Below are 56,778 nucleotides of genomic sequence, written 5' to 3'. Positions count from 1 at the left end.
ACTGACGCTGGTGTGCGGACAGTGCGGGAACCCCGCCGCACACACGCTCAGGAAGCGGGTCACGAAGTTCACGCTGTTCTTCGTGCCGCTCATCCCGCTCTCGACGAAGTACCAGACGCAGTGCACCTTCTGCGGAGCCGAGCAGAAGGTCAGCGCCGAGCAGGCCGAGCGGCTCCAGGAGCAGAGCGCGGGCGCGCACGGCGGCCAGTCGCACGGCCAGCCGCAGCAGCAGCCGTACCAGTCGTGAGAACGGCCCCGGGTGCGACAACGGGCCGGGGGTGAGAACGGCCCCGGCCGGGAGAGCGGGCTGAGCAAGTCAGCTGTGGGAAAGCTGTGAGTTCTCTGATTCTCACTCTTCCCTCAGTACTCGCTCAGCGTCGCCCCAGAAGCGGCCTCGACAGTCGCTGCCATGAACGAAATGAACGCGGGAGGCGTCCGGCAGCGCTCGGTAGGGCATGCAGCGCGCGTCATGACGACCCACGCCCCGCCGCCCGCCACTCCTCCTTCCGCCGGAGCCGACGCGGTCGGCGCGGTCGGCGCGGTCGGCGCGGTCGGCGCGGTCGGCGCGGTCGGCGCGGTCGGCGCGGTCGGCGGCGGGCTCGCCGTCCGGGCCCGTCGGCTGTTCACCGGAGCGCCGGAGGACCCGCGCTGGGCGCGCCCGGCCCTGTGGGCGGTCCTCGTCCTGGCCACGGCGCTGTACGCCTGGAACCTGTCCTCCGTCACCGGCAACACCTTCTACAACGCGGCCGTCCTCAGCGGCACGCAGAGCTGGAAGGCGTTCTTCTTCGGCGCGTTGGACGCCGGCAGCTTCATCACCGTCGACAAGCCGCCGTTCGCGCTGTGGGTGATGGGCCTGTCGGCCCGGGTCCTCGGCTACGGCACCTGGCAGATGCTGCTGCCGATGGTCGCGGCCGGCGTCGGCTCGGTGGCGCTGCTGTACCGGATGGTCAAGCGGGACTTCGGGGCCGTCGCGGGCACCATCGCCGCGCTCGCGCTCGCCCTCACGCCGATCACGGTCGCCATCACCCGGGACACCAACCCCGACCCGGTCCTCGTCTTCCTGATGCTGCTGGGCGCGGCCGCGCTGATGAAGTCCGTGCGCACGGGCGCGCTCATGCCGCTGGTGTGGTCGGGCGTCGCGATCGGCTTCGCCTTCAACACGAAGATGATGCAGGCGTACGTCGTCCTGCCGGCCTTCTTCCTGGTCCACCTGTGGGCGGCGAACGCCTCGCTGGGCCGCCGTATCCGCAATCTCGCCGTCGGCACGGTCGCACTGGTCGTGTCGAGCGCCTGGTGGATGGTGGTCGTGGATCTGATCCCCGCCTCCTCCCGGCCGTACATCGGCGGCTCGACCGACAACACCGTCTGGGACCTGGTCATCGGCTACAACGGCTTCGGCCGGATCTTCGGCGCCAGTTCGTCGGCGGGCTCGCAGGGCAACGGGGCGAGCTTCGGCGGCGAGGCGAGCGTCTACCGGATGTTCAACGAGATCATGGGCGGCCAGATCTCCTGGCTGATCCCGTTCGCGGTGGTCGCGCTGGTGGGCGGTCTGGTGCTACGGGGCCGCGCCCCTCGTACGGACGCCAAGCGCGCGGCCCTGCTCCTGTGGGGCGGCTGGTTCGTCCTGCACTACCTGACCTTCGCGCTCGCCGAGGGCACGTTCCACCCGTACTACGTCACCGCCCTGGCGCCCGGCATCGCGGCGCTGGCCGGTGCGGGCGGGGTGATGCTGTACGGCGCCTTCAAGGAGGGGTCGGTCGCGATGGGGGTCCCCCCGCTCGAGCGAAGCCGAGAGTGCGGGAGGAGGTGGGTGCTGCCGTCGGCGGTCGCGGCGAGCGCGGTCTGGGCGGTCGTGCTGCTGCAGCGGGTCTCCGGTTCCGGGACGCTCTACACGGTCGCCGAGGTGGTGGCCGGGGTCGCCGGCGCGGTCGCGGTGATCGGGCTCCTCGTCGGACGGTTCACGCGCCGCCGCAGGCTGATCGGGCTGGCGTCGATCGCGGCGGTCGTCGCCCTGCTGGCCGGGCCCACCGCGTACTCGCTGTCGGCGGCCACCACGGCCTCCGGCAACGGCACCAATCCGACCGCCGGGCCCGACACCGGGGGCGGCATGGGCGGGGGCGGCGGCATGGGCGGCGGCCAGCGGCCGAGCGGGAACGCGCCGAGCGGCAGCACGTCGAGCGGGACCGGCTCCGGCTCCGGCTCCGGCTCCGGCAGCTCCGCCACCTCCGGCCGAGGCGGCATGGGCGGGGGCTCTCAGGTCTCGTCCGAGATGATCACGTACCTGAAGAAGAACCAGGACGGCGCGACCTGGCTGGTGGCGGTGGCCACCGACCAGACGGCCTCCTCGATCATCCTGGAGTCGGGCGAGCCGGTGATCTCCATGGGCGGCTGGTCCGGCAGCGACGAGGCGATGACCCTCGCCAAGCTCAAGGAACTGGTGAAGGCCGGCAAGCTCCACTACATCGTCGTCGGCGACAACGGCCGGGGCGGCGGCAGCGGCGCCGCCACCGAGATCGCCGAGTGGGTCGAGGAGAACGGCAGTGCCGTGAGCGACTACAGCGGGCTGTACCGCCTGGACGCGTCGGACTCGAGCTGATCACCGGCCTCTCCCTCACCTCCCCCCTCCCCCAGGGCGGGCCCCGGATGCCTTCCGGTGGCCCGCCCCCGCCGTCCCCGGCGCGGGATACTGGCCCCATGCGGTGGCGAGGCCGGGGCGGTGTCTCCGCCGGGCTGATGTCGGTTCCGGCGTCGGTCGTGGCGTCAGTGCCGGTGTTCGTGCCGGTGTTCGTGCTGGTGTTCGTGCTGGTGGCTCTGGCCGGCTGTGCTGCAGGGGAGCGCGAGGGTGCCGCCCCCACGGCGCCGCCGACCACGGGCCGGTCCTCGGCGACGAGCCACGATCCCCCTCGTACGGAGGCGTCCCCCACCCCGACGCCCGTGGACCCGGTCTCGATCCCGGCCCTGATCGCCCGCCCCCACACCGGCTCCGACCTGCGCCTGGGCGCCGTATTGGCCCGTACCGCCGCGTACACCAGCCACGCCGTCACGTACGAGTCCGACGGTCTGACCATCTCGGGGATCATGAACATCCCCGAGGGTGAGGGCCCCTTCCCGGCGCTGGTGCTGGCGCACGGGTACATCGACCCCGCCGTGTACACCACGGGGCGCGGGCTGGCCCGGGAGCAGGATCTGCTGGCCCGCGAGGGTTATGTCGTCCTGCACACCGACTACCGCAACCACGCCGGCTCCGACGACGACCCCGACAACGACGTGAACCTCCGCCTCGGCTACACGGAGGACGTCATCGGCGCGGCCCTGGCGCTGCGCGACTCCGGGCGCCCGGAGATCGACGGTGACCGGATCGGTCTGCTGGGGCGCTCGATGGGCGGAGGCGTCGTCTACAACACGCTGGTGGTGGCGCCGGGGCTGTTCGACGCGGCCGTGGTCTTCGCCCCGGTCAGCTCCCGCCCCGCCGAGAACATCGACCACTTCCAGCGCCCCGACGGCGACCCGGTCGTCGCGGAGATCGAGGCCGCGCACGGCACCCCCGCGTCCAACCCCGCCTTCTGGCGCGAGGTCTCGCCCCTCACCTACGTCGACCGCGTCACCGAGCCGCTCCTCATCCACCACGGCACGGCCGACACCACCTGCCCCCTCGCCTGGTCGGAGCGGACCGCGGCCGACTTCGAGGCGGCCGGCAAGGACGTACGCCTGATCAAGTACTCCGGCGAGGGCCACACCTTCGGCCCCCAGTGGCCCACGTCCATGCGCCGCACCCTGGCGTTCTTCGACGAACACCTCCGCTGACCACGGCGATGCCACGCATTCCGGGCTCGACGCGCTTATCCCGTAGCTGCGGCGCACAAGTGCGCAGGGATGCGACGTGGGTGTACGTGGATGACCGGCAGGAGACGTACGTGACAGTCGCCCCACCACCTCCGCCGGACGGGGACTTCTCCGCGTACGACACACGGCACATGGCGATCCTGATCATGCGGAACTGCGACGGCTGCGACCGGGGGTCCCGCTCCGCGGGACACAGCCGCTGCCGGGACTGCCGGTCCAGGGACCAACTCCCCGTGACCGGCTGAGCCGGTGGCCGGGTCTGCGGTCCACCCGCAGGTGGGAGGCTCGATGTGGCACGAGGCGAAAGCCGACGCCAGGAGCAGGTGGGGCATGGTCGACAGGTTCACGGGCGGGCTTCTGACACCTACGGAAACGACCTCCTGCCTTGAGATTCCGCAGTCGACTCTCGTGCGGAGTGAGCCGACCGCTCGTTTCGGGCTGTCGTCCACAGTCCCAGCGTCACCGTCGCCGAGGCGGCCGCCAGCAGGGTCATCGCCGTTGCCGGGGACGTCAGTTGAGCCAGCGTGCCTGCCAGGGTCGCGCTCAGGCCCTGCCAGGTGAGCATGCCTGCTGAGTGCAACCCCAGGGCGTGGCCCGTGAGTTCGGGTGGGGTCAGGGTGAGGAGGTGGCGCTGCTGGACCAGGCTCGCGCCGAAGCCGACCGAGGCGAGGGTGGCGCAGGACGCCGCTGCGGGGGTCGGCGGGTGGAGGGCGAACAGCAGGTACGGGGTCGCCAGGAGCAGGAGGAGCGGGGTGGCCAGGCGGTCGCGTACCCGGGGCGGGAGGAGGCGGCCGACCGTCACGTCACCGACCAGCATGCCGAGGGCCGCGCAGGCGAAGAGGAGGCCCGCGCGGTCGGGGGCGTACGCGACGAACAGCGACTCGCAGCCGACGACGAGGCCGTTGGGGATCCACAGGCCCAGGAAGAGGCGGCGGCGCGGGGCGGACGACCACAGGAAGGCGTTCGTGCGCCAGGTCTCGGCGACGGACGGGCGTCCGGTGGCTCGTGGGGCGCGGCGGCTCAGGCCGAGGGCGGTGCACAGGGCCGCCGCCGCGTACAGGGCCGCCGACACCAACAGGGTGACCGCCGGGGAGAGGAGGGCCACCAGGGCGCCGCCGGTCGCGTATCCGGCGATCTGCGTCAGGCCGTGCAGCATGTTGAACAGCGAGCGGCCGAGCGGATAGCCGTCGCCGGGGAGGATCTCGTTCAGCAGACCCCAGCGGACTCCCCCGCCGAGGGAGGCGGCCAGGCCCTGGGCCGCGATCACCGCGAAGACCGTCCACAGGGGCAGGGCGGGGAGGGACAGCACCGCCGTGCTCACCGCGAAGAGTACGGCCAGGCCCGTCAGCGTCGCCCGCGGTGGCAGGCGGTCCGCCGCCGAGAGCAGGGTCGTCGCGCCGATCACCTGGGCGAGGGACGGGCCGAACATGCTGAGGGCGGACAGGAGGGGCGAGCCGGTCGCCGCGTAGACGGAGGTGCCGAGGGCCAGGCCGCCGATCGTGGAGGCCGCGACCTGGAGGGCGGAGGAGACGAAGAGAGGGGTGAACTCCCTTGTGCGGAAGAGGGATCGATAGCCGCGCATGGAGAACGAGCCTGGGGTGCGGCGCCCCTCCCCCGTAATGTTTCGCCCACACGCGAAAGCTCGGCCGGAGTCGAGGGCGGGGGTCGGACACGGGCTCGCGCCGCATTCACGGAGGCGTTCCCATGGGGTGGTGGCAGGTCAACGCGGACACCCTCGCCGGCAGCCGGTTCGTCGTCTCGCCGCTCGCGGAGACGTTCGCGAGCCTGAAGATGCTGCACGCCGGGACGGGCACGCATCCCGGGGAGCAGGCTTGGCTGCGGGCCCATCTCCCGTCCTACCGGGCCGCGTTGGCCGAGGACCCGCTCACCGCCCTGCTGATCCGCGCCGGGCTCGGCCAGGAGTGGATCGCCGACTTCCTCACGCCCGCGCCGCGCGAGGGCGAGACGTTCGCCACCGAGATCGCCCGGGTCCGGGCCACCGACCCGGTCGCCGCCCGCGCCCACCTCACCCTCTCCCTGCGCGGCCCCCTGCCCGCCGCCCTGCACCGGGACGACCTGCCCGCCCGCGCGGCCGACCTCCTCACCCGCGTGTGGGAGGAGACCGTACGGCCGTACTGGGAGCGGCGGCGGCGCGTGCTGGAGGCCGATGTGCTCGCCAGGACCGCGCGGTTGGGGCAGGGCGGCTGGGCGGCCGTGCTGGACGCGATGCGACCGGGGATGCGGTGGCTCGGCGAGAACCGGCTCCAGGTCAATCTGCACGAGTACCCGCCGCGGGAGATCTCCGGGGCGCGGCTGGTCTTCGTGCCGGTCACGCCCCAGCGCACGGGGTGGGTGGCGTGGGAGGAGCGCGAGCGGTACGCGGTCGTGTACCCCTGCTCGGGCGTCCTCGCCGACCCCGGCGCCATCCCCGCCGATCCCGCCCTGCCCGCGGCCCCCTCCGTCGCGCCCGTCCCCGCCGTCCTCGGTCCTCTCCTCGGCGAGACCCGCGCCCGGGTCCTCGTCCTCCTCGACTCCCCCAAGAGCACCACTCAGCTCTGCGCCCTCACCGGTCAGGGCCTCGGCTCCGTCGGCCGCCATCTGAGGGTGCTGCTGGACGCCGGTCTCGTACGCCGCGGGCGGGCCGGCCGCTCGGTGCTGTACGCGCGGACGGCGGCGGGAGAGGTGCTGCTGCGGGCGGGCCGGGGGCGTGAACCCGACCGGAGGGGGCGTGCGCCAGCGGAGATAGCATCCGCTCATGACTACTGACAGCGCCACCCCCTCCGTCCTGGACGTGCAGATCGACGCCCTCAAGGGCGGCCCCGCGGACCTCGCCCAGTACGCCGGCCAGGCCGTCCTTGTCGTGAACGTGGCCTCCAAGTGCGGCCTCACCCCCCAGTACACGGGCCTCGAAGCGCTCCAGGCCCGCTACGCGGCGCGGGGCTTCACCGTGCTCGGTGTGCCGTGCAACCAGTTCCTCGGCCAGGAGCCCGGTTCGGCCGAGGAGATCGCGGAGTTCTGCTCGGCGACGTACGGCGTCACCTTCCCGATGACCGAGAAGGTCGAGGTCAACGGAGAGGGCAGGCACGCCCTGTACGAGCGGCTCGTGGACCACGCGGACGCCGAGGGCCACACCGGCGACATCCGCTGGAACTTCGAGAAGTTCCTGATCGGCCGCGACGGCTCGGTCGTCGGGCGCTTCTCGCCGCAGACCGAGCCCGAGTCGGCGGAGCTGGTCGCCGCCGTGGAGAAGGCCATCGGCTGACGCCCGCGAGGCCGCCGTTGACCTTGCCCCTGGGGCAAGGGGCACCGTCCCTCTCGCCGGGCGGAGGGCGCCCGGTGACGGAGGATGCCCCAGTGACCCCCACGGACATGGACGACCTGCTCACCATCGGTGCCTTCGCCTCCCGCGCACGGCTGTCGGCGAAGGCGCTGCGGCTGTACGACCGGCTGGGGCTGCTCCCTCCGGCGTACGTCGACGAGGTGAACGGCTACCGGTACTACCGGGCCGACCAGGTCGAGCGTGCCCGGCTGGTGGCCCTGCTGCGGCAGCTCGACATGCCGCTCGCGCGGATCGCCGAGGTCGTGGGCCTCGTCGAGCGGGACGGCACACGGGCCGCCGAGCGGCTGGCCGCGTACTGGGCCGGGGCCGAGGAGCGGTTCGCGTCCCAGCGGACCCTGGTCGCCTACCTCCGTGGACGGTTGTCGGGAACGGAGTCAGGCATGGAACAGACGTACGGGACTTTTACGGTCGAGACGGTCGACATCGCCCCTCAGGTGCTGCTGACCCAGTCACGGCACACCCTCGCGGACGAGCTGCCCGCGTGGATCGGGGCGTCGCTCGGGCGGCTGGAGGAGGGCGCCGCGGCCTGCGGAGGGGCCACCGGGGCGCCGTTCGTCGTGTACCACTCCGAGGTGTCGATGGAGAGCGACGGGCCCGCGGAGTCGTGTGTGCCGGTGGCCGACGAGGGTGCCGCGCGGGCCTGGGCCGCCGAACACGGGCGGGCCTGGGAGACCACGGTGCGCGTGGAGCCGGCGGCACGGCTCGCGTACACCCGGATCAGCAAGGCCCAGGTGGCCCATCCGCAGATCCTCGCGGCGTTCGAGGCGGTCGAGCGGTGGATCGCCGCGCGGGGACTGCGGGTCACCGGCCCGTGCCGCGAGATCTACTTCGCGGACTGGGACGCGGCGGGCCCCGAGGACCCGGTGTGCGACGTGGCGTTCCCGGTCGCATCCTGAGCCGTGTAGTACCCAAGCCGTGCAGTAGCCGAGCCGAGTAGTACCCAAGCCGAGTAGTAAGCCGAGCCCAGTAAAGCCGAGTAGTGCCCGAGCCGTGTGGTGCCGGTACGGCCTAGGGGTTTCCCTACGGCCGTACCGGATCGAGCAGGTCCTGTCGGCCAACTGTCAGCGGGTGATTAGCGTCTACACCAACAAACGGACGACACCCGCCCGCACGAGTCGAACGGAACGGAAGAGCCGCAGTGGCCTTTGCCGAGCTGACCCCACGACGACCCGTCTCGCGTGCCGACGGGCCGTCGCCGTCGCGCGAGCCGTGGCGGGAACGCCACCGGGTGCCCCTCACGGCCGCTCTGTGCGCCCTGCCGCTGTACTTCGTGTGGTGGGCGGTCTTCGCGACCGGCGGCGGCGATCTGGCGGCCCAGGTGGCGTGGGCGGAGTTCGCGAAGACGTACCCGGACTCCGCGGTCAACCTGTTCTGGTACGGGGGGCTGCACGCGGCGAACTACAGCGTGCTCTCGCCGTATCTGATGGCGGCGCTCGGCGTCGTCCTGGTCACGCTGCTCTCGGGGCTCTCCGCGTCCTGGCTGGTCGGCGAGGTCGTCACCCGAACAGGCGTACGCGCACCGGTTCCTGTCGCGCTGGCGGCGACGTTCTCGCTGTGGTGCCAGGTGGTGTCGGGCCGCTCCACGTTCGTGCTGGGCACGGCCTTCGCGATGGGCGCCCTGCTGGCGGTGGTGAGCGGGCGTACCGGGCGGCACATCGCGGTGGCGGCGGTGTGCGCGACGCTGTCCACGTTGGGGAGCCCCGTCTCCGGGCTCTTCCTCCTCGTGGTCGGCGCCGCGTATCTGCTGTGCCGTGAGTGGGGCCGGGCGGCGGCGCTGCTCGTGCCGCCGGTGACCGTCGTCGCCGTGACCACGCTGCTGTTCCCCTTCGAGGGCGAGCAGCCCATGGCCTTCAGCCGGATATGGCCGCCGGTCGTGCTGTGCGCGGCGGTGGTGCTGGTCGCGCCGAGCGCCTGGCGGGTGCTCCGCCTGAGCGCCGCGATCTACGCGCTCGGCGTGGTCCTCTGCTACCTGATTCCCACCCCCATCGGCACCAACGTCGAACGCCTCCTGGAACTGGCGGGCCCGGCGACAGCCCTGGCGATCTGTCTGTACCGGGGCGAGTCGCGCACGGCCGACGCCCGCCTCCCCCTGTCCTGGTTCACGCCCCGGCGGCGGACGGTGGCCGGCGCGGTGGCCCTGGTGCTCTCCGTGACCTGGCTGACCGGCAAGACGACCGCCGACATCGTCACCAACACCAAGGTGCCCGAGTGGGCCGTGAAGACCGACGGTGTGGTGAAGGAGCTGAAGCGGCTGGGCGCCTGGAAGACCCGCGTCGAGGTGGTGCCGGCCCGCGACCACCGTGAGGCCGCCATCCTCGCGCCGTACATCAACATGGCGCGCGGCTGGAACCGGCAGGCCGACGTCGAGCGCGGCCGCCTCTTCTACGAGGGTCACGGCGGGACCGAGGTGCCCGAGGGGGCGTTCACGCCGGCCGCGTACAAGGCGTGGCTGTCGCAGTGGGCCGTCGGCTTCGTCGTCCTCGTCAACGGCGAGCCGGACGGGCCCGCCGAGCTCGAACACGCGCTGGTGAGCAGCGGGCCGGACTATCTGGAGCCGGTCTGGCAGGACGCCAACTGGAAGATCTACCGGGTGAAGAACGCGACACCGCTGGTCGACAGGCCGGCCACCGTCGTCAGCGCCGACGGGGCCAACCTCGTGGTCCACATGCCGCGGGCGGGCGAGGTCACCGTCCGCGTCGCCTACTCCCCCTGGCTCTGGGCCGACAACGGCTGCCTCACCGCGGACCGCGAGTCCAACGGCGACCTCACCGAGTTCACCCGCCTCACGGTCCACCAGCCGGGCGACGTACGCATCAGCTCCCAGTACGGCGGGCCGTCGCGGACCACCGCCCTGGAGTGCGAGGAGGAAGAGGACGAGAAGGCGGTACCGGGGGACGGCGAGGAGTAGGGCGGAAGAAGGCGCGGAGGAAGGCTCGGAGCAAGGCGCAGGCAAGGCGCGGAAGAAGGCTCGGAGCAAGGCGCGGAAGAAGGCTCGGAGCAAGGCGCGGAAGAAGGCTCGGAAGAAGGTCCCACGCGCACGAAAGCGCCCCTTCCGTCGGCATGCGCCGTATGACGGAAGGGGCGCCCCGGGTTCGGCCGGTCAGCTCACGCGGGTCAGCTTCGTGAGGAAGCCGGGCTCGGTGAGGGGCTTCTGGAGGGCGACGGGGACCTCGACGCCCTCACCGGCGCCGTCGCCGACGATCAGTGTGCCGACCTCGGTGCCCGACTCCGCCTCGTGCGGGATGGCCGCGCTCGCGTCGAGTTCGAGCTTGACGGTCTTGCCCGCCCAGCCGACCGCCGAGACGTTCTTCGTGGCCACGACCGGGGTCTGGCCGCCGAGCCCGTCGTCGACGTACCCGACGACGTCGCCCTTCTTCAGGATCGTGTCGGAGGTCACCGCGTCCTGGGCGGCCAGCATGGCCGTCTTGCTGACCGCGTTGACGGTGTCGATGATCGGCGGGGTGTGCTGGCCGAGGATCGCGCCGACGACGATCGCCGTCTCACCGCCGACGTCCTTCGTGGCCGCGAAGAGCAGGTTGCCGCCGGCGGCCGTGGTGGAGCCGGTCTTGATGCCGATGGCGTTGTCGTAGGGGACGAGGCGGTTGTAGTTGCTCCAGGGCTGGCCCGAGGGGTCCTTCCAGGAGGGCAGCCTGGTGATGTCGGTGAGGGCCTTCATCTTCACCAGCTCGTTGCCGAGCTTGACCTGGTCCTCGGCGGTGGAGACGGTCGTCTCCTTCAGCCCGGACGGGTCGGTGTACGTCGTGTTCTTCATGCCGAGGTCCTTGGCGGCGGCGTTCATCTTCTTGACGAACTCCTCCTCGGAACCCTTGCTGTCCCAGCGGGCGAGCAGCCGGGCGATGTTGTTCGCGGACGGAATCATGATGGCCGCGATCGCGTCGTACTGGGAGAGCTCGTCGCCCTCCTTGACGGTGTTGAGCGTGGACTCGCCGTCCTTGTCGTAACCGCCCTCGGTCTCCGCCTTCGCGTCGACGGGGATCGTCGCCCCCTTCGAACCGGCCTTCATCGGGTGTTCCTTGAGGATGACGTACGCGGTCATCGCCTTGGCGACGGAGCCGATGGCCACAGGCTTCTGCTCACCGAAGCTGTCCATCGTGCCGATGCCGTTGACGTCCATCCAGCCCTGGCCCTCGTCGGGCCACGGCAGGGTGACCTTGTCGCCCTCGAAGGCGTACGACGCGTCGGCGGTGAGGGTCAGCGTGGGGGTGGGGAGCGGACGTACAGCCTGTGCGACCGCAAACACGATCACCAGCAGGATCACCAGCGGGGTCCAGATCTTGACCTTGCGGATGATCGTCCGCACCGGCGTCTGGCGCGGCGGGGGCGTGTTCGTCAGCTCCGCCAGCAGGTCCAGCGGCGGCTTCGGAGGCAACGGCTGCTGCGTCGTCCGCTCCGGGCCCACCTGCGGGATGGTCCGCGTGGCCTCCGCCGGGGCCGGGGGCGCCCCCGCGGGGGGCCTGGGCGTCGTGGACTCGTCCAGCGACTTCAGGGCGACGAACTTGCTGGTGCGCTCGGCGGGGGTGGGGGGCGCGGGCTCGTCCACGCCTACGCCGGCCTGGGCACCCTTGTCACCGTGGGCACCCTTGCCGTCGTCTGCGCCCTTGTCGCCGTCAGCGCCGGTGGAGACGTCGGAGCGGTCGGGGCGGGCGTCGGTCCTGGCGGGCTCGGCGTCCCGGGGGGCGGCGTCGGTCCTGGCGGGCTCGGCGTCCTTGGGGGCGGCGTCGCCCAGCTTGAGCATGGTGGTGGGCTGGTCCACCGCCGGCACCCTGGGGGCCCGGAAGATCGCGGTCGGCTGGTCCACAGCCCGCCGCGCCTCGGCTCCGCCATCGCCCACCGCGCCCCCACCCGCACCACCCGTGCGACTTTCGTCGTCACCCGCGGGTGGCCCTTGCGGGGCTTCCCCACCGTCGGCGGCCACCGGTTCGTCGTCGGCGGATTCACGTGCGCCATGGCGGGCTTCGGGTGCGTCGTCGACAGCCACCGGTTCGTCGTCGGCGGGATCCGGTTCGCCGTCGGCGAGTTCGGGTGCGTCATCGGGGGCGCCGGGTACGTCGTCGGCCGCTTCCGGTTCGCCATCGGCTACCGGTTCGTCGTCGGCGAGCTCGCGCGCGTCGTCAGCGGCCTCCCCCGCGCCGTCACCGGGCACGCGTGCGTCTCCGGCACCGTGGGCACCGTCGCCAGCGGCCCCTCCCGCCCCGTCAACGGCCTCCCGTCCATCGGGGGCGGCACCGGCCTCCGGGCCTGCCTCCTCCCCCGCAGCGGCCGCCCGAGCGGCATCGGCGGCCTTCGCGCCGTCCTCGGCCTCGGCCTCGTCTCCGTCGGCGGTGGCCGCGGCGTCGGGATCGGACGCGGGCGCGGCGGCACCCCGCTCGCGCGGGTGAGCGTCACCGTCCTCGACCTCGTCGTCCTCGGCCTCGGCCTCAACCCGGCCCTCGTCCCCGGCCGCCGGTTCCGTGTCGGTGTCCTCGGAGGCGGCCGTGGTCGGTTCCGGCCCGTCGGCTTCCGTCCGCGTGGTGCCGGCGTCCGACTGAGCCCCGTTCGAGTCCTCGGCACCCGCCCCCTCGGCACCCGCCTGAGCCGCGTCCGATCCGGCCTCGTCCCGGTCCTCGGCATCCCTCGCGTCGGACCGGTCGGACTCCGGCTCGTCCCGCCGCGTCCCGGCGGTCCTGGATCCGGCGGTCTTCGCCGCCCCTGACCCCGTCGCGGGCGCATCCGTGACCGCGTCCGCGTCCGCGTCCGCGTCCGGTGTCGCGTCGTCCAGCTTCAGGCCCTCCGCCTCCGCCGCCTCAAGGAGCGCTCGGCGGGAGAAGACCGCTGTCGCCTGGTCGGTCCTCGGCGTGGAGGGCCGGGACATCGCGAGGCGTGGGTCCGGGGCGGGGGTGGGGGAGCCGGAGGACTGGCCCGGGACCGAGCCTCCGGGGTCCGGAACCGCTGGCTCGTTCCCCGGCGTCGACTCCGTCGACGACTCGTACCGCTTCGACCTGTCGGGGGACGTGCCCGCCACCGATGCCTCCTCCCGCGCGCCGCCCGTCCTAGGAGCGCGCGCCCAACCGAACCGTGAACCGTGAACCCGTAGATCCGCGAATCCGTGAAAACCCGCCGCCCGGACACTAGTCACCGGCGCACCACCGCGCCGCGCCGCTGTCCGAACCATGTACCAGTGTCCTGTGTGCGGGCTTAACCCCTCCGGTAGACGAGAACGACATACCTACCGGTTCCACAACATTCCGGTCACGCACCCTCGACAGACCAATGTGAGAGGGGTCACCCTGTCATTCATCCACGCGGGGAGGCATGGATGGGCATGAGCCGCAGAACACTTCCGGAGGAGCTTCTGCTACTGGCGCTGGACCCGGCCACGGGTACCACCGCACAGCCGCAGTCGCTCGACCTTGGTCTGGCTGGAGCGCAGCTAGTGGAGCTGGCGCTGGCCGGACGGATAGCCCCAGACGGGGATCGTATCGCCGTGGTGTCCCCACGGCCGACTGGAGATCCGACTTTGGACTGCGCGTTGGAGTTGCTGCGAAGGCGTGGCGCTCCGGTACGTGCGATCCACTGGATCGGCGGGCCGCGTCTCGGGCTCCGCCAGACCTACCTCTCACATCTGGAGCGGTGCGGCATGGTGCATGCCGTGGCGGGCCAGATGTGCGGAGTGCTGCCGACGACTCGCTACCAGGCGAGTCAGACCGAGATCAGCCGGGAGATACGTGCCCGACTGGACTCCGCGATCCGCACCGGCGTCCCGCCGGACCCGCGGACCGCGGCGCTCGCCGCCCTGGCGCACGCGGTCGGCCTCGGCAAGCACCTGTATCCGGGGAACGAGGGACGCTCGTCCCGCTCCCGGCTGCGGGACCTGATCCGGCACGACCCCATGGGTGGCCTGGTGGCCCATGCCGTCATGGACGTGCAGAACGGCGTGGCCGCACAGCCGCGTCGCAGCCCGGCACCGACCGGCCGTCAGGCCGCCCCCGGCGCCAGGCCGCCCGCACCGGAGCCCGCGCGCGGCGTTCCGATGCAGCCACGCCGTGGCTCGATGGCCCGTGTGGTGGCGCACTGAGGACCACCCGAACCACCGGCACGACCCGAACCACCTGCACCACATGAACTACCTGCACCACCTGAGCTACTTGAAGCACCTGAAGCACGCGCTGAGGCACCGAGGTGCGTGTGGGAGTCGGACCCCAGAGCCGCGGGTCCCGGTCCCACCGCACCACGTGCTCCGCGCAGCACGCACCGCTTCGCAACGCACCACCCGCACATCGCACAGCCCGCACCACTTGCACAGCCCGCACCACTTGCATGGCAGGCACCGGACCGCTCGTAGGGACCCCAGAACCCGTCCGGGAGCCGCCGGTTCGCGCCCTGCTCGCGCCCTTCTTGCTCCGGTCTCGCTCCGGTCTCGCTCCCGTCTCGCGCCCCGCTCGCGGGTGTCGCGCGAACATCCGGTGGAGATCCCTCCCCGTCGGAAAAACACCGGCGCAAACGGCGCGTGCGCAGCGCATATCCGCTGTTTTCCAGCGGTACTCAGCACCTTGGTGGCAATCTGCTCAGCAACAGATACACAAAGTAGAGGCCCGCAGCCGGAGGTGCACGTCCCGTGGCGTCCAATGTCAATCCCACCGTCAGGCGACGCCGGTTGGGCCAGGAGCTGCGTCGGCTCCGCGAGCTCAAGGGCATGACCGCCGAAGAGGTCGCCGAGCGACTGCTGGTCTCCCAGTCGAAGATCAGCCGCCTGGAGAACGGCCGCCGCTCCATCAGCCAGCGCGACGTCCGCGACCTCTGCGGCGTCTACGAGGTCGAGGACCAGAGAGTCGTCGACTCCCTGATGCAGATGGCCAAGGACTCCCGTCAGCAGGGCTGGTGGCACGCGTTCGGGGACGTACCGTACAGCGTCTACATCGGTCTGGAGACCGACGCGGAGTCGCTGCGGGTCTACGATCCCCAGGTCGTCCCGGGGCTGCTGCAGAGCCGCCCGTACGCCGAGGCCATCATCAGAGGCGCGCTGCCCGAGACGTCGACGACCGAGATCGACAAGCGCGTGGAAGTGCGCATACGGCGCCAGGACCGTGTCACCACCGACACCAACCCGCTGCGGCTGTGGACGGTGCTGGACGAGGCGGCCCTGCGCCGTGTGGTGGGGTCCCGGTCGGTGATGCGCGAACAGCTGGAGCACCTCATCGAGTTGTCCCAGGTCCCCCATGTGACGGTCCAGGTGCTGCCGTTCGAGGTCGGAGCCCATCCGGGCATCAACGGCCAGTACGCCATCCTGGAGTTCGTCGACGCGGCCGATTCGAGCGTGGTGTACATCGAAGGGGTGACCAGCGACCTCTACCTGGAGAAGCCGCACGACGTGCAGAAGTACACCGTCATGTACGAGCATCTCCGGGCCCAGGCGCTGAACGTGGAGCAGTCACGGCAGTTCATCGAGAACGTCGCGAAGGAATACGCGCGCTGACCTCCCGGCCGGCGCCTCGCTTCTCGACCCTCAGAGCGATTCCAGACGCCCTGGAAAACTCCTGAACGAGGAAGCGCCGGAAGATACACCCTCCACATGGCCCAATGGAAGACCATATTGGAATATGCCACCCGCACGAGTGAATAGTCGCTTCGTCTGCCGATGCTGACGAGTAGCGTCGATCACGCCAGGAGGTCACCAGTCTTGGCGCAAACCGAACCGCGGGCTCCGGAGGGATCCCGCGGCGCGGCGACAGCAACTCAGCGACGAACCAGCACCGGAGCAGAAATGGCAATTCAGCAAGGCGCCACGGACAGGTGGGTCAAGTCCTCCTACTCCCAGGGGAACGGCGCGTGCGTCGAGATCAAGTCCCCCGTCCTGTCCACCATGGCGGTCCGGGACTCCAAGGTCACCGACGGCCCCACCCTGGCGTTCCCCGCCGACGCGTGGAACACCTTCGTCTCCTCGGTCAAGGCCTGAGACACGGTTCCGGCCCTCGATCGAGCGCCTGAACGACAACTCCACAAGCACCACCGACAGAGCCCTCTCGACCGGCCCGCCGTCCTGGCCGAGGGGGCTCGGCCTTGCCCGGACGCCCCTGGGCCCGGCCAGAGGGTCTAGCGCAGCCGGTCCACGTACCTGTCCGTCCCCGGCACCGTGGGGACGAACGGTGCCAGCAACTCCAGCCTTCCCAGCCCGCCTTCGGCGACCGCCTCCCCCAGTCCGCCGAAGGACGCCTCCCAGCAGTCGCGTGGGTCGGCCTCCAGGAACCAGAGGAGGGTGAGGCGGGTGTCGACGCCCTCGACCTGCTTGACGTACGACATCCGGTCGAGGGGCAGCGGAGTGGGCCGGAAGACCGTGACCATCGCGGCCGGTGAACCGGCGAGCCGCTTCGGGAGATGGCGGGACCGCAGCCACTCCAGCAACTCCGCCCGCTGCTCGGGCCCCTCGGCGTCGACGACCTGGAGCACGAGGCCCGCGTACGGGTGGTCGAGGGCGTGGACGTCGCGCGGCCCGGCGGCGCCGTCGCGGTAGACGGTCACCTCGTGGTCCTGGAACGCGGTGAAGACGTGCGTACGGTCCTGGTAGACGCGCGCGTCGCGATTCAGCCGTTTGTTGATGGCGACGGTCCAGCGCATGTGGTCGTCGTAGCGGCCGTCGGTGATCCAGTACGTGGAGAGGTAGCAGCCGGCGGTGACCGGCTGGGCGATCGCCGACTTCTCGGGGGAGCGGAGGAGTTGGAGGTCGCGGGTGGCGACCCAGCGGCGTCCGGCGAACATCCAGGGCATGGCCATCGCGCCCGCGTAGTAGTGGTCGTCCTCGTACCAGCGGTTGTACGCGTACTCGTGGCCCGGGTGCGGCTCGACCATCGTGATCAGGGCGTGGCCGGGGCGGACGCCGTAGGGGCCGACGGCGGCCAGTTCGGCGTACGTGGCGCTGCGGGTGTCCTCGCCCCCGCGCTCGCGCCCGCTCAGCTGCTTCCCCTCGCCCATGCGCTTCCCCTCGCTCATGTGCTTTCCCTTCCGTCCACCTGCGGTCGCCCATACTCTGACGCTCCGTCAGATAATGCGCCAGAGCCGGGAGGTCTGCGATGTCACTGCTCGCGGGAAGGACCGTTGTCGTCTCGGGAGTCGGGCCCGGCCTCGGCCAGCGGGTCGCGGCGGCGGTCGTACGGGACGGCGGGAACGCCGTCCTGGGGGCGCGCACGGAGGCGAATCTCGCCAAGGCCGCGGCGGACGTGGATCCGGACGGCGCGCACACGGCGTACCGGGCCACCGACATCACCGACGAGGCGCAGTGCACCGCGCTCGCGGCGCTGGCGCGGGAGCGGTTCGGCGGAGTGCACGCGGTGGTGCACGTGGCCGCCTGGGACAGCTATTTCGGGGGGCTGGAGGACGCCGACTTCGCCACCTGGCAGGCGGTCCTCGACGTGAACCTGCTGGGCACCCTGCGGATGACCCGGGCCTGCCTGCCCGGCCTGAAGGCGGCCGGCGGGGGCTCGGTCGTCATCATCGGCACGCAGTCGGCGGTGGCCGCGCCCTCGCAGGTGCGGCAGGCGGCGTACGCGGCGTCCAAGGGCGCGCTGACCAGCGCGATGTACTCGCTGGCCCGGGAGCTGGGACCGCACCGGATCCGGGTCAACACCGTGCTGCCGGGCTGGATGTGGGGGCCGCCCGTCGAGGCGTACGTACGGTTCACGGCGCACGGCGAGGGGGTGCCCGAGGCGGAGGTGCTGGGCCGGCTGACCGAGCGGATGGCGCTGCCTGAGCTGGCCACGGACGGGGACGTGGCGGACGCGGCGGTCTTCCTGGCGTCCGACCGCGCACGGGCGATCACCGGCCAGTCGCTGCTCGTCAACGCCGGGGAACTGATGCGCTGACCGCGGCGTCGGCCGAGGTGCCGGCCCGGCTTCGGCCTCCGTTCCGCCGGGCGACGGGAGTGATCCTTTTCGGCCATTCGTAGTTCATATACATAAACTCAAGTCATTGCTCGGAACTTTTTTACCCCCTCTTGACCTTCCCCTTCCTTGCCGTGGGCATGCCACCGAACCCAGAGTTCACATGCCTGACCCAAGTCTGAACCTGGCGGCGGACCCTGGAAGGGGGCCCATGAATAGTCTCGACTGGGCCGTGCTCATCGGCTACTTCGGAGTGATGGTCGCGATCGGCGTCTGGTCGCACAAGCGCGTGGACAACGTCAGCGACTTCTTCACCGCCGGCGGCAAGATGCCCTGGTGGCTCTCCGGTATCTCGCACCACATGTCGGGCTACAGCGCGGTGATGTTCACCGGCTACGCCAGCATCGCCTACACCTACGGCGTCACGTCCTTCGTGACCTGGTCGTTCCCGATCGCCCTCGGTATCGCCATCGGCTCCAAGCTGTTCGCGCCGCGTATCAACCGGCTGCGCTCACGGCTGCATGTCGCCTCCCCGCTGGAGTACCTGAAGAACCGTTACAACCTGGGCACCCAGCAGGCGTTGGCCTGGTCCGGCATGCTGCTGAAGATCGTGGACGTCGGTGCCAAGTGGGCCGCGATCGCGACCCTGCTGTCGGTCTTCACCGGCGTGTCCCTGAACCAGGGCATCCTGATCACCGGCACGATCACGGCCGTGTACTGCACGATCGGCGGTCTCTGGGCCGACGCGCTCACCGAGTTGGGCCAGTTCGTCATCCAGCTCCTGGCCGGTGTCGCGATGTTCATCGCCGTGGTCGCCAAACTCGGCGACTACGGCGGCTTCTTCGGCGTGTGGGACCACCCGAAGCTGGACGGCCACGCCGAGCCGCTGGTGGGCCCCTACGGCACGGTCTTCCTCCTCGCCTTCCTGTTCATCAAGCTCTTCGAGTACAACGGCGGCATGCTCAACCAGGCCCAGCGCTACATGGCCACGGCGACCCCGCACGAGGCCGAGCGCTCCGCCCGGCTGTCGGCCGCCCTGTGGCTGGTCTGGCCGCTGGTGCTGTTCTTCCCGATGTGGATGTCGCCGCTGCTGGTGACGTCGGAGAAGGGCGACGGCTCCGACTCGTACGCGCTGATGACCGAACAACTGCTGCCGCACGGGCTGTTGGGCCTCGTCATCGTCGGCTTCTTCTCCCACACGATGGCCATGTGCTCGTCCGACGCGAACGCCATCGCGGCCGTCTTCACCCGGGACTGCGCGCCGGTGATCTGGCGCCGGGCACGAAGCTGGAGCGAGGGGCAGGGGCTGCGGGTCGCCCGGATCACGACGGTCGTCTTCCTCGGTCTGTCCATGGCGGCGGCGACCCAGGTCAACTCACCCGCCTTCAAGGACATCATCACCGTCGTCATCAAGTGGGTGGCGGGTCTGATGGGGCCGATGGCCATCCCGATGATGCTGGGCCTGCTGCGGCCGTTCCGGCGCTCCGGTCCGACGGCGGCGCTCACCAGCTGGGCGTGCGGGCTGTTCGCCTTCTGGCTGGTGAACTACCCGATCCACTGGAGCCTCGACGGCGGCGTACCCCTGCAGTTCCAGGTGTCCATCCCGCTGGCCGTCTCGCTGGTCCTGTACATCGTCATCGGCTTCATCAAGCCCGAGGACACTCCCGAGCGGCTCGCGATCATCGAGACGATCAACTCGGACGGCGACGGGGACGGCAGGGGCGCGGCCGGGGCCGTGGCCCCGGTGCCGGCCCAGGGCAAGGACGCGTCCAGTCCCAGCGGGGTCTGAGGGCGCGGAAGCCGGCACGGAGGGTGCCGTGAGGGTCGTTCCCGGGTGACCGGGGCGGCCCTCACGTGGTTCGGCCGATGTGGGCGGCGATCGCGCGGGCACAGGTCAGGGACTCGGTGTGGGTGGTGTCGACCTCCAGGTCGTAGCGGACGCCCCGGTGGACGAGGTCCGCCTGGGCCACGGCCATGCCCCGGACCCGGTCGCCGCGGGCGATCTCGCGGGCGGCGGCCGCGGTGGGGTCGCAGCGGACGCCTACCCAGAGGACGCCCAGGGGGCCGTCGTGGTCGGATCGGCGGTCGTGGCTGCCCTGGTCGTCGTGGCTGCCCTGGTCGTCCTGGCCGTCGTGGTCGTCCTGGTCGTCGAGGAGCTTCTGCCAGCGCTGCTGGGAGGCGGCTCCGCCGAGGAAGACGTCGTCGATGATGATGCGGGCGCCCGCGCGGGCCATGGCCACGATGCCCCGGGCCCAGGCCTGTTCCAGGGCGCGGAAGTCCGCTCCGACGGCGACCGCACCGTCGGCGGAGATGTCGAGGCCGCCCTCCGTCGTCTGCATTCTCGCGGGCATGGCGTCGATGAGGGAGTCGACCCCGAACGCGAGCCACTGGTCGGGCAGTTCGGCCTGCAGACACCGGACGATGCCGGACTTGCCCGAGCTGGAGCCGCCGTTGAGGATGATCATCTGGGTGGTCATCGGGTCACGGTAGGGCGCCTCGGCCACGGCACGAAACCTATTTCGACGGCGGTGGGAGCGGGCTTGCCGGGCGGGGCGGCGTGCGGACCATGAACACGTCCACCGGGTCCTCGGTCTCCACGTGGAAGCCGTGGCGTTCGTAGAGGCTTCTGGCGGGGCTGCCCTGGAGGACGTTCAGGCGGACCGGTATGCCGTCGTGGTCGCAGCGGGCGAGGAGGGTGCGGAGGACGGCTGTGCCGATGCCGGTGCCCTGGAGGTGGGGGGCGAGGTAGAAGTGCTCCAGCCAGTGCGCGTCGGCGGCCGGGCGGAGGGCCACGCAGCCGGCGAACGTGTCGGCGACCTCGATGATCCAGGTGTGGGCCGGGTCGAACGCGTCGCGGAAGCGCCGGCGGACGCGGTCGGGGTCGTAGCGGCCGAGGCGTTCGAGGTCGGGCCGCATGACCACGGCGCGCAGCTCGGCGACGGGCTCGACGTCCGTCGCCGACGCCGGACGTATGTTCCAGTCAGCCATGATCACCACGCTACCCGGCCGTCGTGTTGCCGCTGCGCGGGTTTGCGCTGGGCGCTGCCGGGATCCGTGGGTATTCGGGTGCGCGTGCGTTGTGGCTGGGCGCGCAGTTCCCCGCGCCCCTTTGGGGGTGGGCCCGGGGTGTGAGGGGTGCAGGCACGGGGGCGCGTGCGGCGTCTGCCGGGAACCGTGGGTATTCGGGTGCGCGTGCGTCGTGGCTGGGCGCGCAGTTCCCCGCGCCCCTTTGGGGTGGGCCGGGGGGCTGGGTCAGGCTCGGGGGTAGCGGGTCAGCCAGCCTGGGACGGCTCCGGCGGGGGCGTGGAGGGCCGGGCCCTGGGTCATCTCCAGGGCGAAGTCGTCGGCTAGGACGAGGATGGTGGGGCGGCCCTCCAGTTCGGCGAGCCAGGCTGGTGGCAGGGCCGTCTCGCCGTGGAGGGCGCCGAGGAGGCCGCCCGTCAGGGCGCCGGCCGCGCCCGAAGGGCCCCCGTGGTTGACGGCGAGGCACAGACCCTGGCGTATGTCCTCGCCGACCAGGGCGCAGTACACGGCGACGGCCAGTACCCCGGCGGCCGCGCCGTCGCCGGACAGGTGCTCGACCACGGCGGGGGACGGCGCGCCCTGGCGGACGGCGGTGACGGCCTGCTGGAGGGCCTCGGCGACGGGCTGGTGGCCGGGGCGGGCGGCCAGCAGCACCAGGGTCTTCTGGACGGCGGCGTCGAGGCTCTCGCCGCGTGCGAGGGCGTGCACGAGGACGGCGTACGAGCCGGCGGACAGGTACGCGACGGGGTGGCCGTGGGTCTGGGCCGCGCACTCGACGGCCAGCTGGAAGACCAACTGGGGCTCCCAGCCCACGAGAAGGCCGAAGGGCGCGGAGCGGGCGGCGGCCTCGGCACCGGACGCGCCGGGGTTCTTGGGGGCGTCCAGGGTGCCCATGGTCCCGTCGCCCAGGCCGAGGAGGCAGATCAGGGAGGGGTCGCGGCGCGCGTAGAGCCACTCCTCGCGCGCGAGCCAGCCGTCGTCCTTGCGGCGTTCGTCGGGCCCCCAGTCCCGCTGGGTCGCCGACCAGCGCAGATACGCCCGGTGCAGATCGGTCGGCGGGTGCCAGACGCCCGTGTCCCGGCGCACCTGGGCGCGGATCAGGCCGTCGACGGTGAACAGAGTGAGCTGCGTGAGGTCGGTGATCGCGCCGCGTCTGCCGTAGGCGGAGGCCAGATCGGTCAGCCACTCCGGGCCGTACGCCTCGCCGATCTGCGCCAGGGTGAGCTGGTCGACCGGGGCGCCCAGCGCGTCGCCCATGGCCGCGCCCAGCAGCGTTCCGCGCACCCGGCTGCGGAAATCCTGCTGCTCGACACGCCCCCAGACGGCACCGGCTGTCGCACCCACCCCGGCCTCCTCACGGCCCCTGCCCGATCCGTACGTCAGTACGTCAGTACATCCGTACGCCCGTACGGCTCGACAGTCCAGCACTGTAATAGAACGGGAACGGTCCCTTCAGGGCTCCGGACGAGCCTCAAACGTCTCGTGCGCCACAGCCCTCGATCTTCTCCCGTCGTCAAACGGGCGGAAGCGCACAGCCGCCGTAACCGGGGCCAATTCCCGGAGAACCGGAGAATCCGTGCTGCTGAACAGCAGCCTTCGCGGCGGTTTCGGGGCCGCCCTCACGGCCCCGCACCTCACCGCGCCGGCCGACCCTGTGTCGTACGGGCCGCCGTCACCGCTTGCGCGGCCCGGGTGTGTACGTCCGCGATCGACGCGTCGCCCGGGCGCAGCTCCCGGGCCCTCTCCGCGTCGGCCAACGCCTTGTCCGCGTCGCCGAGTTCGAGGTGGAGGGCCGCGCGGTGGCGGAGGGCCCACGGGTAGTCGGGGAGGAGGGCCAGGGCGGTGTCGAGGTCGGTGAGGGCCGCCCCGTGGTGGCCGAGCTTGGCACGGGAGACGCCCCGGCCGGCGTACGCGGAGGCGTACAGCGGGTTGAGGGCGATGGCCCGGTCGTAGTCGGCCAGCGCCTCCTCGTCGCGGTCGGCACCGCGCAGGGCGTCCCCCCGTTCGCAGCGTGGCAGGGGGGCGTCCGGGTCGAGGGCCACGGCGTGGTGCAGATCGGCCAGCTGCCGCTCGTGCTCGCCGCGGGAGCGTCGTACGCGCGCCCGGCGCATCAGGGCCCAGACGTACGCCCCGTCCAGCTCCAGGGCGCGGTCCAGATCCGCGAGGGCCTCGTCGAGGCGGCCCTGCGCGTGCCGGGCGGCTCCCCGCGAGGCCCAGGTCGAGCGGCGTACGGGGTCCAGGGCCACCGCCCGGTCGAGGTCGGCGACCGCCGCGTCGGGGTCGCCGAGGAGGCGGTGGTAGTCGCCCCGTAGGACGAGGGTGTTCACGTCGTCGGGGGCGAGCGCGTCGGCGCGGTCGAGGTCGGCCACGGCCGCGGCGTAGTCCCCGGTGTGCGCCCGCGCGACCGCCCTGCCCTGCCACGCCGTGACGGAGGCGGGGTCGAGGGCGAGAGCCTGGTCGTACTCGGTCACCGCCCGCTCGTGCGCCCCGTCCCGGTGCAGCGCGCGCCCCCGCAGGGCGCGCGCGTAGGCCTCCCGCCGTGCGTCGAGACCGGCCCGGAGCAGCAGGACTCCCAGCGCGTCGTGGACGCCGCCGCGTTCCAGCGCGCCCTGCAGGTCGCGCCCCCAGCGCGCCGCGTCCTCCTCGGCGGCGTCCTGGCCCGCCTGCGTGAGGGCCTCGGCCCACCGCCGGGCCACCGCCTCCCCCTCCCCGCACGCGTCCACGCAGGCTCGCAGCACCTCGGCGAGCGCCCCGCGCTCCCCCGCGCACAGCCGGTGGTACGCCTCGGCGAGCCGTAGCTCCCGCCACCGCTCACCACCCCACCACTCACCGTCCCGCGACTCCCCGCCCGACCGGCCGGCCCCCGCCTCAGCCTCCGCCACCGGGGCGACCTCGGTCTCCGCCCGCCACCCGGCGAAGGCGTCCGCCAGCCGCCGGTGCCGCTCGCTCCAGCGCCGGGGGGACCGCAGCCGCTGCAACCTGACCATCGGTGCCCGTACGACGTCGTGGAACACCACCCGGTCCCCGCGATCGGTCACGAAGGGCAGGGCGCGCAGCCAGGCGAACAGCGCGTCGGAGCCGCCGTCGACGTATCCGTCCGTCCCCGTGCCGGGAGCACCACCGTCGTCCGCCCCCGCCCCCGTGTCTGGGCCACTACCGCCGTCCGAACCTGCGCCCCGGTCCGCCTCGTCGCCCGCCCCGGAGACCACGGCCCGGAAGACGTCCGCGTCCAGCCATCGGGGCAGCGCGCAGGTCAGTGCGGCGGCCCGGCGCACCGGGTCCGCCTCCCACTTCAGGAAGCGCTCCACGGCCATCGCGCTGGTGTCGCCCGTCTCGGCGAGGTCGTCGAGGTCGGCGGGCCGGGCCTCGGCGAGGGTGGAGACCAGGACGGGCAAGCCACCGGTGAGGCGCAGTACTTCGTCGACGACGGGCTCGGCGAGGACACCCTTGGCGGCGAGGAGGCCGCGTGACTCGGTCTCTGTGAAGGGCCGCAGGGGCAGGTCGAGGACGAAGTCGGTGAGGCCGCCCCAGCGTGCGGCGTCCAAGGGGCGTTGGCCCGCCGTGACGAGGACGACGTTGCCGGGGAGGGGGCCGTAGCGGTCGCCGGAGACGAGGTCGTGGAGCCACGGGTCGAGGAAGGCTCCGGTCCGTTCGTAGGTGTCGAAGAGGAGGACCAGCCAGGGCGCTTCGGCGGCGACCGCACTCAAGGCTTCCAACAGCACGGGGGTGAGGACGAGTTCGGGGCTGAGCAGCAGCTCGGCGTCCTCGTGGCCGCGCGCACGCGAACCGAGCCCCGCCCGCAACCGGGCCGCCTGACGGACGAGTTCAGCCGGGTCGACGGCGCCTGCGAAGGGGCCGACCACCGGGACGAGGCCCAGCGCGACGAGCGTCGCCCGGGCGGCGGCCAGGCTCGCGGCGGACGGCTCGGCGGTTCCGGTGCGGCCCGACGGTCCGCCCCCGGACCCGCCCTCCTCCCCCGGCTCGCTCTGCCCTCTCTGCCCGCCCGGCTCGCTCTGCCCTCTCTGCCCGCCCGGCTCGCCCTGCCCTCTCTGCCCGCCCGGCTCGCCCTCCGGCTCGGGCAGCGCCACGGCGGCGGCCAGCTCGGCCTCGTACCGCCGCTCCCGGTGCGCGGCCAGCAGCCGTTCCAGCTCCTTGAACCGGTGTCCCTGCCGGGCGAAGCGGTCCGCGATGACGGCCATGGCCTCCGGCACGCTGCCGACGCCGTCGTCGACGTACGCGGTGAGGGCACCGCGCTCCCGGGCGATCTGCTCCAACTCCCTTGCCAGGAAGGTCTTTCCGATGCCCGCGTTGCCGTGCGCGTGGAAGAGGAAGCGACGTCGCTCGTCCTCGATGGGCAGATCGAAATTGGCTCGAAACGCTGCCCGTTCGCTGACACGGCCGACGAAGCCCTGGCGGGTGCGCCGCCGGATCAGCTCCTGCATCGTGGGAATCGGCGGCTGCGCGCGCCCCATGCGAACTCCTCCGGCCATCCTCGGATCTCCACGGTTCTCCACCGTTTTTCGCCATCGGCGGCTCTCATTGTGATCCAACGCGCCGAAAAACGCCTGGGGATGATCCATGCTCACGCACATAGTTGGACCATGGCTGAATCCCAGACCCCCCGCGGCTCACTTCTCCCCCTTGCCTCCACCTTGCTCGTCGGCACGGTCGCCCTCTACATGGCGCTCGTCGCGTTCAGCAACATCACCGACTTCGGCACGAACCAGCAGTTCGTCCGCCATGTTCTCGCCATGGACACCACGTTCAAGGACGAGGACCTGATGTGGCGGGCCATCGAGTCGAAGGGCGTCCAGGACGCGGCCTACGTCCTCATCATCGTCTGGGAGACCGTCTCGGCCCTGATCCTGATCGCGGCCACCTACTTCTGGGCCCGCGCCCTCGGCCACCGCACCTTCCACACCGCCCGCCGCTACAGCACCCTCGGCCTCCTCATGGTCCTCCTCCTCTTCGGCGCCGGCTTCATGGCCATCGGCGGCGAGTGGTTCGTCATGTGGCAGTCCAGCGACTGGAACGGCCTCGACGCGGCCCTCCGCGTGTTCCTGCTGAGCGGAGTGGTCCTGCTGGTGACGTACCTGCCGACGAACGAGACCAGGGCGAGCTGAAGGCCCCCCGCCCACTGACCGGACGCTCGATCCACCCGCTGCCGGCGGTCGGTGGACCGCCGGCAGTCCGGGTGACGGCGCGCGACGGAGGCAGGGCTCGGTGCCCCGGGCCGGCCGGCCGTCGCGGATGTGTCAGTCCAACACCGGCAGCAGCTCCGGCAGATGGCCGTCCGAGGCCTGGGCCGCCTTCTGTCGTTCCTCCGGGACGGCCCCGTACAGCGTGGTGCGGGGGCGGGCGGGGCGGCCCGCCGTGTCCGCGACGGCGATCAGGTCCCTCACCGACTTGTAGGAGCCGTAGGAGGAGCCCGCCATGCGGGAGATGGTCTCCTCCATCAGGGTGCCGCCCAGGTCGTTGGCGCCCGAGCGGAGCATCTCGGCCGCGCCCTCCGTGCCGAGTTTGACCCAGCTGGTCTGGATGTTGGGGATGTGGGGGTGGAGGAGCAGGCGGGCCATGGCGGTGACGGCGCGGTTGTCGCGCATCGTCGGGCCGGGGCGGGAGATGCCCGCCAGATACACCGGCGCGTTGGTGTGGATGAAGGGCAGCGTCACGAACTCCGTGAAGCCGCCGGTGCGTTGCTGGATACCGGCCAGCGTGCGCAGGTGGCCGAGCCAGTGGCGGGGCTGGTCGACGTGGCCGTACATCATCGTCGAGGAGGAGCGGATGCCCAGCTCGTGGGCGGTCGTCACCACCTCGATCCAGGTCGCCGTCGGCAGCTTGCCCTTGGTCAGGACCCAGCGGACCTCGTCGTCCAGGATCTCCGCCGCCGTGCCGGGGATCGAGTCGAGCCCCGCCTCCTTCGCGGCCGTCAGCCACTCGCGGATCGACATCCCGGTGCGGGTCGCGCCGTTCACCACCTCCATCGGGGAGAAGGCGTGGACGTGCATGCCGGGGACGCGGGACTTCACGGCCCGCGCGATGTCGAAGTAGGCCGTGCCGGGCAGGTCGGGGTGGATGCCGCCCTGCATGCAGACCTCGACCGCGCCGAGGTCCCAGGCCTGCTGGGCGCGGTCGGCGACCTGGTCGAGGGAGAGCGTGTACGCGTCGGCGTCCGTGCGGCGCTGCGCGAAGGCGCAGAAGCGGCAGCCGGTGTAGCAGACGTTCGTGAAGTTGATGTTCCGGGTGACGATGTACGTGACGTCGTCGCCGACCGCCGACTTCCGGACGTCGTCCGCGATCCGGGTGAGCGCGTCCAGCGCCGGTCCGTCCGCGTGCAGCAGGGCGAGGGCCTCGCCGTCCGTGAGCTTCGTCGGGTCGTCGGCCGCCGTCGCCAGCGCTGCCCGCACGTCCGTGTCGATGCGCTCGGGGGCCATGCCGGGCGCCGCCGCCTCGCGCAGGGCGCCCCAGTCGCCGTAGACGGAGTCGAAGTCCTCGCGGCGGTCGCCGGTACGGCCCTCGGTGTCGATGGCGGTGTGCAGATCGGTACGGCCGGCGGCGACGAAGACCTCCTCGGGCTCCTGCCACGGGTGGCCCTCCACCACCGCGTCCGGCAGCGCGAGCCCCGTCTCGGGATCCGCGAGGGCCCGCACGTGCGGCAGGAGGCGCGGGTCCAGCCACGGCTCGCCGCGCGTCACGAACTCCGGGTAGACGCAGAGGCGTTCGCGCAGGTCGAACCCGGCGGCCCGGGACCGCTCGGTGAGTTCCTCGATCTGCGGCCAGGGGCGCTCGGGGTTCACATGGTCGATGGTGAGCGGGGACACCCCGCCCCAGTCGTCGATCCCGGCGCCGATCAGCCGCTCGTACTCGCTGTCGACCAGGTTCGGCGGGGCCTGGATGCAGCCGGACGGGCCCATGATGTGCCGGGCGACGGCCACCGTGGCGACCAGCTCGTCCAGCTCCGCGTCCGGCATGCCGCGCATCGCGGTGTCCGGCTTGGCGCGGAAGTTCTGGATGATCAGTTCCTGGATGCCGTGGTAGGCGCGGGACACCTTCCGCAGGGCGAAGAGGGACTCCGCGCGTTCCTCGTAGGTCTCGCCGATGCCGATGAGGACGCCGGAGGTGAAGGGGACGGAGGAGCGGCCCGCGTCCTCCAGCACCCGCAGCCGGACGGCCGGTTCCTTGTCCGGGGAGCCGTGGTGCGGGCCGCCCGGCTCGGACCACAGGCGGGTGGCGGTGGTCTCCAGCATCATCCCCATCGACGGGGCGACGGGCTTGAGCCGCTGGAAGTCCGTCCACGACATCACGCCGGGGTTGAGGTGGGGCAGCAGCCCGGTCTCCTCCAGGATGCGGATGGAGATGGCCCGCACGTACGCGATCGTGTCGTCGTAGCCGTGCGCGTCGAGCCACTCGCGCGCCTCCGGCCAGCGGTCCTCCGGCTTGTCGCCGAGCGTGATCAGCGCTTCCTTGCAGCCGAGCGCGGCGCCCTTGCGGGCCACGTCCAGCACCTCGTCCGGCGACATGAACATCCCGTGCCCGGCGCGGCGGAGCTTGCCCGGCACGGTGACGAACGTGCAGTAGTGGCATTTGTCCCGGCACAGCCGGGTGAGCGGGATGAAGACGCTCTTCGAGTACGTGATGACACCGGGCCGGCCGGCCTGCTCCAGCCCCACGTCCCGTACCCGCGCCGCCGAAGCGGCCAGGTCCTCCAGGTCCGCGCCGCGCGCCTGGAGCAGCACCGCCGCCTCGCTCACGTCGAGCGCCACACCGTCACGGGCGCGTTTGAGTGCGCGCCGCATCGAGTTCTCGGTGGGGCCGGTGGAGCTGTTGGGGCCGGTGGGTCCGTTTCCCGAGGTCGCGGAAGTCGTCATCCATCGAGCATACGAGCGACCGGATCGGCCCAGACAGCCACGGCGGGCCGGATGGACCGAGTTTCGTTACACGGTGTAATCGGCGGCGTCGCGGCAGGCGATCCCGCCGACGACCCGACACCGGCGATAACCGGCCATACACATCCCTCGCGATATCCGCCGAAAGACCAGCCGGCAAGTACCGGTCAGTAATTACTGCGCGGTAATTACTGAATGGTAATTACTGGGCGGTGAGGGACCGGTGAACACTCCGTGCGCAAGCCGAACCATGGCTGTTTTGCCATGCAGTTACTCGTGCCACGGACGACTGCGGACTTTTCTTTTTTCTCAACTTCCGATCGAATACGTTCACTTGAACCATCACGCGTGTCACAGGCCACGGGCGTCACGGAAGAGGACGGTCCGCCATGCCCGCACGGCCGACCGCGTCCAGGAAGGACCCCCCACAAGTGACCAGCAAGCCCTGGACGTTCAGGGCCGCGGCAACCGGTGTGGCTCTGGCCACCGCCGCGGCGACGTTCACGATGTCCACCGTCACCACCACGCAGGCCGCCGAAAACCACGGCGCACACGAGCACGGGCACGAGCACGGGCACGAGCACGGGCACGGGCACGACCTCGGCAGCCCGCTCAGCAAGACGCAGGCCGCCCAGCGCGAGGAGGCCCTGAAGCAGGTCATATCCGGCGACACCTCCGTCAAGAACCGCGACGGCTCCAAGGTGGTGCGGCTCACGAGCAAGAAGGGCGACCCCAAGTACGTCGAACTCGGCCGCGAGAAGACCGACCGGATCTTCACGGTCCTGGTCGAGTTCGGCGACCAGGCGGACACCACCTATGGCGGCACGCCCGGCCCGCTGCACAACCGGATAGCCGAGCCGGACCGCAAGAAGAACAACACGACGGCCTGGAAGGCCGACTACAACCGCGAGCACTACGAGCAGATGCTCTTCGGCACGGGCAAGAAGACCGAGTCGATGAAGAAGTACTACGAGAAGCAGTCCTCGGGCCGCTACTCGATCGAGGGCGAGGTGGCGGACTGGGTCAAGGTCCCCTACAACGCGGCCCGTTACGGCTCCAACAAGTGCGTGCCCGACACCTGTGTCTGGCAGTTCGTCGCCGACGGCGTCACCGCCTGGGCCGCGCAGCAGAAGGCCGCCGGGCGCACCGACGCCGAGATCAAGGCGGAAGCGGCGAAGTTCGACGTCTGGGACCGCGGCGACTTCGACGGCGACGGCGACTTCAACGAGCCCGACGGCTACATCGACCACTTCCAGATCGTGCACGCCGGTGAGGGCGAGGAGGCCGGCGGCGGAGCACAGGGCGAGGACGCCATCTGGTCCCACCGCTGGTACGCGTTCGGCGACGACTGGGACAAGACCGGCCCCGAGGGCAACAAGCGCGGTGGCGCCCCGATCGGCGACACCGGCATCTGGGTCGGCGACTACACGGTCATGCCGGAGAACGGCGGCCTCGGTGTCTTCGCCCACGAGTACGGCCACGACCTCGGTCTGCCGGACCACTACGACACCAGCGGCGAGGGCGGGAACTCCACCGGCGCCTGGACCCTGATGTCGGGCGGCTCCTGGCTCGGCCAGAGCAAGACCGAGATCGGTGACCTGCCCGGCGACATGACCGCCTGGGACAAGCTGCAGCTCGGTTGGCTGAACTACGCCAAGGCCACGGCCGGGAAGAAGTCCACGCACAAGCTGGGCGTCGCCGAGTACAACACCAAGGACAAGCAGGCCCTCGTGGTCGAGCTGCCCAAGAAGCGGGTGAAGGTCGAGGTCGTGCAGCCCGCGGAGGGCTCGCAGCAGTGGTGGAGCGGCAGCGCCGACAACCTGTCCTCCACGCTGACCCGTTCCGTGGACCTCACCGGCAGGACCGCCGCGGCCCTGACGTTCGACGGCTGGTGGGACATCGAGAAGGACTTCGACTACCTCTACACCGAGGTCTCGACCGACGGCGGCGCCACCTGGACCGCGATCGACGGCACCGCCGACGGCCAGCCGATCAGCCGTGACAGCGGCGGCAGGCCGGCCCTGGACGGCACGACGGACGGGTTCAGGAAGCTGTCGTACTCCCTGGACGCCTACGCGGGCGAGAAGGTCGACCTGCGCTTCCGCTACAAGACCGACGCGTACGTGGCCCAGAAGGGCTTCGTGGCCGACCGGATCACCGTCACGGCCGACGGCTCGCCCCTCTTCTCGGACAACGCCGAGACCGCGGACCCCGCCTGGACGGCAGCCGGCTTCTCCCGCTTCGGCGGCTCCTACACCACGGAGCACGAGCAGTACTACATCGCCGAGAACCGCCAGTACGTGTCGTACGACAAGACCCTCAAGCTCGCGATCAACTCCACGCGTCCGGGCTGGGTGGAGCGCTACCCGTACCAGAACGGCCTGCTGATCTGGAAGTGGGACACCTCGCAGCTGGACAACAACACCAGCCAGCACCCCGGTGTGGGCCTGCTGCTGCCGGTGGACGCCCACCCGAAGGCCCTGAAGTGGTCCGACGGCGAGCTGGCCGGGAACGACCACCAGACGCACGACTCGACGTTCACCCTGGGCCGCACGGACGCCTTCACGCTGCACTGGGGCAAGAAGGTCACGCTGAAGGTCACGTCGAAGAAGGGCGTGTCGGTCTTCAACGACCGCACCCACACCTACTACGACAAGAACAACCCCACGGGCGGCGTCAAGATCACCAACACCAACACCAGGATCCAGATCGTCAAGGAGGCCAAGGACGGCTCCACGGTCACGATCCGGGTGGGTCCCGCCGGGAAGTGACCGGCAACGCCTGACGGCACCCCGCATCGGCCGTGTCCTCCCTGGGAGGACACGGCCGATGACGTCCGGGCGCTGAGCCCGAGGAGGAAGGCGCCGCCCCCTCGCCCCGAGCCCTCAGGCGTCCTTCCCCAAGAACACCGCGTACTCGTCCAGCAGCCCCAGAACCTCGGCCTCGCCCGCCGGGGGCAGTTGCACCACGGCCTCCTCGATTCCCGACTCCGCGTAGTACGCCAGCTTCCCCGCGCTCGGCTGCACCGCGTACGGCACCACCTGCAACCCGGCGGGATCGCGCCCGGCGTCCGCCCACGCCGCCCGCAGCACCGGCAGCGCCTCGCCGAGCCCCCGCCCCCCGATCGGCAGCCATCCGTCCGCGTACTCGGCGATGTGCGCGAACAGCTTCGGCCCCGCGGCCCCGCCGATCAGCGTGCGCGGCCCCACCACCGGCCCCCGCGCCTTCTGCACCGGCTTCGGGTACGCGGAACTCGCCCGCACACTCCCGAACTCCCCCTCGTACGCCGTCGGTTCCTCCGCCCACAGCGCCCGCATCAGCGCCATGCGGTCGCGCACCAGCTCCCGCCGGGTGCGCCACTCGACCCCGTGGTCGGCGGCCTCCTCCACGTTCCAGCCGTAGCCGAGGCCGAGGGTGAGGCGGCCTCCGGAGAGGTGGTCGACGGTCGCGATCTGCTTCGCGAGGTCGATCGGGTCGTGCTGGGCGACCAGCGTGATCCCGGTGCCGAGCCCCAGCCGCTCGGTGACGGCGGCCGCCTGGCCGAGCGCGACGAAGGGGTCGAGGGTGCGGCCGTACTCGCGGGGCAGGTCGCCGCCGGCCGGGTACGGGGTCGTCCGCTCGACGGGGATGTGGGTGTGCTCGGGGAGGTAGAGCCCCGCGAAACCGCGTTGCTCCAGCTCACGGGCGAGCCGGGTCGGAGTGATCGTCTCGTCGGTGAGGAAGATCGTCACGGAGATGCGCATGTGTCATCTGTAGCCGCTCGGGAGAGGGATGTCCATACCGACCGGTCGGCACTTAGGGGAGCCGGCCGGTCGGCGGCTGCTCGGGGGCATCGGCCGGCCGGAGCACTGCGCGGGGCAGGCCGGTCGGCGTTCAGCGGAGCAGGCCGGTCGGCGGTGGCGTGGTCGCGCGAAGGGCGCGCGTGGCGAGGTCGCCCGTGCCGGCGACGTCGCCGAGGCGGTGGACGAGGACCCATCGCCCGTCGTCGTACGCGACGGCCACGACGGACGAGCCACGGGTGGCGCCGTCGTGCCACCGGAGGGAGGGGCCCCGCAGCCAGGAGGGCGCCGGGTCGCCGAACCGGCGTTCCACGAGCAGGGCGACCAGGAGGTCGGCCAGCGTCCGACAACTGGACCACAGGCCGCCGGCCGGCAGGATCGCACCGGTCAGCGTCCACAGGGGACGCGGCCGGCCGAACAGATCGCGCGGCACGAGCCGTCGCCCTTCCGGTGGAGTCGCCGTCATCGCCCCCGCGCCCAGCCCGAGCGGCAACAGGACGTGCGTGTCCAGCAGTCGCTGGTACGAGCACCCTGTCACGGTGGTGAGCGCGAGCCCGAGCACGGCGTAGCCGAGGTTGGAGTACTCCTCCCGGCCCGACCGCCCGGCCGTCAGCCGGTCCAGGTCGCGCAGCGACTCCCGCAGGGCCGTCTCCGTGAAGCCGGCGTACGGGTCGTCGGGCGGACCGGTGGGCAGGCCGGCGGGCCCGGCGGGCAACCGGGGCAGGCCCGAGGTGTGCTCGGCGAGATGCCGCAGGGTGATGCCGGTCCCCCTCGGCACCTCGTCGAGGCACTCCTCCAGCGGGGTGTCGAAGCCCAGGTCCCCCTCCGCCTCCAGCCGGGCGAGGACGGTGCCCGTGAGCACCTTGGTGAGGGAGCCGATCTCCACGAACCGGTCCGCGTCGTGGCCATGGGCGACCCGGTCGGTGATACCCGCTCCGCCCAGCAGACAGGTCGGTGTCCACACGCGCGCTCTCTCCTGCTCTCCTCGAAAACTGGCGATTCCCTTCCCTTGCCCCGCAGTTCACCACCGCATACGAAGGTGGCACGCACCACGCCACGCACCACCGGCAGCACCACCCCACGCCCCACCCCACACATCGCCACGCACCACGCACCACCGGCAGCACCACCCACGCCATGTCACTCACGACCGACCGGGGAGCAGCAGCATGTGCGACGACCACCACGGTGACGGGAACGGACTCGGAAGGCGCGCGCTGTTCGTGACGTCGGCCGCGGCCGCGCTTACGTTGGGAAGCGTGACCTTTGGGACGAGCGGCGCCGAGGCCGCGGACGGCGAGCAGGAGACAAGGACGATCAGGGGAACCCTCCCCACCGGCTCCCCCGATTTCGTGTATCTGCCGGTCGAAGTACCTTCCGGGGTCCGGGAGTTGAAGGTCTCCTACACCTACGAGAGAACGACCGTCCCGGCCGGCACCACGGGCAACGCGCTCGACATCGGTGTCTTCGACGAGCGCGGCACGGAACTCGGCGGCAAGGGCTTCCGGGGCTGGTCGGGCGGCGCGCGCACCGAGTTCTTCATCCGCTCGGACGAGGCGACCCCGGGCTACCTCCCGGGCCCCGTACGCCCCGGCACCTGGCACATCGCGCTGGGCCCGTACACGGTGGCACCGGACGGGCTGCCGTACGAGATCACGATCACCCTCACCTACGGCCGGCCTGGCGCGATGGTGAAGCCGGTGTATCCGCCGGAGCGGGCCAAGGGCCGGGGCCGGGCCTGGTACCGGGGCGACTGCCATCTGCACTCCTGGTACTCCGACGGCCGCCGTACGCCCGCCGAACTGGCGGCGCTCGCGCGCGCCGCGGGGCTGGACTTCATCAACAGCTCGGAGCACAACACGCAGTCCGCGCACGCCCATTGGGCCGAGCACGCGGGGGACGACCTCCTCATCATGCTGGGCGAGGAGGTCACGACCCGCAACGGTCACGTCGTGGCGCTCGGGGTCGATCCGGGCACGTTCGTCGACTGGCGCTACCGGGCGCGGGACAACCGGTTCGGCAAGTACGCACGGCAGATCCGCCGCGCCGGGGGTCTGGTGGTCCCGGCCCATCCGCACGCCACCTGCATCGGCTGCAACTGGAAGTTCGGCTTCGGCGAGGCCGACGCGGTGGAGGTGTGGAACGGGGCGTACTCGCCGGAGGACGAGGTGGCGCTCGCCGACTGGGACGGCATGCTCGTCGCGGCCGTGCGCGAGGGCCGTCAGGACTGGATCCCGGCGATGGGCAACAGCGACGCCCACCGCGATCCCGACCCCGTCGGCCGCCCCCAGACGGTCGTCCTGGCGGACGAGTTGAACCGGGAGGCGATCCAGGAGGGGCTGCGGGCGGGCCGCTCGTACGTCGCCGAGTCCAAGGAGGTGTCCGTGTCGTTCACGGCGTCCGGGGCGCGGGGCGAGCACGCGGGCATCGGTGAGCGGTTGAAGGTGGACGCCGACACCCCGGTCACCGTCCGCCTGGAGGCGACGGGCTCCGCCGGCTGCACCATCCGCTTCGTCACCGACCAGGGCGTCCTTTTCACCTCGGCCGAGATCCCGGCGTCGGGCACCGGCTCGGCGCAGTGGCGTACGACGGCCTCGTACGCGGCGTACGTACGCGCCGAGGTCCGTCGGCCGCCGATCGTCCCGGGTTTCCCCGGCCCGCTGGCGGCCTTCACCAACCCGATCTTCCTCGGGCGGCGATAGGAGCCGGGGCTAGGTAGGGGGAACCCTCGTACGAAATACTCGTGTTGGGCTTTAGGTTTGGCTCGACACACTACGTGCGTCTGTCTCTGTGACGACGCACCCGCACGGCGGAGGAGACGGCGCCCATGACCGATCACGCGACGACGCCCGACCCGGCGGTGGCTCCGGCGGCGAAGGAGAAGGTCGACACCTCGGTGCCCGCCTCCGCCCGCATCTGGAACTACTGGCTGGGCGGCAAGGACAACTACCCGGTGGACGAGGCGGCCGGCGACGCGTACGCCGGCGCCTTCCCCGGCATCGTGACCATCGCCCGCAGCAGCCGCGCGTACCTGCGGCGCAGCATCCGGCACCTGGTGGAGGTGGAGGGCGTCCGGCAGTTCCTGGACGTCGGCACCGGGCTGCCCACGGCCGACAACACCCACCAGGTCGCCCAGCGCAGCGCGCCGGAGGCGCGGATCGTCTACGTCGACAATGACCCGATGGTCCTCGCGCACGCCCGCGCACTGCTCTACTCCTCCCCCGAGGGCGCCACCGCGTACGTCGACGCCAGCCTCTACGAACCGGAGCGCATCCTGGAGGCCGCGTCCAGGACGCTGGACCTGTCCCGGCCGACGGCGCTGATCCTCAGCGGCATCCTGGGTCACGTCTCCGAGTACGAGGAGGCCCGTGACATCGTGCGCCGTCTGCTCGCCGGCCTCCCCTCGGGCAGCTACCTCAACATCAACGAGGGTTCCCGGGGCACCGATCCCGACTACGAGCGCGCCCAGGACGCCTACAACGAGACGGGCGCCGTCCCGTACTTCCTCCGCCCGATCGACCAGATCACCGGCTACTTCGACGGCCTCGACCTGCTTCCCCCGGGCGTCGTCTCCGTACCGCTGTGGCACCCGGACGACACGACGACGGGCGAGCCGAAGCCGATCGGGCAGCACGGCGGGGTGGGTCGGAAGCCGTAGGGCACGTCGGGCGGCGGGGTCGGGGCCAGGGCCAGGGCCCGAGGTTCCAGTGCGCCCCGGTCCCACCGCCGGCCCCGACTCCGACTCAGACTCCGACTCCGGCCCCGGCCCCGGACGGGTCCCTTGCCGCGCCGTCGTCCGCCAGGTCGGCCACGACGGCCGCGTGGTCGGAGGGCCAGACGCCGTCGACGGGGCCGTCACCCGCCCTCCGCACGGCGCGTACGTGGCCGAGTCCACCGGGCCCCGGCGGTCCGACGTGGATGTAGTCGACCCGTACGCTCGGCCCGTACGACCCGGCGACGTACGGGTTGGCGAGGTCCCAGGTGGCCGACGGGGCGCCCGGCTCGGCGTACTCCCAGACGTCGAAGAAGCACTGTCCGGGCACGGCGGGCGCGGTCTTGTAGCCGCCGAGCAGCCGGATCTCGTCGGAGTCGGGCCAGGCGTTGAAGTCGCCGGTGATCACGGGCGGGTGGCCCGTGTCGCCGCCCCGGTGCCGGGACACGAACTCGGACAGCGCGGTGACCTGGCGGCAGCGCTGCGCGGACGCGGCGGTCTCGGAGCTGAGGTGGGCGGTGAAGAAGGGGACGGGCGCGCCGGGCGCGTCGAGGAGGGCGTAGAGCGCGCCACGCCCGCTGCCGCCCTCCGCCGTCGGCAGCCCGATGGCGTCCCGCTCCAGCACGGGCCACCGGCTGAGCACGGCGATACCGATCCGGACACCCGGGTCCCCGATCCGCCGCTGCCAGCGCTCGGGGTCGCCGTACTCGCCCCAGGTCCAGTGCATGCCGAGTTCCCGGGCGAGCCAACCTGCCAGGTTGTCCCGGTTCGTGCCGCTCGCCTCCCCCTCCCCCTCCTGCTCCCAGACCTCCTGCAACCCGACGACATCGGGGCGCAGTTCACGCAGCACGGCGAGGATCGCCTTCTGCCGCTCCTGCCACGGCCCGAACCGCCACCACAGGTTCCACGTCACGACCCGCACCGACCACCCACCACCTTCGCCCCGCACCCGATCCTGTACTCCGTACCTCCCACGCCCCGAGGAGAACCACGCCGATGTCCCGCGAAACGGATCGCAAACAGCGCGTCGTGACGGCCTTCCAGCGTCACGTCGCCAACCCGCTCCTGCGCAGGGTGCCGCTCCAGACCGTCCTGGAGACCACCGGCCGCACCTCCGGCCTGCCCCGCCGCACCCCCATTGGCGGCCGCCGCGTCGGCGACACGTTCTGGCTCGTCTCCGAGTACGGCGAGAAGTCCCACTACATCCGCAACATCAGGGCCGACCCGTCGGTCCGCGTCCGCATCCGGGGCCGCTGGCACGAGGGCACGGCCCACCTCCTCCCCGACGACGACCCGATCGCCCGCCTGCGCACCCTGCCCCGCATGAACAGCGCGGCGGTACGGGTGCTGGGGGCGGAGTTGCTGACGGTACGGGTGGATCTGCGCGGCTAGGGTCCGTCCGGCGGCCGGGCGCGGGCGGCCTCCCCAGAGGGGAGACCGCCCCTACGGTTCGACGATGTGCCGCAGATAGGCGTGCGGGTCGGCGAGATAGCGGCGCCAGTGATCCACGACGCCGAGCTCCCGCCAGGCGACCCTCCGCATGCCGTGTTCGCCGACCTCGACGATGTCCGCGCCCGGCAGCGCGGTCAGCAGGGGTGAGTGCGTGGCACAGATGACCTGGCCGCCCTCCTTGGCCAACCGGTCGATGTGCCCGATCAGTTCGAGACACGAGGAGAAGGAGAGCGCGGCCTCCGGCTCGTCGAGAACGTAGAGCCCGGCGTGCAGGAACTTGCCGCGGAACGCCGCGAGAAAGCCCTCGCCATGGCTGACCGAGTCCGGTGACAGCCCCTCCCTGCCCAGGGCGTCCAGCGCCGTCTCGGCCCGCAGGAAGAAGCCCTTGCGGGCCGACCAGCTGGTGGCCATACGGCGCCCGCGCGGGGCCGCGTCGAACCTCATCCGCTCGCCGAGCTCCGACTTGCCACGCGGGGAGGCGTAGCGCCAGTCGTGGGAACCGCCGTAGGAGTCCAGGCCGAACCCCTCCGCCAACGCCTCGACCAGGGTCGACTTCCCCGAGCCGTTCTCACCGACCAGAAACGTCACCGGCGCGGTGAACCGCAGCCCTTCCCTGAGCAGCTGCCGGACGCAGGGCACCGACCAGGGCCAGGCGTCCTCGTCGTGCGAGGAGAGGTGGGCATACACGCGTTCGACGATCACTCGACCAGTGTCACCCAGGCCCAGGCCCAGGCCCGGACGGGCAGGCCCAAGCGCAGGCGCAGACCACGGACTACGTGCCGCCGGGTCGTCGGGACCTGGAGTCAGGTGTCCTCGGGCTCCGGCTCGAACGTGAAGTAGATGCTCAGCGTGTAGGGCTCGTCCTCGTCGTGCGCGAAGTCCCATGACACGTCCACCAGGAAGACGTCGTGCTCCCCCACCCACTCCTGAGCCTTCCTGAAGGCGTCGGCGGCGGTCGTGGCGGGAAACAGCTTCCTCGCCATGGGATGCACCTGGGACTCGGCGTCCGTGTCGTCGAAGCCCTCCGGAACGGCCAGGCAGAGATCGGGATCGATTTCGATGGAGTACACCCTTTCCGGTCGGTCGCCGGGACGAGTCGGACGGAGGCCGACCCTCCGATCACGACGCCGGGTAAGACCGCCGCACCCCCGGAACGGTTGCTTCAGCCCGCTACGGCGCCGCAGTCGACCCACAACAACTTCCCGCCCCGCGAGACGCCGAGGTCACGCAGCACGGACACGCCCCGGTCCTCGGAGCAGGCCCGCACGAGACAGAGCCCCCGGCCGCGTTCCGCGTCGGCGTGGACCTCGACGCGTTCGCACTCCGCTGCGAACCCGGGCGGCACCCGCCGGTCCCGGTCCCACACCCCCACCCGCAGCCGCCCGCCGATCCCCACCACCCTCAGGGCGTACTCCCGCGTCGTGTGCTGATGGGCGTTCGTCAGCAACTCGGTCGCCAACAACTAGGCCACCGGGCCGAGTTCCGCCAGATCATGCGCCGCCAGCACGGCCCGCAGGGTGGCACGGCCGACGCCGGGGGAGCGCGGGTCGCGGGGAAGGCGCAGGGTGTAGTCGAGTGACGGCGATACGGTGGCCATGGAAGTCTCCGGTCACTGAGGGGAGTTGGATCGTGTCGTTGAGCAGTCGAAGTCGGGGTCGAGCAGTACCCAGTGGCCGTCGCCGCTCCGTCGAGCGGGGCACTTCTGGGTGGGGCGCCTGAAGACGAAGGTAGCCTGCCCGGCAAAGCCGCTTTGCAAGATTCCAAGGAAATCGATGCGGTTTCCCTCGTGTGAGTGACCCTCAACGACTGGCCGCACCTGGAGGAGCTGCATGACGACCAGGCCGGCGCCGTCAGCCAGGCGCACCCGTGTCGCCACCGAGCTACGGAAACTCCGTGAGCGCGCGGGCATGACCACCACGGAGGCCGCTCGGCAACTGGGCACGAGCACGGGTCAACTCAGCAACGTGGAGTCAGCCCGCTTCGGCGTGAGCGCGGACCGCATCCGCGCCATGGCCCGCGCGTACGACTGCCCCGACCAGGAGTTCGCCGAAGCCCTGGTCGACCTGGCGAGCGATCGGACACGCGGCTGGTGGGAGCAGTACCGCGGGATCCTCCCCGCCGGCCTGCTCGATCTCGCCGAGCTGGAACATCACGCGACCGGCCTGCGAACCGCGTTCACCTCTCACGTGCCGGGGCTGCTGCAGATCTCGGATCACGCACGCGAGATCTTCCGCCACGTGATCCCGGCACCGACTCCACCCGAGGTGGAACACCGTGCGTCCTTCCGGATCAAGCGGCAGGACGTGCTCTACAGATCAGGCGCCATCCCCTACCGGACCGTCATCCACGAAGCAGCCTTGCGGATGAGGATCGGCGGCGCCTCCGTGGCCCGCGCCCAGCTGCACCACCTCATCGACATGAGCGAGCGCGAACACATCACCCTCCGCGTACTCCCCTTCGACGTCGGAGCCTTTCCAGGCTCAGGCCAGTCGATCAACTACGCGTACGGTCCGGTACCGCAACTGGACACCGTCCAACTGGACCAGTTCCACGGCCCCGTACTCCTGGACGCCGAAGCGCACTTGGAGAAGTACCGGCGCCTGTTCGACGTCGTGGAAGGCGTCGCGCTCAGCCCCGCCAAGTCCCGTGACCTGATCCACTCCATCGCCAAAGACCTCTGAGGAGCCCCCATGTCCACACCCCACTGGCAGAAGTCCTCCTACTGCCAAGAAGGCGAAGCCTGCGTCCACATATCCGCCGACCCCACCACCATCCGCCTCATCGAATCCGCCGATCCCACCCGAACCACACTCGACACAACCCCCACCGCCTTCGGCGCCCTGCTGCGCTCGCTGAAGGAACGCCGACGTCGCGACTGACATCCTCCGCGTGCTGACGGGCTCCCGTGTTCAACTGATCGCCGGACGGATGGTCGGGGCGGAGAGGCGGTTCGGAACGTGGCTTCCAGGTCAGTGGCACGGGAGCAGTTGGCGGGTGCGGCGCGGGCCGCGCTGGGCGGCGGACGGCGGCTGGCGGCGGTCGAGCGGGTCGCGGGCGGCAGCAAGAAGGGCGTGTACCGCCTGGTGATGGACGACGCGACGACGGCGATCGCCTACCTGTGGGACGACGGCGAGAACTACTGGCCGGCGGCCGAGGGGGACGACGACCTCACCGACCCGTTCTCGCCCGGCCTCGGGCTCGATCTGTTCGAGGCCGCGCACACGCGGCTGGACGCGCTCGGCGTCCGCGTCCCGGCGATCCGTCTCGTCGATCGCGACGGCGCCCACTGCCCGGCCGACCTCGCGATCGTCGAGGACCTTCAGGGCGAGAGCCTGGAGGAGCTGCTCGCGCGCGACCGGCGGGCGGCCGCTCCGGTCATGGCCCGGCTCGCGGAGTCGCTGCAGGCGATGCGGCTGCACCGGGCACCGACGTACGGCAAGGTCGCCGTGGTCGACGGAGGAGGAACGTCGCGCGGTACGTCGTGTGAAGGGGTCGTTCTCGACCGCGCGCTGCGGGACCTCGCCGAGGCGGCCTCGCGCGATCCACGGATCGCGGACGCCCGCGACCGGCTGGAGGAGCGGCTGCTGGGCCTGGCGGCGGCGGTGCGGCCGCGCGCGGAGTACGCGGTCGTGCACGGCGAACTGGGGCCCGACCATGTGCTGGTGGACGGGGACGGGAGCCCCGTGGCGATCGACATCGAGGGCACGACGTACTTCGACGTCGAGTGGGAGCACGTGTTTCTACGGATCCGCCTGCACGACGCCTACCGGCCCCTGGCCGTGGACGGGTTGGACGAGGACCGGCTCGCGCTCTACATGCTCGCGCAGCGGCTCTCGCTGACGGCGGGACCGCTGCGGCTGCTCGACGGGGACTTCCCCGACCGGGCGTTCATGGCGGGCATCGCCGAGCACAACCTCAAGCAGGCGCTGGCCCTGGTGCACGCCTGATACCCCGGAGTCACACCCCCGGCGGCCGACGCGCGACGAACACGAACTCCCTGCCGGGGCGGTCGGGAGCGTCCCGTACGTCCTCCAGCACGTATCCGTGAGCGGCCAGCTCCACCTCGACCTCGTGCCGCTCGCGGAATCTGAGGGTGGAGTCGGAGGTCAGCTCCTTCTTGTCGCCGCCGCGAGTACGGCCATCGCCGTCACCATCGCCGTCGCCGTCGCCGTCGCCGTCGAAGGTGTAGTGCCAGCGGAAGGTGACCAGTTGGCCGGTGACCTCGGTCAGCTCCACCCAGCTCTCGACCGTGCCGAAGCCCGGCACCTCGGTGACCCGGTACGAGTCGTCGCGATTCCACGCCTCCCAGGCCCGCCTGGCCGGGTCGCGGGTCTCGAAGACCAGACGGCCGCCCGGCCGAAGGGCCTCGCGCGCGGCCGTGAGGGTCCGCCGCCACAGCTCCGGGTCGACGATCGCCTGCGCCACGTTGGCCGTCATCGTGACGAGGTCGACCTGGAGCGGGGGAAGGGCCGTCGCGTCCCCGTGGATCCAACGGACCCGGTCCGCCCCAGGTTTGGCCCGTGCGACATCGAGGGAGGCGCCGGCCGGGTCGACCCCGACGACCTTTACCCCACGGTCCGCCAGCAGCAGCGCGAACACGCCGGTCCCGCAGCCGATGTCCAGCACCTTCCTCGCCCCGAACTCCTCCGCGAGCAGGAGGTAGGCGTCCAGGTCACCGCGATCGGGGTCGAGCGGATCGTAGAGCTCGGCCAGCCGCCGGTCGTGGAAGATCTCGTCAGCCATGCGGCCCACGGTAGGGGGCGAGGCCCGCCACCGATACGGAGGGCACCCGCACCCGCAGCTCCCTCCCCCGACCGGAATTCACGCGACACGGCGCGACCGCTCTGGAACGCTGAGCCGTCGGAGCCCGGGGCGGCGCGCAGCCACCCACCGGGCGCGGAACGCACCATGAACGCTGTACCGGCACTCGATTGGCGTTGGCGGCAGATGAGTTTCACGCTTGAGGGACCGGTTCTGGAGGGCACCCGCGTGCGCCTGGAGCCGTTGGATCACCGCCACGCGGCGGACCTGGCCGTGGCGGCCGAGGAGGACCGGAGTTCGTACCGGTTCACCTGGGTGCCGCGAGCGGCCGAGGTGGAGGCGTACGTCGACGCGCAGCTCTCCCGTGCCGCCACCGGGCAACTGGCCCCGTACGCGCAGATCGAGCAGGTGTCGGGGCGGGCGGTCGGGGCGACGGGCTTCCTGGATCCGCGGCTGTGGCCGACGGAGGACGGCGGGCTGTGCGCCATCGAGGTGGGCTACACCTGGCTCGCGGCGTCGGCGCAGGGCACGGGGCTGAACACCGAGGCCAAGTACCTCCTGTTCCGGCATGCCTTCGAGCGGTGGGACGTGGCCCGCGTCGATCTGAAGACGGATGCGCGCAACGGTCGTTCGAGGGCGGCGATCGAAGGTGTGGGCGCCCGCTTCGAGGGGGTACTGCGCAACTGGTCCCGCTCCTGGGCGCCGGGGGAGGACGGACGCCTGCGCGACTCCGCGATCTTCTCGGTCACCGCGGCGGAGTGGCCGGGCTGCCGGGCGGCGCTGGAGGCGCGCCTCGCCCGCGGGGCCGGCGCCGCCTCCGAACGCGCCCCCGCCGACCACTGACGACTGCCCACCGGCCCCTAACCACCGGGCCACAGCCGACGAGCCCACAGTCCACAGTCCACAGCCCACAGCCCACAGCCCACAGCCCACAGCCCACAGCCCACAGCCACTGAACGAGGTGTCCGAGTACATGACTTCCCGGCCGACGACCGTGTCCATCACGGAGTTCCCCGTCTCCGACGCCGAGGCGGGGCCCTACGGAATCGCCTCCGGGCCGGACGGCGCGCTGTGGTTCACGCTGGTCCACGCCGGACGCATCGGCCGGCTCGCGCTCGACGGTGAGGTCACGTCCTACGCCCTCGAATCGACGACCGGCGGACCGTCGATCATCACGGCCGGGCCGGACGGCGCGCTGTGGTTCACGGAGTTCCGGGGGCATCGGATCGGGCGGATCAGCACGACCGGCGAGGTCACGTCCTTCGCCTTGCCGACGCCTGGGGCAGGCCCGTTCGGGATCGCGGTCGGAGCCGATGACGCGTTGTGGTTCACGGAGTCGGGGGTCGACCGGATCGGCCGGATCACGACCGCCGGGGAGGTCACGGAGTTCCCCCTCCCGCTCACCGGGGCGTTCGCTTCGGCCATCGCGGCCGGGTCCGACGGTCGGCTGTGGTTCACGATGAACCAGGCGAACGCCATCGGCGCGATCACGCTCGACGGGGAGATCACGGTCCACCCGCTGCCGACGCCGGGCGCCGCGCCCGTGGGGATCGCCGCCGGTGGTGACGGAGCCGTGTGGTTCGTGGAGATCGGGGCCGGTCAGATCGGGCGCATCACCCCGGACGGCAAGATCGACGAGTTCCCACTGCCGGACCGCGAGTGCCGCCCCCACGCCATCGTCGCCGACGGCGATGGTGCTTGCTGGTTCACCGAGTGGGGCGCGAACCGCGTCGGTCGGATCACCTACGACGCCGGCCACCCGTCAACCCACGAAGTCCACGAGACCCACGAGACCCACAAGATCTCCGAGTACGAACTGCCGACCCCTTCCTCCGAGCCCCACGGCATCACCCTGGGACCGGACGGCGCCGTATGGACGGCCCTGGAGACCGGCGCCCTGGCCCGTGTCGAGGCGCGCTGCCAGCAGTGAGTCGGCGGACGCGGGCGCGAGGTGCCCCTCACGCCGGGCGGCACGGCAACCTCAGATTCTGCTCTGAACCCGCCTCGCCGCCTTGTTGCCCCTCTCGCCCAGGTGTCACGATCACGCCCTCGCCCACCACCAACGGGCCGAATGACGGGGGTCGTTCATGTCACGAGCAGCACGCGGGCCGCACCGCGCCCTCACCACCGCCTTGGCGCTCCTCTCGGCAGCCGCACTCCTCTCCACCACCGCCTGCACCTCCGAGACCGGGACCGGGGAACGGCAGCAAGGCGCCGAGCAGCGACCGACGAAGGCGCCAGCGCCCCCGGACCCGACCTCGGACTCGGGCTCGGGCTCGGACTGGGACGAGGGCGACGCGCCAGGTCAGTTGGCGGATCGGGCCCCTGACCCCGTGACCGACCGCGTCGTCCTACGCCAGGACAGGACACGGGACAGTGCGCACCTGGAGTTCGGGGCGGCGAGGAAAGGGGAGGGCAAGGGCCTGACCGTGGCCGTGAGCTGCGAGGGCAAGGGCACGGTCAAGGTCGTACTCCGCCCCATGGGCGCCTCGTTCCCCATGGAATGCCTCGACGGTGAAGTGACGAGCGTCAACAACGAGTTCGCCGTCGACGGCTCGACCCGCGCGGGCACGGTCTCCGTCACCGCCGCACCGGGGGTGCTCTGGTCCCTGTCGATGGGCAGAGGCGAGCCGACCCCCGTCGACTGACGCGACCCCGCTGCCCACCGGCCACCGGCCACCGGCCACCGGAGAATGTCAGCCCATGCTGCGGGCCGGGGACTGCTCGTCGTCGAGCTGGTGGTCCGCCCAGACGTAGGTCTCGGGCAGCAGGTCGGTGATCGCGACGGTGCGGAGGTCGTCGCCCTCGCCGACGATGACCTTGAGGGTGGGGAAGTAGTCGAGAAGGACCTGTCGGCATCGGCCGCACGGCGGCACCACCCCTCGGTCGCGGTCGCCCACGGCGACGATCACGTCCAGCTCGTAGGCGCCCTGGGCGGCTGCCGTGCCGATCAGGACCAGCTCGGCGCAGGGTCCTCCGGTGAAGTGATAGGCGTTCACGGCGGTGACGATCCGGCCGTCCCGGGCGCGGGCCGCGGCTGCCATGGTGTGGTTGTCGCCCCGGCAGCGCGTGCGGGCGAGGTGGGCCGCGGCGCGGATGAGTTCGTGGTCGATGCGGTGGGTCTGCGAGGTCATCCTCGAAGCTTCACCCGCCCACCCGCCCGAGCACCAGTTCCGCCAGCTCTCCCGGGCTCGACTCGCCGTCCAGGAACACCGTGGCGGCGGGGAGGGTGTCGGCCGCGGCCGTACACGCCGCGATGCGGTCCTTGCACCACCTGCGGACCCGTTCGTCCTGCTCGGGGGCGTCCGGGGTGAAGCTGCGGCCGTCGATGCGGGTGATCAGGACGTCCTTGGGGACGTTCAGGAAGAAGTGGTGGAGGGGGATGCGGGCAGCCTCGATCGCGCCGAACACCTCAGCCACGTAGTCGGGGTTCACCAGGGTCATCGGCACCAGCACCGGTCGCCGCCGGTACTCCTCCGCCAGCCCCACCAGGAACCCGGCCACCTGCCGCCGCCACAGCCGCAGATCCTGGAAGTCCCCGGTCGGCACCTCCACGATCTCCCGCAGCACGTAACCGATCACCTCGGGATCGAAGACCAGCGCGTCGGGCCACCGCCCCCTCAGCTCCTCCACCAGCGTGCTCTTGCCGCTCCCGAAGGCCCCGTTCACCCACACGATCACGTCGTTCTCTCCCCTGTGTCCTTGCCGCCCTCGTCACGCGCCCGGTCGCCCAGTCGCCCGGGCGAAGTCGGCGAGTGCCGTGAAGTCCGGTTCGCGCAGGCCCAGTCTGGGGTCGATGCGGTGCAACAGGGCGTGTGTGCCGTGGTGTCCGGTGACGAAGGTGCGGTCGACGGCGGTCAGTTCGTCGTCCACCCACGCGAAGGGGCGCCCCGCCGCGTGCTCGACGAGATGCGGTGTCTTCCAGAACAGGCCGGCCGGCCAGGACGACGCGCCGGGCGGCCGGTCCCGGGCCGCCCCCGGCCACTCCACCACCGGCAGTTCCGGCAACCCCAGCACCGGCCCGATGTAGGTGTTCGCCTCGGCGCCCCAGGTCGTCGCCCACACCAGGTCGAACAGTCGCCCCAGATCCAGCAGCCGCCGCCCGTGCTCCTCGTTCAGCCACACCCGCAACGGCTTGACGTACGCCGCCGGCTCGCCCGGATGCTGGTCGAGCCAGCCCTGCGGCTTCATCCGGTGAGTCGCGTACCCGGCGGGCCGCCGCTCCGGCTTCGCCGCGTACGGGTTCAAGGGCCCGTCCACGTCCAGGTAGAGGAGAGGACGCCGACCAGTCCCACCCGCTCCCACAGACCGACCAGAACCACCAGAACCGCCAGAACCACCAGACCCACGCATTCGAACATCATTGCGTCTGCGGTGGGCCTAGGGGAGAGGACGGATCACCCCGGCCAGACGATCGCCTGCGTCTCGCTGTACGCGTGCAGCGCGTACGAACCCACGTCGCGCCCCACCCCGCTCTGCTTGAACCCGCCGAACGGCGCCTCCATGTTGCGGCCGACCGTGTTCACGCCCACGCCCCCGGCCCGCAGGCGCCGGGCCACCCGGAAGGCCCGGGCGACGTCGCCGGACCAGACGTAGTCGATGAGGCCGTAGTCGCTGTCGTTGGCGAGGGCGACGGCCTGATCCTCGTCGTCGAAGGGGAGGACGACGACGACCGGCCCGAAGATCTCCTCCCGGACGACCCGCATGTCGGGGGTGCAGTCCGCCAACAGCGTGGGCGCCACCCAGAAACCCCGCTCGTACGGCGGACGTTCGCCGCCCGCCACCACCCGCGCGCCCTCCTTGCGGCCCAGCTCGACGTACGACTCGACGCGGTCGCGGTGGGCCGCCGAGATCACCGGCCCGACCACCGTGCCCGGCTCGCGCGGATCGCCGACCGGCAACCGGGCGGCGTAGGCCGCCAGTTGGGTCACCAGCCGGTCGTACACGCCGCGCTGTGCGATCACCCGCGTCGGCGCCGTGCAGATCTGCCCGCTGTAGAAGGTGAGCGTGGTGGCGATGCCGGCCACGGCCGCGCCCAGGTCCGCGTCGTCGAAGACGACCGCCGCGCCCTTCCCGCCCAACTCCATCAGCTGGCGCTTCATCCCGCGCCCGCACACCTCCGCGATCCGCCGCCCGACCGCCGTCGAGCCGGTGAAGCTCACCATGTCGACGTCCGGCGAGTCCACGGCGGCCTCACCGACGTCCGCCCCCGACCCGCTCACCACGTTCACCACACCCGGCGGCACACCGGCGGCCTCCAGGGCCTCCGCCATGCGATAAACGGAGAGCGGGTCCTGCGGGGCCGGCTTCACGACCACCGTGTTGCCCATGGCGAGGGCGGGGGCGATCTTGCCCGCCGGGTTGGCCCAGGGGTTGTTGTACGAGGTGATACAGGTGACCACGCCCACGGGCTGGCGCACGGCGAGAGCGCCCATCACGGCGGCCCTGCCGAAGGGCCCTGCCTCGTTGATCTGGGGCGCGATCGGCTCCTCCACCGGCTCCACGCGCGCGTACCGCTGGAACCGGGCGGCCCCCACCCCCACCTGCATGGCCCGCGCCGTCCCGGTCGTCGCACCGCTCTCGGCCTGGGCGAGTTCGGCGTACGGGACGAGGTGGCGGCGTATCTGGTCCGCCGTGCGGGCGAGGATCGCGGCCCGCTCCGCGGCGGGCGTCCTCGACCACGGTCCGAAGGCCTCCCGGGCGGCGGCGGCCGCCGCGTGCACCTGTTCCCGCGAGGCCTCCGGCGCCCACCCGACGACCTCCTCCGTCGCCGGGTCGACCACCTCGTAGTGCCCGCCGTCGGGCTCCACCCAGGAGCCCCCGATGAACAGCCGCCGCCGTTCCGCGGACTTCTCCGACGCCCCGTCCGAAGACCCCGAGGGACTCACCGTGTGCTCACCGTCCGCGTGTCCCGCCCGCTGCGCAGCACCTTGCCGGGCACGGCGCCGGTCACCACGTCGTCGCGGATCGCCTCGACGCCGTTGACCCAGACCGCCCGTACACCGATCGCCTTGGAGTCGAGGCGCGGGCTGTCACCCGGCAGGTCGTGCACCAGGGTGGCCTTGCCGGCGTCGACGCGCTCCGGGTCGAAGAGGACGAGGTCCGCATGCCACCCCTCCCGCACCTGTCCCCGTTCCCGCAGGCCGAAGAGGCGCGCCGGGTCGTCCGTGAGCATCTTCACCGCCTGCTCCAGGCCGACCAGCTTCCGGCCGCGCAGACAGTCGCCGATGAACCGGGTGGTGTACGGGGCGCCGCACATGCGGTCCAGGTGGGCGCCCGCGTCGGAGCCGCCGAGGAGGACGTCCTCGTGCCGCCAGGTCTCGGCGCGCAGGGCCCAGGAGTCGGGGTCGTTGTCGGTGGGCATGGGCCACAGGACCGTGCGGAGGTCGTCGGCGGCGCAGATCTCCACCAGGCACTCGAACGGTTCCTGCCCCCGCTCGGCCGCGATGTCCCGCACGACCCGCCCGGTGAGGCCCTCGTTCGCCTCGCTGTAGGTGTCGCCGATGACGTAGCGCCCGAAGTTGGCGAGCCGCCGGAAGACGCCCGCCTCCTTCGAGTCCGCCCTGCGCAGCATCTCCGCCCGCACCTCGGGGTCGCGGAGGCGCTCGATCCGCTCGGGCACCGGAAGGCCGAGGACGGGCCCCCACCCGGGGATCAGGTTCAGCGCGCAGAACGTGCCCAGCGACATGTTCATCGGCGTGAGGATCGGCATGGTCAGGGCGACGACCCGGCCGCCCGCCTTGCGGGCCCGCTCACTCGCCTCCAGCTGCCTGGGCACGCGTTCGGGGACGGCCGAGTCGATGGTCAGCACGTTCCAGTTGAGGGGACGCCCGGCCACCGCGCTCATCTCGACGAAGAGGTCGATCTCGTCGTCGCTGAACTGGTCCAGGCACCCGGCGACGATCGCCTCGATCTGGGTCCCCTCGTGCTCGCCGACCGCCCGCGACAGCGCGATCAGTTCGGCGGGCCGCGCGTGCCGTGACGCGACCGGCTGCCCGTCCCCGTCGCTGTGGGTCGAGGACTGCGTGGTCGAGAGGCCCCAGGCCCCCGCCTCCATCGCCTCGTGGAACAGCCGCAGCATGGCGTCCAGTTGCTCGACGCTCGGCTGCCCGCCGATGGCGTCGGGGCCCATCACATAGCGCCGCAGCGCGCAGTGCCCCACCATGAACCCGGCGTTGACCGCGATCCGCCCTTCGAGCGCGTCCAGGTACTCCCCGAATCCGTGCCAGGTCCAGGGCGCGCCCTCCTCCAGCGCGACCAGGGACATGCCCTCGACCTTGGACATCATCCGGCGCGTGTAGTCCGCGTCCTCGGGGCGGGCGGGGTTGAGGGGCGCGAGCGTGAACCCGCAGTTCCCGCCCGCGACGGTGGTCACGCCGTGGTTGAGGGACGGTGTCGCGTAGGGGTCCCAGAAGAGCTGCGCGTCGTAGTGGGTGTGAGGGTCGACGAAGCCGGGGGCGAGCACGAGGCCGGCCGCGTTCTCGGACGTGCGGGCGTCTTCGGTGACGGTCCCGATGACGGCGATACGGCCGTCCCGTATGCCCACGTCAGCGGTGTACGCGGGGGCGCCGGTCCCGTCGACGACGGTCACACCTTTGATGACATGGTCGAGCATGTCTCTCCCCTCCGGGTGCCTGGTAGGTGTCTTTCAGGAGCGCGGGGAACTGCGCGGGCCACCACGACTCACCCGCGGCCGCCGTACCCACCTCATCCCGCCGCCCGGAACCGTGAAGTCCGATGCACCGGATCCGTGTCGATCTTCGGAATCACGTGCTCCCCGACGAGCCTGATCGTCTGCAGCGTCGCCTCCTTCGGCACCCCGACCGGCAGCCCGAAGCTCAGCTGGTCCGCCCCGGCCTGCTCCCACCGCTTGCACTGCCGGAACACCTCGTCCGGGTCGCCGCAGATCAGCAACTCTTCCTCGATGAGCAGTTCGATGAGCTCCTCGTTGTACTCGGGCAGCGTCTCCGGCCACACGGGGAAGCCGTCGGGCCGGGGGAAGGTGTCGTGGTACCGGAAGACGAGCGACGGCAGGTAGTGCAGCCCGCCGTGCACGGCGATCCGTACCGCCTCGTCGTGCGTGGGCGCGCAGATCGCGGTCGTCGTCACCATCACGTTGTCGTTGACGAAGTCACCGATGGGTTCGGCGTCGACGATGGCGGTCTTGTACTTCTCCAGCACCCACTCCATGTCGGAGACCTTCTGCACACTGAAGCCGAGCACTCCGAGCCCCTTGCGCGCGGCCATGGAGTACGAGGGCGGTGACCCGGCGGCGTACCACATCGCGGGGTGCGACTTCCCGTACGGCTTGGGCAGGATCTTGCGCGGGGGCAGGGACCAGTGCTTGCCCTGGAACCCGACGTACTCGTCCTGGAGCCACATCTTGGGGAACTCGGCGATGGTCTCTTCCCAGATCTCCTTGGTGTAGTTCATGTCGGTCACCCCGGGGATGAACCCGAGGATCTCGTGCGAGCCGGCCCCGCGCCCGCTGCCGAACTCGAAGCGGCCCTCGGTGAGATGGTCGAGCATGGTGACCTTCTCGGCCACCTTCACGGGGTGGTTGACCTGGGCGAGCGGGTTGAAGATGCCGGAGCCGAGGTGGATCCGGTCCGTCGCGTGCGCCAGGTACCCGAGGAAGACGTCGTTGGCCGACAGGTGCGAGTACTCCTCCAGGAAGTGGTGCTCGGAGGCCCATGCGTACTTGAAGCCGGACTTGTCCGCCTGGATGACGTACTCGGTCTCCTCCATCAGCGCCTTGTGCTCCGCGAGGGGGTCCGTCTCGGCCCGCTTGCCCACGTATCCCTGTACAAAGAGCCCGAATTCCAAGGAGGTTCACCGTCCTCAGCCGTACTCGGCAGTCGTCACGACCGTTTCTGACAGAACGTCAGATCTCGATACGGCCGACTGTTCCACCGGCCCCGTGGAGCGTCAATAGCTGACACCCCGTCAGCTCCATGGACTCGGGGCGGTGGATTCGGGGCAGTGGGCTGGGAGTGGTGGACTCGGGGCGGTCAGAGGCTCACGCCGGCCAGCCAGCCCCCGTCGATCACGAACGGCTGCCCGGTGATGTAGGAGGAGTCGGCGCAGGAGAGGAAGAGGGCGAGGCGGGCGACCTCCTCGGGGCGGCCGATCCTGCCGAGCGGGATGCGCTTGCGGTAGAGCTTGTCGACGGCCTCGGCGGACACCTCGTCGCCCGGGTCGGTCATCGCGGTGTCGATGGAGCCGGGGCAGACGGCGTTGACCCGTATGCCCTTGCGGGCCAGTTCCAGTGCGGCGACGCGGGTGAGGCCGACGATGGCGTGCTTCGTCGCGGCGTACGCGCCGACGTACGCCATGCCCGTCATCCCCGTGTACGAGGCGGTGTTGACGATCGTGCCGCCGCCGGCCGCCTCGATCTCGGGGGCCAGGGTCTTGATCCCGAGGAAGACACCGACCTGGTTGACCCGCACCACCTGCATGAACTCGTCGAGAGGGGTGTCGACGAGGGAGTTGAAGCGCAGCACCCCGGCGTTGTTGACCAGCCCGTCGACGCGACCGTACGCCCCCTTGACCGCGGCCACGGCGGCCGTCCAGTCGTCCTCGCGGCTCACGTCCAGGTGGACGTAGAGCGCGCCGATCTCCTTGGCGAGGGCCTCTCCCCGGTCGTCGAGGACGTCGGCGACGACGACCTCGGCTCCCTCCGACCGGAACAGCCGCACCTCCTGCTCGCCCTGGCCGCGCGCGGCACCTGTGACGAGGACGACACGTCCGTCGAGCTTGCCCATGGGGACTCCCATCGCGGTGTGTTGGTCGAGGTCAGGGTACCGGCAGAGCTGACGATGCGTCAGCTGGCCGGGCAAGGGCTTGCTTCTGTGATCGCAAGTGACCGGAGAGTAGGGACATTTGACTCTGTCCTCTGGCTGTACGCAGCCCCAATAATCCTCCATCAGAAGGTAAAGCAACCCCCAAGGAGAGACAGTCATGGCAGCCAAGAGGCGCTTCAAGAACAAGAAGGTCCGATACTTGGCGATCGGTGCTTCACTCGTGACCGGCGCGGCCACCGTCACCGTACTACTGCCTTCGGCCAACGCCGCCGACGAGCCGAGCGTCGAGCGGATCATGAGGATGTGCGAAAGGACTGCCGTACTCAACGGAAAGCAGCAGACGACGCGCGATTTCGGGGGCGGCCTCGGGGACGGATTCGAATCCGACACCTGTGATTTCGTCGAGACGAAGTTCGAGACCTTCGACGGTCCCACGGAGAAGGTCACCGTCGATTTCCCGAACTGCGAGCCGAACGCCACGGAACCGTCGAAGGTGACCACCGAGTTCTCGAAGGCCGTGGGCCAGGGCCAGGGCAAGTACACCGCGACCCAGCAGGGTGCCCTCGGTGGGCTCTTCGGAGCCCTGAGCGGCGGCTGGGTGAAGCACAAGGGCACGCTGGACATGACCGTCAAGACGGCCACCGCCAGCGAGTCGGAACAGCGGGAGGTCCCTGTCGGCAAGGTCATGCATGTGACGTTCACGCCGAAGATGCAGCGCATGACCGGCGAATGGCGGGTGCACCTCGACGCCGACCCCGGCAGCTTCGCCGTGAACCCCTCCCCCGAGAAGAACTTCGTGGCGCCGGAGGTCGTCGAGGGCCCGGTCATCCTGGAGAGCGCCGCGGGCACGCCCGGCCTCGCGGACGGCACCACCAAGGTCGTCCTGGAGGACTGCTGACCGAAGTCCGACGGCTGACGGACGCCGGACGACGGACGACGACTGACGGACGCCGACCGTTCGGCTGACGGCTGACGGCTGACGGACGCCGACTAACGGCTGACAGCTGACGGCTGACGGCTGACGGGCCTCGGTCGACGGGCTGACGGCCGACGGGCCCCACCACAGGGCCGGCCACTCTCCCCGCACCGCCCCCATTCTCTTCCGGGACACCCCTCCCACCAGCACTTATCCCCCCTCATCACCCTTGCAGGAGACCCACATGACACGCACCGGGCGCAGCGGCAACCACCGCAGCAAGAAGAAGCGCATCACCCTCGCGCTGGCGCCGGTCGCCGCCCTCGGACTGGCCGTCCCGCTGATGTACAGCGCGGGCGCCGCCACCCCCGACGAGGTGGCCACCGACTGCCGCACGGACTCCGACAAGCTGGAGAACTGCGAGTTCGTCGACGTCCAGTTCAAGGCCAACAGTCTCGGCCCCAACGAGCGGGTCACCTCGGTGACCGACAACTGCGGAGTCAGCACCGCGGCGACGAAGACCTTCAGCGGCACGGCGTCGGTGACCCGTGTCATTCAGCTGGAGGACGGTTTCAACACGGACGGCAGCACGAAGCTGGCCAGCTCCGTCTTCGAGATCGGCGTCAAGTTCGCCACGCAGGAGTTCAACATCAAGCGCGACGACACCACCTCGTCGTTCTCCTTCTCCCGGTCCGACACGGTCAAGGCGGACCACATCGCCTTCTTCATGTGGTCCCACAAGCGCACCGACGTGAGCGGCTTCCTCAAGGCCACCTACAAGGAGGCGCAGGACGGCCAGAAGGTGTTCTTCTCGCCCAGCGAGAACGCCACCAGCGTCCACGTCTTCTACCCGCAGCTCCTGCCGAGCGGAACGCCCGACGGCCGCCTCTGGCTGCGTAACGTGAAGTGCGATTCCCCGCAGGCGAACGGAATCCTCAAAAGTGAGGGCAGCGTCCGCGCCGAACCCGGATTCGAAGAGGGTGGCGCGAACGTGACCGACGTCGAGGTTCCGCTGTCGGAGGTCACCATTCAGTAGCGCACGGAGAAACCTCCGAAGAAACCTCCGGAGAAACCCCCGGGCAATCCTCCAGACAAACGTCCAGACAAACATCCAGGAAAACCTCCGGACAGCCCCGAGGGAAACTCGCGGCGAAACCCCCGAGAGCCATCCGGAGAAACCCGAGTAATCCCCCGTGCCCGGCGCGGGGGATTTTTCATGCGGCTCCGAAACAGCTCCCAAGCGTTCCCGAAGGCGCTCAACCAAGCGTTCTCATACGCGAACCTGAGGGGCGGCTCCCAGCCATCTCAGCACGGCCTCCGTGCTCCCCCGGACATCCAGCTTGGCGTAGATGTTGCTGAGGTTGTTGCGGACGGTCTTCTCGCTCAGCGACAGACGCAGCCCGATCTCCTGGGCGCCGAGTCCGGTGGACAGGAGGTCCATGATCTGGCGCTCACGGGGCGAGAGCAGGGAGCGCAGGCGCTCGGTCGGCTGCCCCTGGTCCGGCAGTTGCCGTGCCGCGTCGCGGATGGCGGCGCAGGCCACGGGCGAGAAGTAGGTGTGGCCGACCGTGGCGGCCACGACCGCGGAGGACAGCATGCAGGTGCAGTAGTCACCCTCGACGAGATAACCGGCCCCGCCCCGGAACACCTCCACCACCGTGTCGGTGTCCTGCCGGGGGCTGACGACGATCACCGGGGCACTCATGGGGCCCATGGCCTCCAGCAGCCCCGCGAGGGACTCCGACGGGTCCTCGCAGCGCAGGACCACGACATCCGCCTCGGTCTCGCGGAGTTCACGGTAGGGCGGCGGGACGAGGAGCGCGCTGCTCACGTACCGGTCGTCGGGGGCCGGCCAGTCGTCGTGCGGCCACCGGCCCGGGGCACAGGCCAGGGCGACCGACAGGCCCGGGGACGAGGGTGCCGACCGGCGGGGTGGGTGCGCCGTGACGCGGGAGGGGCGTGCGGGACCAGCTGAAACGGGGGTGCCTGCGTGCTGGGACGTTCTGACGTGCCGGGGGGATCGCACCTCGCGTGTCCTTCCGCCGAAGCCATGACTCCCCTACATACGTGACTGCGGCGCCAGTTGTTCGAAGTTTCAAGGACGAACCGCGAAGCTGTCTGACAGGTTCCACGGCTCGGCCCACCACAGAAGCCGACACGGCCACTCGCTGAACTCCCGCTGCGGATGGCCGAGTTCGGAAGCGCGACGTTCGGTCGAGCGGCGGGTAGGGTCGGCGTGTGCGTTGATCTGCGGAGCGGCGGCCAGGGTGCCGCCGCAGAGGATGCGGGCGAGCCCGGCGGGTTGCGGGGCCGCCCGGTTCGGCATACCCGTCCTCCACCCACACCGGAGATCACGCCATGACCGCGCAGCGGCCCCTCATGTCCTACGACGCGTTCGTCGAGCTCGCCACCGCCGACCCCGCCGTCGTCGGCCTCGTCCTCAAGGGCTCCCGGGCCCACGGGGGCATGACCACCGAGCACTCCGACCACGACCTGTACGTCGTCCTCGCCGAGGGCGCCACCACGACCCTCACCCGGTTCGCGGGGCACCGCACCCCCGAGCTGGACCTCGTCGTCCTCACCCTCGACGAGTTCCGCTCCGCCGGGATGCCGGGCTTCGAGCGGTACGCCCTGGCCCGTGCCCGGGTCGTACTCGACCGCCTGGACGGAGGGATCGCCCGGATCCTGGCCGACAAGGCACGGCTCGACGCCGACGAGGCGGGCCGGGAGGCGGCCGCGTACCTCGACGCCTACGCCAACTCCCTCTACCGCTCGGTCAAGAACGACCGCGACGGCCAGGCGCTCGCGGCCCGCCTCGACGCCGCCGACAGCGTCCGCTACCTGCTGGAGCTGCTCTTCGCGCTCGACCGGCGCCCCCGCCCCTACAACAAGTACCTGGAATGGGAGCTGACCCGGCACCCGCTCCCCGACTGGAACACCGCCACACTCCTCGCCGCCGTTCAGCACATCACGGCCACGGGCGACGTACCCGCACAGCGCCACCTCTTCGCCCAGGTCGAGACCGTGGCCCGGCGGGCAGGACACGGCCCGGTCCTGGACGCGTGGGGCGAGGATCTGCGGCTCATGCGGGCGCGGTAGGGGTGCGTCCACACGGCGACGCGGTACGCCCGCGACCCGGGGCCGAACCCGCTGTCGGAGCGAGCTGCCGCCGCGAATGCCCCATCCGCAACGCGAGTGCGCACGCCGTCGGCGATCCGGCGATCCGGCGATCCGGCGATCCGGCGGCATGGCGATCCGGCGGGACCGGGCCCTACCGGTCAAGGGTCATGATCCACGGCTCTCGGGCACGTCGGCCGGCCCCGGTCAGTGGTCTTCGGGCTGTTGCGCTGACGCCCGAGTGCCCGTGCTCCTGCCACGCACCCGCACCCGG

52 protein-coding genes (1 of these 52 cut by a window edge) are annotated in these 56,778 nt (G+C 71.3%); 27 read left to right on the top strand and 25 right to left on the bottom strand.

Annotated features, from left to right (window positions below; genetic code table 11):
* The 4 genes from RM704_RS27350 to RM704_RS27335 all read left to right on the top strand — a co-directional run.
* Positions 1-247, top strand: partial view of a zinc ribbon domain-containing protein gene (locus RM704_RS27350; RefSeq protein WP_033531869.1) — the 3' portion only. The gene continues 47 nt to the left of window position 1, outside the view; 247 of the gene's 294 nt are visible here — the last part of the coding sequence; its start codon lies off the left edge, out of view; the stop codon is at positions 245-247.
* Between the two features lie 222 nt (positions 248-469).
* Positions 470-2,596: an ArnT family glycosyltransferase gene (locus RM704_RS27345; protein WP_438828955.1), complete on the top strand. Its 2,127-nt coding sequence runs from the start codon at positions 470-472 to the stop codon at positions 2,594-2,596.
* A 98-nt stretch (positions 2,597-2,694) separates the two neighbouring features.
* Positions 2,695-3,804 (top strand): alpha/beta hydrolase family protein, encoded by a 1,110-nt coding sequence (locus tag RM704_RS27340; RefSeq protein ID WP_311591334.1) that lies wholly within the window; start codon positions 2,695-2,697, stop codon positions 3,802-3,804.
* Between the two features lie 110 nt (positions 3,805-3,914).
* A complete protein-coding gene (locus RM704_RS27335) occupies positions 3,915-4,088 on the top strand; it encodes a hypothetical protein (RefSeq protein WP_157856811.1) in 174 nt (57 codons plus the stop codon).
* A gap of 119 nt (positions 4,089-4,207) precedes the next feature.
* On the opposite strand, the gene RM704_RS27330 is transcribed toward RM704_RS27335, so the two are convergent.
* Complete coding sequence (locus tag RM704_RS27330; RefSeq protein WP_033531867.1) at positions 4,208-5,425, bottom strand: MFS transporter; 1,218 nt, start codon at positions 5,423-5,425, stop codon at positions 4,208-4,210.
* Positions 5,426-5,547: 122 nt separating this feature from the next.
* On the opposite strand from RM704_RS27330, the gene RM704_RS27325 reads away from it, so the two are divergent.
* The 4 genes from RM704_RS27325 (at position 5,548) to RM704_RS27310 (ending at position 10,091) form a co-directional block, all read left to right on the top strand.
* Positions 5,548-6,609, top strand: a complete 1,062-nt coding sequence (locus tag RM704_RS27325; protein ID WP_052146499.1) for an ArsR family transcriptional regulator — start codon at positions 5,548-5,550, stop codon at positions 6,607-6,609.
* Complete coding sequence (locus RM704_RS27320) at positions 6,599-7,105, top strand: glutathione peroxidase (protein WP_033531866.1); 507 nt, start codon at positions 6,599-6,601, stop codon at positions 7,103-7,105. The genes RM704_RS27325 and RM704_RS27320 overlap by 11 nt, the downstream gene beginning before the upstream one ends.
* A gap of 107 nt (positions 7,106-7,212) precedes the next feature.
* A complete protein-coding gene (locus RM704_RS27315; RefSeq protein WP_052146516.1) occupies positions 7,213-8,079 on the top strand; it encodes a MerR family transcriptional regulator in 867 nt (288 codons plus the stop codon).
* Positions 8,080-8,411: 332 nt separating this feature from the next.
* A complete protein-coding gene (locus RM704_RS27310) occupies positions 8,412-10,091 on the top strand; it encodes a DUF8823 domain-containing protein (RefSeq protein ID WP_033531864.1) in 1,680 nt (559 codons plus the stop codon).
* Between the two features lie 192 nt (positions 10,092-10,283).
* On the opposite strand, the gene RM704_RS27305 is transcribed toward RM704_RS27310, so the two are convergent.
* Positions 10,284-13,055 carry a D-alanyl-D-alanine carboxypeptidase gene (locus RM704_RS27305; RefSeq protein WP_438828954.1) on the bottom strand — a complete coding sequence of 924 codons (2,772 nt, stop codon included), beginning with the start codon at positions 13,053-13,055 and terminating at the stop codon, positions 10,284-10,286.
* A 444-nt stretch (positions 13,056-13,499) separates the two neighbouring features.
* Between RM704_RS27305 and RM704_RS27300 the strand changes: the two genes are divergently transcribed.
* The 3 genes from RM704_RS27300 to RM704_RS27290 all read left to right on the top strand — a co-directional run bounded on the left by RM704_RS27300 (position 13,500) and on the right by RM704_RS27290 (position 16,136).
* Positions 13,500-14,258, top strand: a complete 759-nt coding sequence (locus RM704_RS27300; protein ID WP_033531862.1) for a GOLPH3/VPS74 family protein — start codon at positions 13,500-13,502, stop codon at positions 14,256-14,258.
* Between the two features lie 540 nt (positions 14,259-14,798).
* The gene (locus tag RM704_RS27295) at positions 14,799-15,656 is read left to right on the top strand and encodes a helix-turn-helix domain-containing protein (RefSeq protein WP_033531861.1); all 858 of its coding nucleotides are present in this window, start codon (positions 14,799-14,801) and stop codon (positions 15,654-15,656) included.
* A 288-nt stretch (positions 15,657-15,944) separates the two neighbouring features.
* Positions 15,945-16,136 (top strand): DUF397 domain-containing protein, encoded by a 192-nt coding sequence (locus tag RM704_RS27290; protein WP_033531860.1) that lies wholly within the window; start codon positions 15,945-15,947, stop codon positions 16,134-16,136.
* Positions 16,137-16,273: 137 nt separating this feature from the next.
* Here RM704_RS27290 and RM704_RS27285 read toward each other — a convergent pair whose 3' ends face one another.
* Positions 16,274-17,149, bottom strand: a complete 876-nt coding sequence (locus tag RM704_RS27285; protein ID WP_052146515.1) for a hypothetical protein — start codon at positions 17,147-17,149, stop codon at positions 16,274-16,276.
* A 98-nt stretch (positions 17,150-17,247) separates the two neighbouring features.
* Between RM704_RS27285 and RM704_RS27280 the strand changes: the two genes are divergently transcribed.
* Together RM704_RS27280 and RM704_RS27275 are read left to right on the top strand one after the other, a co-directional pair.
* A complete protein-coding gene (locus RM704_RS27280; protein WP_033531859.1) occupies positions 17,248-18,036 on the top strand; it encodes an SDR family oxidoreductase in 789 nt (262 codons plus the stop codon).
* Between the two features lie 229 nt (positions 18,037-18,265).
* Complete coding sequence (locus RM704_RS27275; protein ID WP_033531858.1) at positions 18,266-19,843, top strand: sodium:solute symporter family protein; 1,578 nt, start codon at positions 18,266-18,268, stop codon at positions 19,841-19,843.
* 61 nt (positions 19,844-19,904) lie between these two features.
* Here the strand turns inward: RM704_RS27275 and RM704_RS27270 are convergent, their stop codons facing one another.
* From RM704_RS27270 to RM704_RS27255, 4 genes are all read right to left on the bottom strand, one after another.
* Positions 19,905-20,531: a phosphotransferase-like protein gene (locus tag RM704_RS27270; protein ID WP_033531993.1), complete on the bottom strand. Its 627-nt coding sequence runs from the start codon at positions 20,529-20,531 to the stop codon at positions 19,905-19,907.
* A 37-nt stretch (positions 20,532-20,568) separates the two neighbouring features.
* Complete coding sequence (locus RM704_RS27265) at positions 20,569-21,042, bottom strand: GNAT family N-acetyltransferase (protein ID WP_033531992.1); 474 nt, start codon at positions 21,040-21,042, stop codon at positions 20,569-20,571.
* A 264-nt stretch (positions 21,043-21,306) separates the two neighbouring features.
* Positions 21,307-22,422 carry an ADP-ribosylglycohydrolase family protein gene (locus RM704_RS27260; RefSeq protein ID WP_033531857.1) on the bottom strand — a complete coding sequence of 372 codons (1,116 nt, stop codon included), beginning with the start codon at positions 22,420-22,422 and terminating at the stop codon, positions 21,307-21,309.
* Between the two features lie 290 nt (positions 22,423-22,712).
* On the bottom strand, positions 22,713-25,550 hold the full coding sequence (locus RM704_RS27255) for a tetratricopeptide repeat protein (RefSeq protein WP_311591333.1): 2,838 nt from the start codon (positions 25,548-25,550) through the stop codon (positions 22,713-22,715).
* A 129-nt stretch (positions 25,551-25,679) separates the two neighbouring features.
* Between RM704_RS27255 and RM704_RS27250 the strand changes: the two genes are divergently transcribed.
* The gene (locus RM704_RS27250) at positions 25,680-26,201 is read left to right on the top strand and encodes a DUF2165 domain-containing protein (RefSeq protein WP_033531856.1); all 522 of its coding nucleotides are present in this window, start codon (positions 25,680-25,682) and stop codon (positions 26,199-26,201) included.
* Between the two features lie 132 nt (positions 26,202-26,333).
* On the opposite strand, the gene RM704_RS27245 is transcribed toward RM704_RS27250, so the two are convergent.
* A complete protein-coding gene (locus tag RM704_RS27245; protein WP_033531855.1) occupies positions 26,334-28,946 on the bottom strand; it encodes a bifunctional FO biosynthesis protein CofGH in 2,613 nt (870 codons plus the stop codon).
* A 449-nt stretch (positions 28,947-29,395) separates the two neighbouring features.
* Between RM704_RS27245 and RM704_RS27240 the strand changes: the two genes are divergently transcribed.
* On the top strand, positions 29,396-31,735 hold the full coding sequence (locus tag RM704_RS27240) for an immune inhibitor A domain-containing protein (protein ID WP_033531854.1): 2,340 nt from the start codon (positions 29,396-29,398) through the stop codon (positions 31,733-31,735).
* Between the two features lie 114 nt (positions 31,736-31,849).
* Here RM704_RS27240 and RM704_RS27235 read toward each other — a convergent pair whose 3' ends face one another.
* Positions 31,850-32,707 (bottom strand): LLM class F420-dependent oxidoreductase, encoded by an 858-nt coding sequence (locus tag RM704_RS27235; RefSeq protein ID WP_033531853.1) that lies wholly within the window; start codon positions 32,705-32,707, stop codon positions 31,850-31,852.
* Between the two features lie 130 nt (positions 32,708-32,837).
* Positions 32,838-33,707 carry a serine hydrolase domain-containing protein gene (locus tag RM704_RS27230; protein WP_033531852.1) on the bottom strand — a complete coding sequence of 290 codons (870 nt, stop codon included), beginning with the start codon at positions 33,705-33,707 and terminating at the stop codon, positions 32,838-32,840.
* A gap of 205 nt (positions 33,708-33,912) precedes the next feature.
* Here RM704_RS27230 and RM704_RS27225 point away from each other — a divergent pair, with 205 nt between their 5' ends.
* Complete coding sequence (locus RM704_RS27225) at positions 33,913-35,445, top strand: CehA/McbA family metallohydrolase (RefSeq protein WP_033531851.1); 1,533 nt, start codon at positions 33,913-33,915, stop codon at positions 35,443-35,445.
* A gap of 125 nt (positions 35,446-35,570) precedes the next feature.
* Complete coding sequence (locus tag RM704_RS27220; protein WP_052146498.1) at positions 35,571-36,401, top strand: SAM-dependent methyltransferase; 831 nt, start codon at positions 35,571-35,573, stop codon at positions 36,399-36,401.
* A gap of 85 nt (positions 36,402-36,486) precedes the next feature.
* Here RM704_RS27220 and RM704_RS27215 read toward each other — a convergent pair whose 3' ends face one another.
* Positions 36,487-37,377, bottom strand: coding sequence for an endonuclease/exonuclease/phosphatase family protein (locus RM704_RS27215; RefSeq protein WP_033531850.1), 891 nt, complete (start codon positions 37,375-37,377; stop codon positions 36,487-36,489).
* A 74-nt stretch (positions 37,378-37,451) separates the two neighbouring features.
* Between RM704_RS27215 and RM704_RS27210 the strand changes: the two genes are divergently transcribed.
* Positions 37,452-37,847 (top strand): nitroreductase/quinone reductase family protein, encoded by a 396-nt coding sequence (locus RM704_RS27210; RefSeq protein ID WP_033531849.1) that lies wholly within the window; start codon positions 37,452-37,454, stop codon positions 37,845-37,847.
* 51 nt (positions 37,848-37,898) lie between these two features.
* On the opposite strand, the gene RM704_RS27205 is transcribed toward RM704_RS27210, so the two are convergent.
* The 4 genes from RM704_RS27205 to RM704_RS27190 form a co-directional block, all read right to left on the bottom strand.
* Positions 37,899-38,609 carry an AAA family ATPase gene (locus tag RM704_RS27205; RefSeq protein ID WP_033531848.1) on the bottom strand — a complete coding sequence of 237 codons (711 nt, stop codon included), beginning with the start codon at positions 38,607-38,609 and terminating at the stop codon, positions 37,899-37,901.
* Positions 38,610-38,710: 101 nt separating this feature from the next.
* Positions 38,711-38,977, bottom strand: a complete 267-nt coding sequence (locus RM704_RS27200) for a hypothetical protein (RefSeq protein ID WP_311591332.1) — start codon at positions 38,975-38,977, stop codon at positions 38,711-38,713.
* Between the two features lie 92 nt (positions 38,978-39,069).
* Positions 39,070-39,369 carry an ATP-binding protein gene (locus tag RM704_RS27195; RefSeq protein WP_311591331.1) on the bottom strand — a complete coding sequence of 100 codons (300 nt, stop codon included), beginning with the start codon at positions 39,367-39,369 and terminating at the stop codon, positions 39,070-39,072.
* Positions 39,370-39,504, bottom strand: coding sequence for a hypothetical protein (locus RM704_RS27190; RefSeq protein WP_311591330.1), 135 nt, complete (start codon positions 39,502-39,504; stop codon positions 39,370-39,372).
* 232 nt (positions 39,505-39,736) lie between these two features.
* On the opposite strand from RM704_RS27190, the gene RM704_RS27185 reads away from it, so the two are divergent.
* The 3 genes from RM704_RS27185 to RM704_RS27175 all read left to right on the top strand — a co-directional run bounded on the left by RM704_RS27185 (position 39,737) and on the right by RM704_RS27175 (position 41,854).
* On the top strand, positions 39,737-40,588 hold the full coding sequence (locus tag RM704_RS27185) for a helix-turn-helix domain-containing protein (RefSeq protein ID WP_033531846.1): 852 nt from the start codon (positions 39,737-39,739) through the stop codon (positions 40,586-40,588).
* Positions 40,589-40,597: 9 nt separating this feature from the next.
* On the top strand, positions 40,598-40,786 hold the full coding sequence (locus RM704_RS27180; protein ID WP_033531845.1) for a DUF397 domain-containing protein: 189 nt from the start codon (positions 40,598-40,600) through the stop codon (positions 40,784-40,786).
* Between the two features lie 93 nt (positions 40,787-40,879).
* Positions 40,880-41,854 carry a phosphotransferase family protein gene (locus RM704_RS27175; protein WP_033531844.1) on the top strand — a complete coding sequence of 325 codons (975 nt, stop codon included), beginning with the start codon at positions 40,880-40,882 and terminating at the stop codon, positions 41,852-41,854.
* A gap of 10 nt (positions 41,855-41,864) precedes the next feature.
* Here the strand turns inward: RM704_RS27175 and RM704_RS27170 are convergent, their stop codons facing one another.
* Complete coding sequence (locus tag RM704_RS27170; protein ID WP_033531843.1) at positions 41,865-42,650, bottom strand: class I SAM-dependent methyltransferase; 786 nt, start codon at positions 42,648-42,650, stop codon at positions 41,865-41,867.
* 204 nt (positions 42,651-42,854) lie between these two features.
* On the opposite strand from RM704_RS27170, the gene RM704_RS27165 reads away from it, so the two are divergent.
* The 3 genes from RM704_RS27165 (at position 42,855) to RM704_RS27155 (ending at position 45,316) form a co-directional block, all read left to right on the top strand.
* The gene (locus RM704_RS27165) at positions 42,855-43,511 is read left to right on the top strand and encodes a GNAT family N-acetyltransferase (protein WP_033531842.1); all 657 of its coding nucleotides are present in this window, start codon (positions 42,855-42,857) and stop codon (positions 43,509-43,511) included.
* Positions 43,512-43,641: 130 nt separating this feature from the next.
* A complete protein-coding gene (locus RM704_RS27160) occupies positions 43,642-44,598 on the top strand; it encodes a Vgb family protein (RefSeq protein WP_063774538.1) in 957 nt (318 codons plus the stop codon).
* A gap of 157 nt (positions 44,599-44,755) precedes the next feature.
* Positions 44,756-45,316 carry a hypothetical protein gene (locus RM704_RS27155; protein WP_033531841.1) on the top strand — a complete coding sequence of 187 codons (561 nt, stop codon included), beginning with the start codon at positions 44,756-44,758 and terminating at the stop codon, positions 45,314-45,316.
* A 48-nt stretch (positions 45,317-45,364) separates the two neighbouring features.
* On the opposite strand, the gene RM704_RS27150 is transcribed toward RM704_RS27155, so the two are convergent.
* The 7 genes from RM704_RS27150 to RM704_RS27120 all read right to left on the bottom strand — a co-directional run bounded on the left by RM704_RS27150 (position 45,365) and on the right by RM704_RS27120 (position 52,432).
* On the bottom strand, positions 45,365-45,802 hold the full coding sequence (locus tag RM704_RS27150) for a cytidine deaminase family protein (RefSeq protein WP_033531840.1): 438 nt from the start codon (positions 45,800-45,802) through the stop codon (positions 45,365-45,367).
* A 10-nt stretch (positions 45,803-45,812) separates the two neighbouring features.
* Entirely contained in the window at positions 45,813-46,349 is a 537-nt protein-coding gene (locus RM704_RS27145; RefSeq protein WP_033531839.1) for a P-loop nucleotide/nucleoside kinase family protein, read from the bottom strand.
* A gap of 33 nt (positions 46,350-46,382) precedes the next feature.
* Entirely contained in the window at positions 46,383-46,928 is a 546-nt protein-coding gene (locus RM704_RS27140; protein WP_311591329.1) for a hypothetical protein, read from the bottom strand.
* A 137-nt stretch (positions 46,929-47,065) separates the two neighbouring features.
* The gene (locus RM704_RS27135; protein ID WP_033531837.1) at positions 47,066-48,556 is read right to left on the bottom strand and encodes an aldehyde dehydrogenase family protein; all 1,491 of its coding nucleotides are present in this window, start codon (positions 48,554-48,556) and stop codon (positions 47,066-47,068) included.
* A complete protein-coding gene (locus RM704_RS27130) occupies positions 48,553-50,283 on the bottom strand; it encodes an N-acyl-D-amino-acid deacylase family protein (protein WP_033531836.1) in 1,731 nt (576 codons plus the stop codon). The genes RM704_RS27135 and RM704_RS27130 overlap by 4 nt, the downstream gene beginning before the upstream one ends.
* 92 nt (positions 50,284-50,375) lie before the next feature.
* Positions 50,376-51,494, bottom strand: coding sequence for an LLM class flavin-dependent oxidoreductase (locus RM704_RS27125; protein WP_078937481.1), 1,119 nt, complete (start codon positions 51,492-51,494; stop codon positions 50,376-50,378).
* A 185-nt stretch (positions 51,495-51,679) separates the two neighbouring features.
* Positions 51,680-52,432 (bottom strand): SDR family NAD(P)-dependent oxidoreductase, encoded by a 753-nt coding sequence (locus tag RM704_RS27120; RefSeq protein WP_033531834.1) that lies wholly within the window; start codon positions 52,430-52,432, stop codon positions 51,680-51,682.
* A gap of 196 nt (positions 52,433-52,628) precedes the next feature.
* On the opposite strand from RM704_RS27120, the gene RM704_RS27115 reads away from it, so the two are divergent.
* Together RM704_RS27115 and RM704_RS27110 are read left to right on the top strand one after the other, a co-directional pair.
* On the top strand, positions 52,629-53,369 hold the full coding sequence (locus tag RM704_RS27115) for a hypothetical protein (RefSeq protein ID WP_192829846.1): 741 nt from the start codon (positions 52,629-52,631) through the stop codon (positions 53,367-53,369).
* Positions 53,370-53,631: 262 nt separating this feature from the next.
* Complete coding sequence (locus tag RM704_RS27110) at positions 53,632-54,423, top strand: hypothetical protein (protein WP_033531833.1); 792 nt, start codon at positions 53,632-53,634, stop codon at positions 54,421-54,423.
* A gap of 234 nt (positions 54,424-54,657) precedes the next feature.
* Here RM704_RS27110 and RM704_RS27105 read toward each other — a convergent pair whose 3' ends face one another.
* Both RM704_RS27105 and RM704_RS27100 read right to left on the bottom strand, forming a co-directional pair.
* On the bottom strand, positions 54,658-55,218 hold the full coding sequence (locus RM704_RS27105) for a LuxR C-terminal-related transcriptional regulator (protein WP_033531832.1): 561 nt from the start codon (positions 55,216-55,218) through the stop codon (positions 54,658-54,660).
* 264 nt (positions 55,219-55,482) lie between these two features.
* Positions 55,483-55,713: a hypothetical protein gene (locus RM704_RS27100; RefSeq protein WP_033531831.1), complete on the bottom strand. Its 231-nt coding sequence runs from the start codon at positions 55,711-55,713 to the stop codon at positions 55,483-55,485.
* A gap of 32 nt (positions 55,714-55,745) precedes the next feature.
* Between RM704_RS27100 and RM704_RS27095 the strand changes: the two genes are divergently transcribed.
* On the top strand, positions 55,746-56,486 hold the full coding sequence (locus RM704_RS27095; RefSeq protein WP_033531830.1) for a hypothetical protein: 741 nt from the start codon (positions 55,746-55,748) through the stop codon (positions 56,484-56,486).
* Positions 56,487-56,778: the final 292 nt, after the last annotated feature.

The organism is Streptomyces gottesmaniae, from assembly GCF_031845845.1.
GTDB classification, from domain to species: domain Bacteria; phylum Actinomycetota; class Actinomycetes; order Streptomycetales; family Streptomycetaceae; genus Streptomyces; species Streptomyces akebiae.
The sequence above is the reverse complement of the archived record's forward strand: the minus strand, read 5'-3'. Positions and strand labels throughout refer to the sequence as shown.

Bases quoted from the DNA above. Each gene is read 5' to 3' on its own strand.
- RM704_RS27345 (WP_438828955.1), top strand. From the start codon at position 470: ATGACGACCCACGCCCCGCCGCCCGCCACTCCTCCTTCCGCCGGAGCC.
- RM704_RS27340 (WP_311591334.1), top strand. From the start codon at position 2,695: ATGCGGTGGCGAGGCCGGGGCGGTGTCTCCGCCGGGCTGATGTCGGTT.
- RM704_RS27330 (WP_033531867.1), bottom strand. From the start codon at position 5,425: ATGCGCGGCTATCGATCCCTCTTCCGCACAAGGGAGTTCACCCCTCTC.
- RM704_RS27325 (WP_052146499.1), top strand. From the start codon at position 5,548: ATGGGGTGGTGGCAGGTCAACGCGGACACCCTCGCCGGCAGCCGGTTC.
- RM704_RS27320 (WP_033531866.1), top strand. From the start codon at position 6,599: ATGACTACTGACAGCGCCACCCCCTCCGTCCTGGACGTGCAGATCGAC.
- RM704_RS27315 (WP_052146516.1), top strand. From the start codon at position 7,213: ATGGACGACCTGCTCACCATCGGTGCCTTCGCCTCCCGCGCACGGCTG.
- RM704_RS27305 (WP_438828954.1), bottom strand. From the start codon at position 13,055: ATGTCCCGGCCCTCCACGCCGAGGACCGACCAGGCGACAGCGGTCTTC.
- RM704_RS27300 (WP_033531862.1), top strand. From the start codon at position 13,500: ATGGGCATGAGCCGCAGAACACTTCCGGAGGAGCTTCTGCTACTGGCG.
- RM704_RS27290 (WP_033531860.1), top strand. From the start codon at position 15,945: ATGGCAATTCAGCAAGGCGCCACGGACAGGTGGGTCAAGTCCTCCTAC.
- RM704_RS27285 (WP_052146515.1), bottom strand. From the start codon at position 17,149: ATGGGCGAGGGGAAGCAGCTGAGCGGGCGCGAGCGCGGGGGCGAGGAC.
- RM704_RS27280 (WP_033531859.1), top strand. From the start codon at position 17,248: ATGTCACTGCTCGCGGGAAGGACCGTTGTCGTCTCGGGAGTCGGGCCC.
- RM704_RS27275 (WP_033531858.1), top strand. From the start codon at position 18,266: ATGAATAGTCTCGACTGGGCCGTGCTCATCGGCTACTTCGGAGTGATG.
- RM704_RS27270 (WP_033531993.1), bottom strand. From the start codon at position 20,531: ATGACCACCCAGATGATCATCCTCAACGGCGGCTCCAGCTCGGGCAAG.
- RM704_RS27265 (WP_033531992.1), bottom strand. From the start codon at position 21,042: ATGGCTGACTGGAACATACGTCCGGCGTCGGCGACGGACGTCGAGCCC.
- RM704_RS27255 (WP_311591333.1), bottom strand. From the start codon at position 25,550: ATGGGGCGCGCGCAGCCGCCGATTCCCACGATGCAGGAGCTGATCCGG.
- RM704_RS27250 (WP_033531856.1), top strand. From the start codon at position 25,680: ATGGCTGAATCCCAGACCCCCCGCGGCTCACTTCTCCCCCTTGCCTCC.
- RM704_RS27245 (WP_033531855.1), bottom strand. From the start codon at position 28,946: ATGACGACTTCCGCGACCTCGGGAAACGGACCCACCGGCCCCAACAGC.
- RM704_RS27235 (WP_033531853.1), bottom strand. From the start codon at position 32,707: ATGCGCATCTCCGTGACGATCTTCCTCACCGACGAGACGATCACTCCG.
- RM704_RS27225 (WP_033531851.1), top strand. From the start codon at position 33,913: ATGTGCGACGACCACCACGGTGACGGGAACGGACTCGGAAGGCGCGCG.
- RM704_RS27220 (WP_052146498.1), top strand. From the start codon at position 35,571: ATGACCGATCACGCGACGACGCCCGACCCGGCGGTGGCTCCGGCGGCG.
- RM704_RS27210 (WP_033531849.1), top strand. From the start codon at position 37,452: ATGTCCCGCGAAACGGATCGCAAACAGCGCGTCGTGACGGCCTTCCAG.
- RM704_RS27190 (WP_311591330.1), bottom strand. From the start codon at position 39,504: ATGGCCACCGTATCGCCGTCACTCGACTACACCCTGCGCCTTCCCCGC.
- RM704_RS27185 (WP_033531846.1), top strand. From the start codon at position 39,737: ATGACGACCAGGCCGGCGCCGTCAGCCAGGCGCACCCGTGTCGCCACC.
- RM704_RS27180 (WP_033531845.1), top strand. From the start codon at position 40,598: ATGTCCACACCCCACTGGCAGAAGTCCTCCTACTGCCAAGAAGGCGAA.
- RM704_RS27170 (WP_033531843.1), bottom strand. From the start codon at position 42,650: ATGGCTGACGAGATCTTCCACGACCGGCGGCTGGCCGAGCTCTACGAT.
- RM704_RS27165 (WP_033531842.1), top strand. From the start codon at position 42,855: ATGAGTTTCACGCTTGAGGGACCGGTTCTGGAGGGCACCCGCGTGCGC.
- RM704_RS27160 (WP_063774538.1), top strand. From the start codon at position 43,642: ATGACTTCCCGGCCGACGACCGTGTCCATCACGGAGTTCCCCGTCTCC.
- RM704_RS27155 (WP_033531841.1), top strand. From the start codon at position 44,756: ATGTCACGAGCAGCACGCGGGCCGCACCGCGCCCTCACCACCGCCTTG.
- RM704_RS27150 (WP_033531840.1), bottom strand. From the start codon at position 45,802: ATGACCTCGCAGACCCACCGCATCGACCACGAACTCATCCGCGCCGCG.
- RM704_RS27130 (WP_033531836.1), bottom strand. From the start codon at position 50,283: ATGCTCGACCATGTCATCAAAGGTGTGACCGTCGTCGACGGGACCGGC.
- RM704_RS27120 (WP_033531834.1), bottom strand. From the start codon at position 52,432: ATGGGCAAGCTCGACGGACGTGTCGTCCTCGTCACAGGTGCCGCGCGC.
- RM704_RS27115 (WP_192829846.1), top strand. From the start codon at position 52,629: ATGGCAGCCAAGAGGCGCTTCAAGAACAAGAAGGTCCGATACTTGGCG.
- RM704_RS27110 (WP_033531833.1), top strand. From the start codon at position 53,632: ATGACACGCACCGGGCGCAGCGGCAACCACCGCAGCAAGAAGAAGCGC.
- RM704_RS27100 (WP_033531831.1), bottom strand. From the start codon at position 55,713: ATGCCGAACCGGGCGGCCCCGCAACCCGCCGGGCTCGCCCGCATCCTC.
- RM704_RS27095 (WP_033531830.1), top strand. From the start codon at position 55,746: ATGACCGCGCAGCGGCCCCTCATGTCCTACGACGCGTTCGTCGAGCTC.